At 55.6% G+C, this 57,553-nt stretch carries 51 protein-coding genes and 1 pseudogene (2 of these 52 cut by a window edge); 22 read left to right on the top strand and 30 right to left on the bottom strand.

Annotated elements, in window-relative coordinates:
- From ACQG1K_RS11485 to ACQG1K_RS11475, 3 genes are all read right to left on the bottom strand, one after another.
- Positions 1-579: the start of a nitrate reductase subunit alpha gene (locus tag ACQG1K_RS11485; protein ID WP_426720854.1), read on the bottom strand. The gene continues 3,162 nt to the left of window position 1, outside the view; 579 of the gene's 3,741 nt are visible here — the first part of the coding sequence; its start codon is at positions 577-579; its stop codon lies beyond the left edge, outside the window.
- 67 nt (positions 580-646) lie between these two features.
- Entirely contained in the window at positions 647-2,032 is a 1,386-nt protein-coding gene (locus tag ACQG1K_RS11480) for a NarK family nitrate/nitrite MFS transporter (RefSeq protein WP_367074476.1), read from the bottom strand.
- A gap of 210 nt (positions 2,033-2,242) precedes the next feature.
- Entirely contained in the window at positions 2,243-2,818 is a 576-nt protein-coding gene (locus tag ACQG1K_RS11475) for a TetR family transcriptional regulator (protein WP_323634023.1), read from the bottom strand.
- Between the two features lie 116 nt (positions 2,819-2,934).
- On the opposite strand from ACQG1K_RS11475, the gene ACQG1K_RS11470 reads away from it, so the two are divergent.
- Positions 2,935-4,425, top strand: coding sequence for an MFS transporter (locus ACQG1K_RS11470; RefSeq protein ID WP_032624205.1), 1,491 nt, complete (start codon positions 2,935-2,937; stop codon positions 4,423-4,425).
- Between the two features lie 44 nt (positions 4,426-4,469).
- On the opposite strand, the gene ompC is transcribed toward ACQG1K_RS11470, so the two are convergent.
- Together ompC and yddG are read right to left on the bottom strand one after the other, a co-directional pair.
- Entirely contained in the window at positions 4,470-5,543 is a 1,074-nt protein-coding gene (ompC, locus tag ACQG1K_RS11465; protein ID WP_022648207.1) for a porin OmpC, read from the bottom strand.
- Positions 5,544-6,167: 624 nt separating this feature from the next.
- On the bottom strand, positions 6,168-7,046 hold the full coding sequence (yddG, locus tag ACQG1K_RS11460) for an aromatic amino acid DMT transporter YddG (protein ID WP_367074480.1): 879 nt from the start codon (positions 7,044-7,046) through the stop codon (positions 6,168-6,170).
- 220 nt (positions 7,047-7,266) lie between these two features.
- Here yddG and fdnG point away from each other — a divergent pair, with 220 nt between their 5' ends.
- From fdnG to fdnI, 3 genes are read left to right on the top strand one after another with little or no spacing between them, the layout of a single operon-like run.
- Positions 7,267-10,314 carry a formate dehydrogenase-N subunit alpha gene (gene fdnG / locus ACQG1K_RS11455; protein ID WP_367074482.1) on the top strand — a complete coding sequence of 1,016 codons (3,048 nt, stop codon included), beginning with the start codon at positions 7,267-7,269 and terminating at the stop codon, positions 10,312-10,314.
- An 11-nt stretch (positions 10,315-10,325) separates the two neighbouring features.
- Complete coding sequence (gene fdxH, locus ACQG1K_RS11450) at positions 10,326-11,210, top strand: formate dehydrogenase subunit beta (protein WP_003857048.1); 885 nt, start codon at positions 10,326-10,328, stop codon at positions 11,208-11,210.
- Positions 11,203-11,859 (top strand): formate dehydrogenase-N subunit gamma, encoded by a 657-nt coding sequence (fdnI, locus tag ACQG1K_RS11445; protein WP_367074485.1) that lies wholly within the window; start codon positions 11,203-11,205, stop codon positions 11,857-11,859. The genes fdxH and fdnI overlap by 8 nt, the downstream gene beginning before the upstream one ends.
- A 59-nt stretch (positions 11,860-11,918) precedes the next feature.
- On the opposite strand, the gene ppk2 is transcribed toward fdnI, so the two are convergent.
- The gene (ppk2, locus tag ACQG1K_RS11440) at positions 11,919-12,737 is read right to left on the bottom strand and encodes a polyphosphate kinase 2 (protein ID WP_022648203.1); all 819 of its coding nucleotides are present in this window, start codon (positions 12,735-12,737) and stop codon (positions 11,919-11,921) included.
- Between the two features lie 161 nt (positions 12,738-12,898).
- Between ppk2 and araJ the strand changes: the two genes are divergently transcribed.
- A complete protein-coding gene (araJ, locus tag ACQG1K_RS11435; protein WP_426720855.1) occupies positions 12,899-14,074 on the top strand; it encodes an MFS transporter AraJ in 1,176 nt (391 codons plus the stop codon).
- Positions 14,075-14,113: 39 nt separating this feature from the next.
- Here araJ and ACQG1K_RS11430 read toward each other — a convergent pair whose 3' ends face one another.
- Entirely contained in the window at positions 14,114-15,316 is a 1,203-nt protein-coding gene (locus ACQG1K_RS11430) for an NAD(P)/FAD-dependent oxidoreductase (protein ID WP_367074489.1), read from the bottom strand.
- Positions 15,317-15,446: 130 nt separating this feature from the next.
- Here ACQG1K_RS11430 and ACQG1K_RS11425 point away from each other — a divergent pair, with 130 nt between their 5' ends.
- Positions 15,447-15,956: an RrF2 family transcriptional regulator gene (locus tag ACQG1K_RS11425; RefSeq protein WP_022648200.1), complete on the top strand. Its 510-nt coding sequence runs from the start codon at positions 15,447-15,449 to the stop codon at positions 15,954-15,956.
- 39 nt (positions 15,957-15,995) lie between these two features.
- Here ACQG1K_RS11425 and adhP read toward each other — a convergent pair whose 3' ends face one another.
- From adhP to ACQG1K_RS11380, 9 genes are all read right to left on the bottom strand, one after another.
- Positions 15,996-17,006 carry an alcohol dehydrogenase AdhP gene (gene adhP, locus ACQG1K_RS11420; protein ID WP_023306254.1) on the bottom strand — a complete coding sequence of 337 codons (1,011 nt, stop codon included), beginning with the start codon at positions 17,004-17,006 and terminating at the stop codon, positions 15,996-15,998.
- A 205-nt stretch (positions 17,007-17,211) separates the two neighbouring features.
- The gene (locus ACQG1K_RS11415; protein WP_367074492.1) at positions 17,212-18,921 is read right to left on the bottom strand and encodes an ABC-F family ATP-binding cassette domain-containing protein; all 1,710 of its coding nucleotides are present in this window, start codon (positions 18,919-18,921) and stop codon (positions 17,212-17,214) included.
- A 586-nt stretch (positions 18,922-19,507) separates the two neighbouring features.
- Positions 19,508-19,990: a DUF2778 domain-containing protein gene (locus tag ACQG1K_RS11410; protein ID WP_022648196.1), complete on the bottom strand. Its 483-nt coding sequence runs from the start codon at positions 19,988-19,990 to the stop codon at positions 19,508-19,510.
- Positions 19,987-20,472 (bottom strand): Hcp family type VI secretion system effector, encoded by a 486-nt coding sequence (locus ACQG1K_RS11405; protein WP_032624212.1) that lies wholly within the window; start codon positions 20,470-20,472, stop codon positions 19,987-19,989. Before ACQG1K_RS11405 ends, ACQG1K_RS11410 begins: the two co-directional genes overlap by 4 nt.
- Before the next feature lie 301 nt (positions 20,473-20,773).
- Complete coding sequence (locus ACQG1K_RS11400) at positions 20,774-22,471, bottom strand: NAD-dependent malic enzyme (RefSeq protein WP_022648194.1); 1,698 nt, start codon at positions 22,469-22,471, stop codon at positions 20,774-20,776.
- Between the two features lie 176 nt (positions 22,472-22,647).
- Complete coding sequence (gene sra / locus ACQG1K_RS11395; protein WP_022648193.1) at positions 22,648-22,785, bottom strand: stationary-phase-induced ribosome-associated protein; 138 nt, start codon at positions 22,783-22,785, stop codon at positions 22,648-22,650.
- 95 nt (positions 22,786-22,880) lie between these two features.
- Entirely contained in the window at positions 22,881-23,096 is a 216-nt protein-coding gene (gene bdm / locus ACQG1K_RS11390; protein ID WP_022648192.1) for a biofilm-dependent modulation protein, read from the bottom strand.
- Between the two features lie 141 nt (positions 23,097-23,237).
- The gene (locus ACQG1K_RS11385; protein ID WP_032624213.1) at positions 23,238-23,759 is read right to left on the bottom strand and encodes a VOC family protein; all 522 of its coding nucleotides are present in this window, start codon (positions 23,757-23,759) and stop codon (positions 23,238-23,240) included.
- Positions 23,760-23,810: 51 nt separating this feature from the next.
- Positions 23,811-24,662, bottom strand: coding sequence for a Vmh family MBL fold metallo-hydrolase (locus ACQG1K_RS11380; RefSeq protein WP_367074641.1), 852 nt, complete (start codon positions 24,660-24,662; stop codon positions 23,811-23,813).
- A 111-nt stretch (positions 24,663-24,773) separates the two neighbouring features.
- Between ACQG1K_RS11380 and ACQG1K_RS11375 the strand changes: the two are divergent.
- Both ACQG1K_RS11375 and ACQG1K_RS11370 read left to right on the top strand, forming a co-directional pair.
- Positions 24,774-25,661, top strand: a pseudogene (locus ACQG1K_RS11375) (LysR family transcriptional regulator).
- Positions 25,662-25,730: 69 nt separating this feature from the next.
- Positions 25,731-26,159, top strand: coding sequence for an OsmC family protein (locus tag ACQG1K_RS11370; RefSeq protein ID WP_003857069.1), 429 nt, complete (start codon positions 25,731-25,733; stop codon positions 26,157-26,159).
- A gap of 30 nt (positions 26,160-26,189) precedes the next feature.
- On the opposite strand, the gene ACQG1K_RS11365 is transcribed toward ACQG1K_RS11370, so the two are convergent.
- The 7 genes from ACQG1K_RS11365 to ACQG1K_RS11335 are packed head-to-tail and all read right to left on the bottom strand — an operon-like array spanning position 26,190 to position 33,018.
- A complete protein-coding gene (locus tag ACQG1K_RS11365) occupies positions 26,190-27,116 on the bottom strand; it encodes an oligopeptide/dipeptide ABC transporter ATP-binding protein (protein ID WP_048966623.1) in 927 nt (308 codons plus the stop codon).
- Positions 27,109-28,095: an ABC transporter ATP-binding protein gene (locus tag ACQG1K_RS11360; RefSeq protein ID WP_367074496.1), complete on the bottom strand. Its 987-nt coding sequence runs from the start codon at positions 28,093-28,095 to the stop codon at positions 27,109-27,111. The genes ACQG1K_RS11365 and ACQG1K_RS11360 overlap by 8 nt, the downstream gene beginning before the upstream one ends.
- A complete protein-coding gene (ddpC, locus tag ACQG1K_RS11355) occupies positions 28,092-28,988 on the bottom strand; it encodes a D,D-dipeptide ABC transporter permease (protein ID WP_022648185.1) in 897 nt (298 codons plus the stop codon). The genes ACQG1K_RS11360 and ddpC overlap by 4 nt, the downstream gene beginning before the upstream one ends.
- On the bottom strand, positions 28,985-30,007 hold the full coding sequence (locus ACQG1K_RS11350) for an ABC transporter permease (protein WP_003857077.1): 1,023 nt from the start codon (positions 30,005-30,007) through the stop codon (positions 28,985-28,987). The genes ddpC and ACQG1K_RS11350 overlap by 4 nt, the downstream gene beginning before the upstream one ends.
- A gap of 23 nt (positions 30,008-30,030) precedes the next feature.
- The gene (locus ACQG1K_RS11345; RefSeq protein ID WP_367074499.1) at positions 30,031-31,563 is read right to left on the bottom strand and encodes an ABC transporter substrate-binding protein; all 1,533 of its coding nucleotides are present in this window, start codon (positions 31,561-31,563) and stop codon (positions 30,031-30,033) included.
- A 15-nt stretch (positions 31,564-31,578) separates the two neighbouring features.
- The gene (gene ddpX, locus ACQG1K_RS11340) at positions 31,579-32,151 is read right to left on the bottom strand and encodes a D-alanyl-D-alanine dipeptidase (protein WP_367074501.1); all 573 of its coding nucleotides are present in this window, start codon (positions 32,149-32,151) and stop codon (positions 31,579-31,581) included.
- A 12-nt stretch (positions 32,152-32,163) separates the two neighbouring features.
- Positions 32,164-33,018, bottom strand: a complete 855-nt coding sequence (locus ACQG1K_RS11335; RefSeq protein ID WP_023300159.1) for a MurR/RpiR family transcriptional regulator — start codon at positions 33,016-33,018, stop codon at positions 32,164-32,166.
- Between the two features lie 267 nt (positions 33,019-33,285).
- Here ACQG1K_RS11335 and ACQG1K_RS11330 point away from each other — a divergent pair, with 267 nt between their 5' ends.
- From ACQG1K_RS11330 to dsbG, 11 genes are all read left to right on the top strand, one after another.
- Positions 33,286-34,782 (top strand): alpha/beta hydrolase, encoded by a 1,497-nt coding sequence (locus tag ACQG1K_RS11330; protein ID WP_367074503.1) that lies wholly within the window; start codon positions 33,286-33,288, stop codon positions 34,780-34,782.
- Between the two features lie 66 nt (positions 34,783-34,848).
- Positions 34,849-36,060: a diguanylate phosphodiesterase gene (locus tag ACQG1K_RS11325; protein ID WP_367074505.1), complete on the top strand. Its 1,212-nt coding sequence runs from the start codon at positions 34,849-34,851 to the stop codon at positions 36,058-36,060.
- An 88-nt stretch (positions 36,061-36,148) separates the two neighbouring features.
- The gene (locus tag ACQG1K_RS11320) at positions 36,149-37,045 is read left to right on the top strand and encodes an aminoimidazole riboside kinase (RefSeq protein WP_367074507.1); all 897 of its coding nucleotides are present in this window, start codon (positions 36,149-36,151) and stop codon (positions 37,043-37,045) included.
- 171 nt (positions 37,046-37,216) lie between these two features.
- Positions 37,217-38,734: a carbohydrate porin gene (locus tag ACQG1K_RS11315; RefSeq protein WP_367074509.1), complete on the top strand. Its 1,518-nt coding sequence runs from the start codon at positions 37,217-37,219 to the stop codon at positions 38,732-38,734.
- A gap of 66 nt (positions 38,735-38,800) precedes the next feature.
- Positions 38,801-40,171, top strand: coding sequence for a sucrose-specific PTS transporter subunit IIBC (locus ACQG1K_RS11310; RefSeq protein WP_038416083.1), 1,371 nt, complete (start codon positions 38,801-38,803; stop codon positions 40,169-40,171).
- The gene (locus tag ACQG1K_RS11305) at positions 40,171-41,577 is read left to right on the top strand and encodes a sucrose-6-phosphate hydrolase (protein ID WP_367074511.1); all 1,407 of its coding nucleotides are present in this window, start codon (positions 40,171-40,173) and stop codon (positions 41,575-41,577) included. Before ACQG1K_RS11310 ends, ACQG1K_RS11305 begins: the two co-directional genes overlap by 1 nt.
- A gap of 28 nt (positions 41,578-41,605) precedes the next feature.
- On the top strand, positions 41,606-42,622 hold the full coding sequence (locus ACQG1K_RS11300; protein ID WP_017693400.1) for a LacI family DNA-binding transcriptional regulator: 1,017 nt from the start codon (positions 41,606-41,608) through the stop codon (positions 42,620-42,622).
- Positions 42,623-42,717: 95 nt separating this feature from the next.
- On the top strand, positions 42,718-44,268 hold the full coding sequence (locus tag ACQG1K_RS11295; protein WP_367074513.1) for a methyl-accepting chemotaxis protein: 1,551 nt from the start codon (positions 42,718-42,720) through the stop codon (positions 44,266-44,268).
- Between the two features lie 191 nt (positions 44,269-44,459).
- Complete coding sequence (locus ACQG1K_RS11290; protein ID WP_045622692.1) at positions 44,460-44,873, top strand: hypothetical protein; 414 nt, start codon at positions 44,460-44,462, stop codon at positions 44,871-44,873.
- A gap of 5 nt (positions 44,874-44,878) precedes the next feature.
- Entirely contained in the window at positions 44,879-45,436 is a 558-nt protein-coding gene (locus ACQG1K_RS11285; protein ID WP_169441116.1) for an RNA polymerase sigma factor, read from the top strand.
- A 41-nt stretch (positions 45,437-45,477) separates the two neighbouring features.
- Entirely contained in the window at positions 45,478-46,254 is a 777-nt protein-coding gene (dsbG, locus tag ACQG1K_RS11280) for a thiol:disulfide interchange protein DsbG (protein WP_045308134.1), read from the top strand.
- Positions 46,255-46,292: 38 nt separating this feature from the next.
- Here the strand turns inward: dsbG and ACQG1K_RS11275 are convergent, their stop codons facing one another.
- The 3 genes from ACQG1K_RS11275 to ACQG1K_RS11265 form a co-directional block, all read right to left on the bottom strand.
- The gene (locus tag ACQG1K_RS11275) at positions 46,293-47,582 is read right to left on the bottom strand and encodes a glycoside hydrolase family 10 protein (protein ID WP_022648168.1); all 1,290 of its coding nucleotides are present in this window, start codon (positions 47,580-47,582) and stop codon (positions 46,293-46,295) included.
- Between the two features lie 7 nt (positions 47,583-47,589).
- Entirely contained in the window at positions 47,590-47,877 is a 288-nt protein-coding gene (locus ACQG1K_RS11270) for a VF530 family protein (protein ID WP_367074516.1), read from the bottom strand.
- A gap of 129 nt (positions 47,878-48,006) precedes the next feature.
- Complete coding sequence (locus ACQG1K_RS11265) at positions 48,007-49,488, bottom strand: UbiD family decarboxylase (protein ID WP_108367576.1); 1,482 nt, start codon at positions 49,486-49,488, stop codon at positions 48,007-48,009.
- A gap of 111 nt (positions 49,489-49,599) precedes the next feature.
- Between ACQG1K_RS11265 and ACQG1K_RS11260 the strand changes: the two genes are divergently transcribed.
- Positions 49,600-50,484 (top strand): LysR substrate-binding domain-containing protein, encoded by an 885-nt coding sequence (locus ACQG1K_RS11260; protein ID WP_058677850.1) that lies wholly within the window; start codon positions 49,600-49,602, stop codon positions 50,482-50,484.
- On the opposite strand, the gene ACQG1K_RS11255 is transcribed toward ACQG1K_RS11260, so the two are convergent.
- The 4 genes from ACQG1K_RS11255 to ACQG1K_RS11240 form a co-directional block, all read right to left on the bottom strand.
- Positions 50,475-51,383, bottom strand: a complete 909-nt coding sequence (locus ACQG1K_RS11255) for a LysR family transcriptional regulator (RefSeq protein ID WP_199159507.1) — start codon at positions 51,381-51,383, stop codon at positions 50,475-50,477. The two genes, ACQG1K_RS11260 and ACQG1K_RS11255, sit on opposite strands and share 10 nt — an antisense overlap.
- 1 nt (position 51,384) lies before the next feature.
- Positions 51,385-52,362, bottom strand: a complete 978-nt coding sequence (locus ACQG1K_RS11250) for an MBL fold metallo-hydrolase (protein ID WP_046621492.1) — start codon at positions 52,360-52,362, stop codon at positions 51,385-51,387.
- Positions 52,363-52,469: 107 nt separating this feature from the next.
- On the bottom strand, positions 52,470-53,354 hold the full coding sequence (locus ACQG1K_RS11245) for an SDR family oxidoreductase (protein ID WP_022648162.1): 885 nt from the start codon (positions 53,352-53,354) through the stop codon (positions 52,470-52,472).
- Between the two features lie 111 nt (positions 53,355-53,465).
- Positions 53,466-53,993, bottom strand: coding sequence for a GNAT family N-acetyltransferase (locus ACQG1K_RS11240; protein WP_022648161.1), 528 nt, complete (start codon positions 53,991-53,993; stop codon positions 53,466-53,468).
- Between the two features lie 131 nt (positions 53,994-54,124).
- Here ACQG1K_RS11240 and treZ point away from each other — a divergent pair, with 131 nt between their 5' ends.
- Both treZ and treY read left to right on the top strand, forming a co-directional pair.
- Complete coding sequence (gene treZ / locus ACQG1K_RS11235; protein WP_367074519.1) at positions 54,125-55,912, top strand: malto-oligosyltrehalose trehalohydrolase; 1,788 nt, start codon at positions 54,125-54,127, stop codon at positions 55,910-55,912.
- A protein-coding gene (gene treY, locus ACQG1K_RS11230; protein ID WP_367074521.1) for a malto-oligosyltrehalose synthase crosses the window boundary here: on the top strand, positions 55,909-57,553 show its 5' portion. 824 nt of this gene lie beyond the right edge of the window; 1,645 of the gene's 2,469 nt are visible here — the first part of the coding sequence; its start codon is at positions 55,909-55,911; its stop codon lies beyond the right edge, outside the window. Before treZ ends, treY begins: the two co-directional genes overlap by 4 nt.

Here is a 57,553-nt window from a genome sequence, read left to right as displayed (position 1 = left end):
CGGGATGGGGGAAAAACCGGCTACCCGATCCGGGCCGTAGTTTTTGATGGTCCAGACGTTGGCGGCAGCAATCAGCTGGTTAAGCTCTTTCCAGTTTGAGCGGATAAACCCGCCTTTACCGCGCGCCTTTCTGTAGCTTTGCGCTTTCTGTGGATCGTTCTGAATGGCATCCCAGGCCAGCACCGGATCGGTATGCTGCGCCAGCGTCTCGCGCCAGAGCTCGATCAGCCTGCGGCGTACCAGCGGGTACTTGAGACGGTTGGCGCTGTAGAGATACCAGGAGTAGCTTGCGCCACGCGGGCAGCCGCGCGGTTCGTGGTTAGGCAGGTCGGGGCGGGTACGCGGGTAGTCGGTCTGCTGGGTTTCCCATGTCACCAGGCCATTTTTGACATAAATCTTCCAGCTACAGGAGCCGGTGCAGTTAACGCCGTGGGTGGATCGCACAATCTTGTCGAACTGCCAGCGCTGACGGTAGCTGTCCTCCCAGTCTCGGTTGGTGTGGTACACCTGGCCGTGCCCATCGGCGAAACTGTCGCCTTTTGTTTTGAAGTAACGGAAGCGGTCCAACAGTTTGCTCATGACATTTCTCCTGCTTCGATAACATGGCCGGAGGGTGAGGCATCACGCTCCGGCGAAGAGGTAGTTATTATTTTTGTGAGGATTTGCGGCCGTACACCAGCCAGGTGACGAGCACGCAGACGATGTAAAACACGAGGAAGACTTTCATGGCGCCCACCGGGGAACCGGTCATCGCCAGGGAGGTGCCAAAGGCTTTGGGAATAAAGAACCCGCCCACCGCACCGATGGCAGAGATAAAGCCCAGCGCCGCAGCCGTTTCGGTCACCGCTTCATGCTGTGCCTGTTCATCGCTCCCGCCCTGTTTTTTCACGCGGTCGAGGGTGATTTGGCGAAAGATAATCGCGATCATCTGGAAGGTCGAGCCGCTACCCAGGCCTGCGGTCAGAAACAGGCCCATAAAGACCAGATAGAAGGCGATAAAGCTGCCTGAACCAGACCCGGGGAGCGTCAGGAAAATCAGGGCGCTAAAGATGGCCATAAAGACGAAGTTGATCAGCGTCACCCTTACGCCGCCCAGTCTGTCCGAAATCATTCCGCCAGCCGAACGCGCCAGGGCGCCGATCAGTGGGCCAAAGAAGGCGAGGTGGAGGATATTAACGTCCGGAAACTGGGTTTTCGACAGCATGGCAAAGCCTGCCGAGAAACCGATAAACGAGCCGAAGGTTGCCAGATAAAGCAGGCTCAGCAGCCAGAGATGAAAGCGCTTAAGCACCGGAAGCTGGCTGGCAATGGACGCTTTCGAGCTGGCGATGTCGTTCATGCCAAAAAACGCCGCAATGGTGGCCAGAATCAGCAGCGGCGCCCAGATCCACGCCGCGTTCGCCAGCCACATCGTCGAGCCATCCTCCTGCGGTACGCCGTGCACGCCGAGGAAGGTAAGCATCGGCAGGAAAATCACCAGCGGCGCAACCAGCTGCATCACACTCACGCCCAGGTTACCCAGCCCGCCGTTAATGCCCAGTGCGCTACCCTGTCTGGCTTTCGGGAAGAAGAAGCTGATGTTTCCCATACTGGAAGCGAAGTTGGCACCGGCAAAACCGCAAAGCAGCGCGATGATGATGAAGATCCAATAGGGCGTGGCGGTATTCTGGATGGCGATCCCAAGCCAGACACAGGGTACGACCAGGATAACGGTGCTTAACACGGTCCAGTAACGCCCGCCAAATATCGGCACCATAAAAGAGTAGGGGACACGCAATATCGCGCCGGAGAGAGAAGGTAATGCCGTTAGCATAAAAAGCTGATCGGTGCTGAAATTAAATCCGACCTTATTAAGATTTACCGCAATAGCGCTAAACAACATCCAGACGCAAAACGCCAGAAGCAAACATGCCACGGAAATCCACAGGTTTCTTCGTGCGATATGTTTCCCTTTATTCTCCCAAAATTGCGCGTTTTCCGGTTTCCAGTTACTCAACAGATGCTGATTACTCTTCTCGCTTTGATGTGACATATCACCCTCTTGCTTACCGAAGTGGAGAAAAAAAAGAAGGAAAAACAGAAAGATACCTGTCAGTGGCGTATGAAATTTATAGGATGTTATGGGATACATCTGAAAGGATAGATAAAAAAGCGAATCCCTGAGTTTGGAATGGGAATCAGGGTTCGCTTTATGTGTTACTAATTGTAACTATTTGCGGAAATTAATACTCCGATGGGAGTATTAAAACAATTCGAGGGAGATAAGTTTATCCAGATGCTTATTAAATGCCGCGTCGTCCATTTCAGGCATATTTAAGACGTATATGCCATCCAGGCCACATACCAGACCAATTAAACGCCAGGCGATATTTTCCGGCTGATCAGCAAGCGTAAAGGCGTTGGCCTCCGCCCCGGCGCGGATAATTGCGACCGTTTCCTGGTGCCACATCTCCATGGTCAAAACGTAGGCGCCTTTGATATCGCTATCCCGGCTGGCGAGAATTTGCGCCTCCCGCCACAGTCGAATGTAGGGCTCAAACCCGCCGTCATCGCTGCCGAGCATGGCATGCAGGCGATCGCGCCAGCCTGCGTTTTCGCCAACGATTTCAGCATCCAGCAAATCGCGGATCAGCCTGACAAACGCCAGCGATTTAAGCTCGCCCGCCGACGCAAAGTGGTGATGCACCTGCCCGGTGGCGACGCCCGCTTCGGTAGCGATTCGGCGCACGGTCATCGCAGCGAATCCTTCGGTCAGCGCCACGCGCATTGCGGCCTGTAGGATCTCTTCCCGCCGCTCGTCCTTGCTCAGATAACGCATAATTTCTCACTCTCAATGGCAACGAAACGAGTGTAACAAAGAGCTGGACAAGTGTTCAACTTTACGTAGGATCGCAATCTGGACATGTGTCCAGTTTTTAACTGAAAAGGAAATTTATGTTTCGTCAGTGGTTAGCGTTAGTGATTATCGTGCTGGTGTATATCCCGGTGGCGATTGACGCGACGGTGCTGCACGTGGCGGCGCCAACATTGAGCATGACGCTGGGTGCCAGCGGCAACGAATTGTTGTGGATTATTGATATTTACTCGCTGGTGATGGCGGGGATGGTGCTGCCGATGGGCGCGCTGGGCGATCGCATAGGTTTTAAGCGCCTGCTGATGATCGGCAGCGTGCTGTTTGGCCTGTCATCGTTAGCGGCGGCTTTTGCGCCGTCCGCGGGCTGGCTGATTGCCGCCCGCGCGTCGCTGGCGATTGGCGCGGCGATGATCATTCCGGCTACGCTTGCAGGGATCCGCACGCTGTTTATTGACGTGCGGCACCGTAACATCGCCCTTGGCGTCTGGGCTGCCGTTGGGTCGGGCGGCGCGGCGTTTGGCCCGCTGATTGGCGGCATGCTGCTGGAGCACTTTTACTGGGGTTCGGTCTTCCTGATTAACGTGCCGATCGTGCTGATCGTGGTTTCGCTTGCTGCGCGCTTTGTGCCTGCTCAGCAGGGTCGGCCCGAGCAGCCGCTCAATATCAGCCATGCCATTATGCTGATTGTCGCCATTTTACTGCTGGTCTACAGCGCTAAAACCGCCCTGAAAGGGGTGCTGTCGCCGTGGATGGTGGCCTCTACGCTGCTTACCGGGGCGATGATGCTGTTTATCTTCGTCCGTATCCAGCTGCGCGCGCGCGTGCCAATGATCGACATGCGTCTGTTTTGCCATCGCATTATTTTAAGCGGCGTGGTCATGGCAATGACCGCCATGATTGCGCTGGTGGGCTTTGAACTGCTGATGGCGCAGGAGTTGCAGTTCGTGCATGGTTTTACGCCGTTTGAAGCAGGGATATTTATGCTGCCGGTGATGGTGGCGAGCGGATTTAGCGGGCCGATCGCGGGTGTGCTGGTCGGGCGTCTGGGGCTGCGCATTGTCGCGGCCGGAGGCATGGGGCTAAGCGCGATCAGTTTTATCGGCCTGTCGACGCTCGATTTCAGCACCCAACAGTGGCAGGCGTGGAGCCTGATGGTGCTGCTGGGCTTCAGTGCCGCCAGCGCACTGCTGGCATCGACGTCAGCGATCATGGCTGCCGCGCCGAAAGAGAAAGCGGCCGCCGCAGGCGCGATCGAAACCATGTCCTACGAGCTGGGCGCTGGTCTCGGGATCGCCATTTTCGGTCTGCTGTTAACCCGCAGCTTTTCGGCGTCAATTGTACTGCCGCAGGGGCTGAGCGCGTCGCTGACCGATAAAGCCTCGTCGTCCATCGGTGAAGCGATGAAGGTCGCGCAGGAGCTGACGCCGTCACTGGCCGAGCCGGTGATGACGGCGGCGAAAACCGCTTTCATCACCTCGCACAGCGTGGCCCTGGGCAGTGCGGGAGCCATGCTGATGATTCTGGCGATCGGGATCTGGTTTAGTCTGGCGAAGGTCGGAGGGCAGCAGTAAAAAAAAGGCCAGCCGCGAGGGCTGGCCTTTTCAACTAACACCTCTTAGAACTGGTAGGTCAGACCTACAGCCACGATGTTGTCGGTAGCCACTTTGGCATCTTTGGTGAACTGGCTGTCATCCACGAGGTTGATTTTGTAATCAACGTAGGTGGACATGTTTTTGTTGAAGTAGTAGCTCGCGCCAACGTCAACGTATTCAACCAGGTCCTGGTCGCCATAAGAACCGATGTCTTTACCTTTGGATTTCAGGTAAGCGATGGATGGACGCAGACCGAAGTCAAACTGGTACTGAGCCACAACTTCGAAGTTCTGTGCTTTGTTGGCAACGTGACCGCTACCGAACGCCGTCATGTTGCGGGTTTCAGAGTAGGTGGTTGCCAGGTAGATGTTGTTCGCATCGTACTTCAGGCCAGCAGCCCAGACTTCTGCGTTTTCGCCACCGGCGTTCAGGTTGCTTGCAGCACGAACCTGACGGTCAGTACGGTCAGATTTCGCGTAGGTCGCACCCACACCGAAGCCGTCGAATTCATAGGTAGAAGACAGACCCCAGCCGTCACCGTTGGATTCGGTGATCTCTGAACGGTCGTTTTTACCCTGGTACTGGGCAGCCACGTTCAGGCCGTCAACCAGACCAAAGAAGTCGGTGTTACGGTAGGTGGCAACGCCAGTGGTACGACCGGTCATGAAGCCGTCAGTCTGCGTCCAGGTATCGCCACCGAACTCTGGCAGAACGTCAGTCCATGCGCCGATGTCATAAGCAACACCGTAGTTACGACCGTAGTCGAAGGAACCGAATTCATCGAATTTCAGACCAGCGAAGGCCAGACGGGTTTTGTTGCCGTCGGAACCCTGAGCTTCAGAGCGGTTGCCCTTGAACTCATATTCCCACTGGCCGTATCCGGTCAGCTGATCGTTGATCTGAGTTTCACCTTTGAAGCCCAGACGAACGTATGTTTTGTCGCCGTCGCTACCAGCATCATCAGAAAAATAGTGCAGACCAGTAACTTTGCCGTACAGATCCAGTTTGTTACCGTCTTTGTTAAAAACTTCAGCCGCGTTAACAACGCCAGCCGCCAACATGGAAGTCACTGCCACTGCAACTAATTTAAGTTTCATCTTAACTAACCCTTATAATTTTATTCAGGTATTTCCTAAGCCACCTGAGCGATTTTTAAACGAGGCTTATCGTCAATGGCAGACTATTTTTAAAATTCCGTAGACTGCTTTCAATAATAAGTTTCAAAATATTAAAGATAATTTCAATTAGTGTGATCCTGATCCGATAAATTTCCCTTAAATCGCTCAATAAGGTTAATTTATATACATAAATTGATTATTAACCAAGCACGATAATAAGGCTGGAAATAGTTGCTATGCGTTTTTGTTTTTAGAGGGAGATAAAAGGGCTTGGCAGATAATCTCAAGGAATGGGGCGCGTTATTGACTTTTAAAACAGTGGTTTGTGGATTTGTCCGGAAGCCAGCAACTACTTTTTAAAAGAAACATCCAGAAATAAACTATTGCACTATGTGCTATATAGCGCGGGAATATTGGTGTTGAATTAATTACACGCGTTGTCAGTTTATGTCAATTTCCACAACGGATCTGACTTTCTATGAGTACTCTATACAGAAATAGAAATACATACGAATGTTATAAATAATATTCTTTACTGTGATCACATATTAAAATAATGTTAATTTTTACCGGGCGTAATTCGTGCCCGGTAAAATTAAAATGCTATTTGCGGGTGGCATACCAGCAAAGTAATGATCCGGCGCAAACCATTAATGCACCTTGCCAGAATGTGAATGAAAGCGGAGAGCTCAGCATAATAGCCGCCAGCGCGGCAGAGAGTACCGGGGTGAAGTAGGAGACGGCCGCAAGCACCGTGACGTTACCGTGGAGGATCCCAATGTTCCAGGCGGCGTAGCCAAAGCCAAGGGCAACACCACACATCAACAGTTTCACGACTACCGGCACGCTGAATACCATTTCGGGCTGATCGCTGACGGCATATTTGACCCACAGGCTCAGGGCGGTCAGCAGGACGAAAAGAGTAATGCCATTTTGCCCTCTGGCATACCTGCTGGTGACGGTGCAGTAGGCGGCCCAGATAAAGGCACCGGCAAATGCCAGCCCGTAGCTCAGCGGGCTGGAAACGATGTTTAGCATGATGTCGTGAACGTGCAGCCCGTTTTCGCCGCCTAAGACCCAGCCCACGCCCAGCAGGGAGATCGCTAAGCCGGGGATCACCCACAGGGTGGATTTTTGACCGTTGAACAAAATGGCGAACACAATCGTCAGGCTTGGCCAGAGATAATTGACCATGCCCACCTCAATTGCCTGCGAGCGCGTCGCGGCAAAGCCAAGCGACAGGGCAAGGCACATTTCATAGCTGACAAACAGGACGCTGCCCGCAATGAGATAGCCTTTCGAAAACCGTTTAATATCAGGGAAACCTACCGTCGCCAGACACAATAATCCGCTGACGGTGTAGATCATCGCTGCGCCCCCCACCGGGCCAAGTCCCTCACTGACGCTGCGGATGAGACCCACCATGGTGCTCCACAGCAGTATGGCCACCAGGCCAATCAGCGTTGCTCTTTTTCTGTCCATTACCCTGCCAGTCTGATAAAAATCAAAGGGTAAACTTATAGCATCTAACCCATTCACCAGGCGAATTTTCTGTTTCGCGGTTAACCCGAAAGGAGTAATAAATCATACCGGCGGTGACTATTAAGGGGGCGAAGTTCGGCGACCTTGATTTGACGCAAAAAAAACAGGGGCTTTGCTGTTAGTTTGCGGCGCGAAGTCTTATCAGATAACGAGGACAGCAATGGACGTCAGCCGCAGACAATTTTTTAAAATCTGCGCGGGCGGTATGGCCGGAACAACAGCCGCAATGCTGGGATTCGCTCCCAAAATGGCGCTGGCTCAGGCACGCAACTATAAACTGCTGCGCGCGAAAGAGATCCGTAACACCTGCACATACTGCTCCGTGGGTTGTGGGCTATTAATGTATAGCCTGGGTGATGGCGCGAAGAACGCCAAAGAAGCGATTTATCATATTGAAGGGGACCCGGACCATCCGGTGAGCCGCGGGGCGCTTTGCCCGAAAGGGGCGGGGCTGCTGGACTACGTCCACAGTGAAAACCGTCTGCGCTATCCGGAATATCGTGCGCCGGGCTCTGATAAATGGCAGCGCATCTCCTGGGACGAGGCCTTCTCCCGTATTGCAAAACTGATGAAAGCGGATCGCGACGCCAACTTTATTGAAAAGAACGATCAGGGCGTGACGGTAAACCGCTGGACCTCCACCGGGATGCTGTGTGCATCTGCGGCAAGTAATGAGACCGGCATGCTGACGCAAAAATTTGTGCGCTCCCTCGGCATGCTGGCGGTTGATAACCAGGCGCGCGTCTGACACGGACCAACGGTAGCAAGTCTTGCTCCAACATTTGGTCGCGGTGCGATGACCAACCACTGGGTTGATATCAAAAACGCAAACGTCGTGGTGGTGATGGGCGGTAACGCCGCTGAAGCCCATCCGGTGGGATTCCGCTGGGCGATGGAAGCGAAAAACAACAACGATGCGACGCTGATTGTCGTCGATCCACGCTTTACGCGTACGGCATCGGTGGCTGATATTTATGCGCCGATCCGCTCCGGTACGGATATTACGTTCCTTTCCGGCGTGCTGTTGTACCTGATCGAAAACAATAAGATTAACGCGGAATACGTTAAGCATTACACCAATGCCGGCCTGCTGGTGCGGGAAGATTTCGCCTTCGAAGATGGCCTGTTCAGCGGCTATGACGCAGAGAAACGTCAGTACGATAAATCGTCCTGGAACTATCAATTCGACGAAAACGGCTACGCGAAACGCGATGAGACCCTGACCGATCCGCGCTGCGTGTGGAACTTGCTGAAACAGCATGTTTCCCGTTATACGCCAGACGTGGTGGAAAACATCTGCGGTACGCCGAAAGCAGACTTCCTGAAAGTATGTGAAGTGCTGGCCTCCACCAGTGCCGCCGACAGAACAACCACCTTCCTGTACGCGCTGGGCTGGACGCAGCATACCGTGGGCGCGCAGAACATCCGTACCATGGCGATGATCCAGCTGCTGCTCGGCAACATGGGGATGGCCGGTGGTGGTGTGAACGCCCTGCGCGGACACTCCAACATTCAGGGCTTAACCGATCTCGGCCTGCTGTCGACCAGCCTGCCGGGTTACCTGACCCTGCCGTCGGAGAAGCAGACCGACTGGCAAAGCTGGCTTGACGCCAACACGCCAAAAGCGACGCGTCCGGACCAGGTGAACTACTGGAGTAACTATCCGAAGTTTGCCGTCAGTCTGATGAAATCGTTCTACGGCGATGCGGCGCAGAAAGAGAATGACTGGGGCTTTGAGTGGTTGCCGAAATGGGATCAGGCTTACGATGTCATCAAGTATTTCAACATGATGGATAAGGGCGACGTCACGGGGTATATCTGCCAGGGCTTTAACCCGGTGGCGTCATTCCCGGATAAAAACAAAGTCGTTCGCAGCCTGAGCAAGCTGAAGTACATGGTGGTTATCGATCCGCTGGTCACCGAAACGTCTACGTTCTGGCAGAACCACGGCGAGTCTAACGATGTCGATCCGGCATCCATTCAGACCGAGGTGTTCCGACTGCCATCGACCTGCTTTGCGGAAGAGGACGGTTCTATTGCCAACTCTGGCCGCTGGCTACAGTGGCACTGGAAAGGTCAGGATGCGCCGGGTGAAGCGCGTAATGACGGCGAAATTCTGGCCGGTATTTACCATCGTCTGCGCGAGATGTACCGCACCGAAGGCGGCAAAGGCGCTGAGCCGCTGCTGAAGATGAGCTGGAACTACAAGCAGCCGGATCATCCTGAGTCCGAAGAGGTGGCAAAAGAGAACAACGGCGTGGCGCTGGCCGACCTGTACGATGCCAACGGCAATCTGGTGGCGAAGAAAGGCCAGTTGCTCAATAGCTTCGCGCTGTTGCGTGACGACGGCAGCACGGCCTCGTCCTGCTGGATCTACACCGGCAGCTGGACGGAGCAGGGTAACCAGATGGCCAACCGTGATAACGCCGATCCGTCAGGCCTGGGCAACACGCTGGGCTGGGCATGGGCGTGGCCGTTGAACCGCCGCGTACTGTACAACCGTGCCTCGGCAGACGTGAACGGTAAGCCGTGGGATCCGAAACGCATGCTGATCGAGTGGAACGGCACGAAGTGGACGGGGAACGATATCCCGGACTTCAACACCGCCGCACCGGGCAGCAACACCGGGCCGTTTATCATGCAGCCGGAAGGGTTGGGACGTCTGTTTGCCATCGACAAGCTGGCGGAAGGGCCGTTCCCGGAACATTACGAGCCGATGGAAACGCCGCTCGGCACTAACCCGCTGCACCCGAACGTAGTTTCCAGCCCGGTAGTGCGTATCTATGAAGATGACGTGCTGCGTTTAGGTAAAAAGGACAAGTTCCCGTATGTCGGAACTACCTACCGCCTGACCGAGCATTTCCATACCTGGACCAAACATGCGCGGCTTAACGCCATCGCGCAGCCGGAACAGTTTGTGGAGATAAGCGAAACGCTGGCGAAGGCGAAAGGCATTGCCAATGGCGATCGCGTGACGGTGAGCAGCAAGCGCGGCTTTATTCGCGCGGTAGCGGTGGTCACCCGTCGTCTGCAAACGCTGAACGTGCACGGCCAGCAGGTGGAAACCGTCGGCATACCGCTGCACTGGGGCTTTGAAGGGGTGGCGCAGAAAGGCTACATCGCCAATACCCTGACGCCAAACGTCGGCGATTCCAACTCGCAAACGCCGGAGTATAAAGCGTTTCTGGTCAACATCGAGAAAGCGTAAGGAGCGATTAAATGGCGATGGAAACACAAGACATTATTAAACGCTCCGCGACCAACCCGATAACGCCCGCGCCTCGTGCGCGGGACTACAAGGCAGAAGTCGCCAAGCTGATCGATGTCTCCTCCTGCGTGGGCTGTAAGGCCTGCCAGGTGGCCTGCTCGGAGTGGAACGATATCCGCGACGAGGTGGGGCACTGCGTTGGCGTTTACGATAACCCGGCTGATCTGAGCGCCAAGTCCTGGACGGTGATGCGCTTTAGCGAAACCGACCAGAACGGCAAGCTGGAGTGGCTAATCCGTAAAGACGGCTGTATGCACTGTGAAGATCCGGGCTGCCTGAAGGCATGCCCGTCTGCGGGTGCAATTATTCAGTACGCCAACGGGATCGTCGACTTCCAGCAGGATAACTGTATCGGCTGCGGCTACTGCATCGCAGGCTGTCCGTTTAATATCCCGCGCCTCAATAAAGAAGATAACCGGGTCTATAAATGCACGCTGTGTGTCGATCGCGTCAGCGTCGGACAGGAGCCTGCCTGCGTGAAGACCTGTCCTACCGGGGCTATCCACTTCGGCACCAAAAAAGAGATGCTGGAAGTGGCGCAGCAGCGGGTGGATAAGCTCAAAGCGCGCGGCTATGACAAGGCCGGGATTTATAACCCGCAGGGCGTGGGCGGTACGCACGTCATGTATGTTCTGCACCACAATGACCAGCCGGAGCTGTATCACAATCTGCCGAAAGATCCGGCGATCGATACCTCAATCAACCTCTGGAAAGGGGCGCTTAAGCCGCTCTCAGCGGCGGGCTTTATCGCCACCTTTGCCGGGCTGATTTATCACTACATCGGTATCGGGCCGAATAAAGAGGTGGATGACGACGAGGAGGAGCATCATGAGTAAGTCGAAAATGATAGTGCGCACAAAATTTGTCGATCGCGCCTGTCACTGGACGGTGGTCATCTGCTTCTTCCTGGTGGCGGTATCCGGCATTTCGTTCTTCTTCCCGACGCTACAGTGGCTAACGGAAACCTTCGGGACACCGCAGATGGGGCGCATTCTGCATCCGTTCTTCGGCGTACTGATTTTCGTGGTGCTTATGTTTATGTTTGTGCGTTTCGTTCATCACAACATCCCTGACAAGCAGGATATTCCGTGGCTAAAAGGGATTGTTGAGGTTCTGAAAGGCAACGAGCATAAAGTCGCGAAGGTGGGCAAATATAACGCCGGGCAGAAGATGATGTTCTGGACCATCATGAGCATGATTTTTGTGCTGCTGGTGACCGGGGTGATCATCTGGCGTCCGTATTTTGCGCACTATTTCCCGATTCAGGTAGTGCGTTATGCGCTGCTGATCCACGCGACCTCGGCCATTATTCTGATCCACGCCATTCTGATCCATATGTATATGGCATTCTGGGTGAAAGGATCGATTAAAGGCATGATTGAAGGGAAGGTGAGCCGCCGCTGGTCGCAGAAGCACCATCCGCGCTGGTACCGCGACATTGAGCGTCTTGAAGCGCAAAAAGAGAGTTCGGAAGGGTTGAAGTAAACCTCGCGCCGTCGGCATTGTCCGGCGGCGCTGCGCTTGTGCTGGCCTGCTTCCCCGTATCAAAACCGCTCTGCAATATACCGGAAGGGATATTTTGTTGGCTTCACTTTGCCGATCTTGCGTTTCGGTAAATCCACCTTGTCAACGTGAATTTCTTTATAGGGGATCTGTGAAAGCAGATGCGAAATAATATTCAACCGAACCCGTTTTTTATCTTCTGAGCGCGCCACAAACCACGGCGCCCAGGCGGTGTCGGTCGCTTTAAACATCGCATCACGGGCGAGGGTATATTCATCCCACAGATTGAAAGATTTTATGTCCATTGGAGACAGCTTCCAGATCTTGCGACCATCATTAATGCGATCGCGCAGGCGGCGTTCCTGCTCTTTTGGCGTTACTTCAAGCCAGTATTTCAACAATATGATACCGGCATCGACCATCGCTTTTTCCATCACCGGCGTTCCATCAAGAAATTTGTCGGCCTGCTCTTCGGTACAGAAACCCATTACTCTTTCCACGCCTGCGCGGTTGTACCAGCTCCGGTCAAAAATGACGATTTCACCGGCAGAGGGCAGATGGGGAACGTAACGCTGAAAATAGAGCTGACTTTTCTCTTTATCGGTGGGGGCCGGTAACGCAACAACGCGAAACACCCGGGGGCTGACGCGTTCGGTGATGGCTTTGATGGCGCCGCCTTTACCCGCGCCGTCTCGCCCTTCAAAAACAATACAGACCTTTAACCCTTTGGCGACCACCCATTGCTGGAGCTTAACCAGTTCAACATGGAGGCGGCGAAGCTCTTGCTCGTACGCTTTGGTTTTGAGCGGCGCGTTTTTAACGACATCATCAACAACACGGGTTTTCTTCTTACTGACCATGGCGGGTCTCCCTATGGGTCCGGTCGCGGGATCGAGGCCGTACTAAGCGTGTAATCGGCCTGAATGAATGGATTAATGTGTCAGAAAACTGATTTGAACTGGTTCACCATACAAGTTTAATCAATAATGCACGCTGCGTATGTTTTAACAGTGGTCGCGGTATGAAAAAAACAATTTTTTCGTTAGCACTGGCTACCTTTGGCCTGGGGATGGCTGAATTTGGCATCATGGGCGTGCTGACAGAACTGGCTCATGATACGGGCATTTCGATTCCCTCCGCCGGAAATATGATTTCGTTTTACGCTTTTGGCGTAGTGATCGGCGCGCCGATTGTGGCGCTGTTCTCCAGTAAATTTTCGCTGAAAACAACGCTGCTGTTTCTGGTGACGATGTGCGTCGTCGGTAACGCGCTCTTTACCTTCTCTGACACCTACATGGGGCTGGCGGCGGGGCGCTTAATCTCTGGTTTCCCGCATGGCGCGATTTTCGGTGTGGGGGCGATAATCCTGTCAAAAATTGCGCCACCGGGTAAGGTGACGGTTGCTGTAGCAGGGATGATTGCCGGGATGACCGTTGCCAATTTGCTTGGCGTCCCGCTCGGGACCTGGCTGGGACATGAATTTAACTGGCGTTACACCTTCTTTTTGATTGCCGTCTTTGATGCGCTGGTGATCCTCTCTGTTCTGCTGTGGGTGCCAGACATTCACGACACGACAACCACCCGGCTGACAGAACAATTCCACTTCCTGAAAAAACCGGAACCGTGGCTAATTTTTGCCGCAACGATGTTTGGTAATGCCGGGGTGTTTGCCTGGTTTAGCTTCGTGAAGCCGTTTATGGTCAACGTGTCAGGCTTTTCCGAGGGCGTCATGACCGCGATCATGATGCTGATGGGGCTGGGCATGGTGCTGGGTAATGTCTTCAGCGGCAAGCTGTCGTCGCGCTTTAGCCCGCTGCGCATTGCTGCCACCACCGACATGGTGATTGTGGCTTCGCTGCTGTTACTGTTCGCGTTTGGTGAGCTTAAAACAGCTTCACTGGTAATGGGGTTCGTCTGCTGCGCCGGGCTGTTTGCACTCTCTGCGCCGCTGCAAATACTGCTGCTGCAAAATGCGAAAGGCGGCGAGATGCTGGGGGCCGCAGGCGGGCAAATGGCGTTTAACCTCGGCAGCGCAATAGGCGCGTATTTCGGTGGAATGATGATTACGCTCGGCTTTAGCTGGAGCTATGTCACGCTTCCGGCAGCGATCTTATCCTTCTCAGCAATGACCTCTCTGTTGATGTACGGTTTTTTATGTGCCAAAAAGCGTCAGACCAACGCAGGAGCGCTGGCCTGATTTCACGCTTTGCCCGCTGGTCGCGGGCACAGGAGGGGACTACACGAATTTCGCCAGCGGGTCAGCGGCGGCAAATGCGACTGCTTTGTCTGCTGCTGGCGGGTAAATCAGTTCGTTGGTGATGGCGACTTTGATCTTTTTGCCTTCCTCGCGCACGGATTTAACACGCTGTTCCCAGCCCTCGGTGTACACCGCGCCCCAGCCACCCAGATCCAGACAGGTGACGTAATTCACCTGACGGTAAGGATACGGCTCCAGATTTAACAGGCTGGCAGCTGCGTTATGTCCGGCGAATTTCCCCAGCTGGATCGCGTGCTGGCAGGTCATCAGTGCCGTGTTGCCCGCATCGTCCGTTTTGGCGTGCGCCATATCACCCGTCGCGTAAACCTCCGGATGTGCAGGGACCTGCAACGTGTCGGTGACGATAAGGCGTCCCTGAGTGTCGCGTTCCCCGTCAATTTGCAGGCTGAGGGGGTTAGCTTCTACCCCTGCCGTCCACACTACAGTCGCGCTGGCAATGCGCTCTCCGTTTTTCAGCGTCACGCCGCTGGCATCAATAGCTTCAATTTCACTGTTTAAACGCCATTCAACGTCCAGCGCGTTGCTTGCTTCTTCAATGGTGTTACGCAGCGCTTCGCTGTAACGCCCGCCAATGGTTGGACCTCTTTCAACTACGATCACTTTAGTCTTTGTATCGGTGCCGAAGCGGGTGCGAAGACGAGCAGGGAGTTCCGTTGCCAGCTCAATGCCGGTAAAACCGCCGCCACACACGACCACGGTATTGCGTTCTGGGGGGGAGGGGCGCGAAACCAGCGAATCAAGATGTTGCTCGAACAGCCTGGCGGAGTCGAGTTGGTCGATATCAAATGCGTATTCAGTCAGACCGGCAATCGGCGGACGTTTAGTCTGGCTACCGGTTGCGAGGATCAGACGTTCCCAGTTGACTTCGGCAATGGCGCCGTTTGAATCGCGATACAAAACGGTTTTAGATGAGATATCAATATGTTGTGCTTCGCCCGAAATAAAGGCAATACCCAGCTCAGCAAACAGTTCGGTCAGTGGCGCGACCATCGTCGACACGTTCTCTTCATAAAAACGTGGACGAACGCGCAGTTCCGGCACCGGGGCCAGCACGGCAATGCTGAGGCTATTATTACCTTCCAGAGCAGAAAGACGCGCGGCGCTGACCGCAGCCCACATACCGGAAAACCCACTACCCACAATTAAAATCTGCTTTTTCATACTCGATCCTTTTGTTCGTCAGGCTGTGTGTCTGACATAACTGCCACTATACTTGTCGGAGTTAGCTGCGACAACTTCTTTCTGAGTTAAAATTCGTTATAATGCAGCGAACAATGACCCGGAGTGAGCCATGGCGTTTTACAGTTCTGGTGTGGAATATGGCATTCATAGCCTGATGTGTATGGTGGATGCAAAAGGCAATGAGCGTGAGATGAGCGTCCGGGAGATGGCGGCCTTGCAGGGCGTACCGTACGACTATCTTGGGAAGATTTTCACTCGTTTGTCACGCGCGGGGCTGGTTATCAGCACCGAAGGCAAGGGGGGAGGATTCCGGCTGGCGCGTCCGGCAGAGCTGATCAGCGTGCTGGACGTGGCGCACGCCATCGACGGCGATAAGAATATGTTCGAATGTCGGGAAGTGCGTCAGCGCCTGGCGGTATTTGATGAAACGCCACCGGCCTGGGTCTGTGACGGACCGTGCGGGGTGCGATCGGTTATGGACAGCGCGCAGCAGCGGATGGAAGAGGAGTTAGGACGCCATACCATCCTGGATCTGGCGCGGAAGATGTATCGAAAAGCGCCGGACACGTTCCAGATCGAGGTTCAGGAGTGGATTTCCGATCGCCGTTCGTCTACGTGACAGGCCGGGCAGGACAAACCCGCTACCCGGCCACCGCGGTTAAGAACGTAAATCAATCACCATACGGCCACGGATCTGGCCCTGTTCCATCTCTTTAAAGATGGCGTTGATATCTTCCAGTGGGCGCATCGTGACTTTCGGAACCACCTTACCTTCAGCCGCAAACTGGAAGGCTTCGAGCAGATCCTGACGAGTACCCACCAGAGAGCCCACCACCTGAATCCCATCCAGGACCAGACGTGGAATATCCAGGCTCATCGCTTCCGGCGGCAGGCCAACAGCCACCACGCGGCCTCCGGCGCGAACCGCGTCAACGGCAGAGTTGAAGGCCGCTTTCGCTACCGCCGTCACCACTGCCGCATGTGCGCCGCCGGTTTTCTCCTGAATCACTTTTGCCGCATCTTCACTGCGGGAGTTCACGGTTAAGTCTGCGCCCATGCTGGCAGCGAGCTTCAACTGCTCGTCATTCACGTCAATGGCGATAACTTTCGCATTAAAGACATTTTTGGCGTATTGCAGTGCGAGGTTGCCCAGACCGCCAAGGCCATAGATCGCAATCCACTGGCCGGGTTTGATCTCAGAGACTTTTACCGCTTTGTAGGTGGTGACCCCAGCGCAGGTGATGCTGCTGGCCGCCGCAGAGTCCAGCCCCTCCGGGACTTTAACCGCGTAATCCGCGGTCACGATGCACTCTTCCGCCATGCCGCCGTCGACGGAGTAACCCGCGTTTTTTACGTCACGGCACAGAGTTTCGTTGCCGGTATTACAATATTCACAGTGGCCACAGCCTTCGAAGAACCACGCCACGCTTGCACGATCGCCAACTTTCAGTGACGTGACGCCCGGACCAATCTCTTTGACAATACCAATCCCTTCATGGCCGAGGATCACCCCGGTTTTGTCGCCAAAATCGCCATTCTTAACATGGAGATCGGTATGGCACACGCCACAGCACTCCATCTTCAGCAGCGCTTCACCATGTTTGAGCGCGCGTAAGGTTTTCTCTGTAACGTTAACCTGATGATCCTGAGTGACAACAGCAGCCTTCATGTGTTTCTCCTTTTACTAATGAGTATCTGCATAGCAGGTGTAATACCCATTAAGGATTAATACTTTGGCGCTGTAATGCAAGGCAACCGCAACATAATGTCATCAATTAATTCAGTTTCAGATTAAGAATACGGTGATCCTCTAATAATCAGTAGGGGAAAACGCTAACGTAAAAAACCCGGCGTAATGACCGCCGGGTACAGATTTATAGTTGGGCTTCTATCTCCTCAATCTCTCTTCGCCATTGCGCCTGCAACTGCGGTTTTTGGTGTTTTGGCTTGCGCGCCAAATCCTCTTCCAGCAGAGTTTCCAGGGCAACCAGGCGTTCGAGCAGATCGTCAGACGCTGAAGGTGGTGCCTTCGATGCAGTCTTCGACGCCTCAGGCACCACCGGACCGGTGCCCGCACGCAGGCGCTCAAACACCGCCTCCGCATCGTGCCATTCGCTAAGCCTGCCGTCCTCAATCAGCCAGTAGCGGTTACAGCTCTGGCTAATTAACTGACGATCGTGGCTCACCAGCAGCACTCCGCCTTCAAACTGTTGCAGTGTTTCCGCCAGCGCCTCTTTGCCTTCCATGTCCAGGTGGTTGGTTGGCTCATCCAGCATCAGAAGGCTATAGCGAGCAAGCGTCAGGCCGATGAACAGCAGGCGCGAACGTTCCCCACCGCTCAGCGTACTGACTTTTTGTCCGTGACGCGCCCACGGGAACCCGGCACTGATGAGGGCCATTTTACGGGTCTGCGGATCTGGCGCGAAAGGCTCCAGCGCGTCAAAGATTGTTGCCTCCTCCGAAAGCTGATTCAGCGTCTGATCGTAATAGCCTGGCGACACGCGAGGATGAAGTTTCAGGCCAGCCTCTGAAGGTTCACCTGAGAAATGCCGCCAGATAAGCTTCATCAGTGATGATTTGCCGCAGCCATTACGCCCGACGATAGCCACGCGATCGCCACTTCTAAGCCGTGCAATGTCGACGTGAAACAGCTCAGACAGGCCAGGCTCAGGCGCTACGCTTAGGTTTTCCATCTCCAGTAGCCGGTCTGCCCGCAGGGCGTCACCGCGCAGGGTTAATGTCCACGGACTGCCTGCGGTGAGCTCTGTCTGACTCTCCTTAAGCCGTTCGACCTGCTTTTCCATCTGTTTGGCTTTGCGGGCCAGATCTTCGTTATCGTAGACCTTGCCCCAGGTGGCCAGCCGTCTGGCACTGGCGGTTACGCGATCAATCTCCTTTTGCTCCGCCTTATGCCGCAGCGCATCACTTTCGTCTTTGGCTACCAGCGCCTGACGCGCGGCGGTGCAGGGAAGGGCGAAGTAGTGCAACATCTTATCGCGCAGGATCCAGCTGCCGTTGGTGACGGCATCCAATAGTTGCCTGTCGTGTGAGACCAGCACAAAGCTGCCGGACCAGTTCTGTAAAAACTGTTCCAGCCAGAGCAGGGTCGGCAAATCGAGGTGGTTACTCGGTTCGTCCAGCAGTAACAGATCTGGATCGCCGATCAGCGCCCGCGCCAGCAGGAGACGCGTGTGCTGCCCGCCGCTCAGCGTTGCCGACGTTAAGGCCATGTCCTGCGGTGTAAAGCCCATACCCGCCAGCAGCGTTTCAGCTTTCCAGTGCAGACTCTCGCGTTCAGTCGCGGGCAGTTGCGCCAGCACGGCATCCAGCATGGTCAGGGGATAAATGGCTTCTGGCAGGTGTTGCTCAACGCGCGCCATCAGACAGTATCCGGCCAATGCGACGGTTCCGGCAGCAGGGGAGTCTGTGCCGTCCAACACCTTCAGCAACGTACTTTTGCCGCAGCCGTTGTCGCCCAGCAGGCCAATACGGTCGCCTTTTTTCAGCGTAAAGGAGAGGGAGTCGAATAGCGTGCCAAACGCCGTATCAACACGTAAAGATTGTGCAGTGAGTAAAGTGCTCATTGTTGCTTACCCAAGAGTTACAGGCATGTTTATGCCTCGTCAAACATCGCTGACGATAACTCAGTAAGCCCGAGAGAAGGGATTTCAGGGGTTGGTGTCTTCGCTCAAGCGGAAGTTATCGCAGCACGATACCGATAACGCTTGAGCTGGTGCGATCACCAAATGTATGTGAAACATTGAAAATTTCACAGTACAGCATAATTGGCCTCCTTATAAGTTAAGTGATTATTAGTAACCATCACTATACAACATTTTCATAGAATGAACATACTACTGCGGCAAAAAGCGATATCTTCGGTTGCGGATACAGAACTAAGCGCGTGATGTGATAAAAGGAAGGGCAGCGTCGCTGCCCAGAATCATCTTTTTCGTATAAGCAAATACAGGGATAGCGTGATTACAGACGCAATGAATATGGCCATGCCGAAGAAAACATACAAAACAAAATCCATTATCCTTTCGTCGCCATATATTCCAAAAAGCTCCACAAAATCGTACTGCGTTTCTGGTGGAACAATCTTGTAGAGTGTGAACATTGATAGAAACACGGCTATACACCACAACAACACAAGGAATGCCGCCTTCATTAATAGACCTGCACAACGCCATGTGCAATCATGTAGTTTCCCAATTGCTGCCCTCCAGTTCGAAGTAAGGCTGATGCCAGAATCTTAAAATCGCTCTGACTATAAAGTGTAATACAACCCTTACTTATGCCAGATGGCCCGATAGGGTGTAACCGGAATTCACCTCGCCTTACGCCTTTCACAAAAGTCTCATCATTTATCAATCCGTCATCGCGATATAATGCAAACCATTCGTTCCGATTCGAACCGGTGAAAAATGCGTTAACACTATCCTTAGTTTGAGTATACCAACCCCCTAATCCACGTAAAAGTATGTAATAGCGACCAGGTGGGAGTGGGCCGATATCAGGTATATTTGCGCTTTCTGCACGGTTCGTCGCGTCACCATTCCCTGAAAATGCAGGAAAAAAGCCAACTCCGGGCACAGACAAAGTAGCGTACGTACCTCCGTTGAGGTGGAAAAAGCACTGTAGGAGATTCATGATCTGTCATTCCAGGAATCAGCAAAGATGATATTACCGTCACAGTGTCGCCATGTGATCTTCTCGTAACGGAGGGAAATATTTTCTAAATGATTATGTTTTTCCATTGCTGGATTTTTTACGTCATGCATCACCGGGCATATTGAGACCACTTTAACGTTCTCAAGGAACATGTTGAAGTATTCGACCTCTTGACCAGCATCATTGATTTTGTACCACTTAAACTCGGCACTTTTTAGCGTTTGGCCTTTTGCTACAGCCTTGTATAAGTAAGGGCTGGAACTGTCGAACTCCTTTTCAAAAACCAGAGCGCTATGCATGCGCGTACCCGTGATTTTTCCTGTCATATTATCTGTCGGTAGATGCAGTCCATGACCGAATCCTAATACTTCAATACTGCCCTCGCGATATTGCACATCAACCGCGCCTTTGATATCTGCGCCGCCGTCATCTTTCAGCCATAGATATGCTGGGATTGCCATTTCAAAACTCCTTTTTCAATAAATGAATTTAGTGATGCAAAACGTTACTAAACTCTTAAGAAAAACTATTTGTTAGGCAAGAAGTGTTATGTAAAATTTATATATTTTAAAAGGATATAGATTTTTGATTAGGTATGCATTTTTCAAATGATCGATCCTGCTGCATTTTTAAAGCCAAATTATCATGAGTGACTTTCAACAAAGCATTTATAGGCAGGATTAAGGGAATTAGAGGAAAAAGGGAGAAGGGACTTCACGTTCCCTCTCCCTTGTGAAGAGAGGGAACGTTCAAAACTCCGATTTAAATCGAAGTACGACGATAGCTACGGTATTCCGGCATCCAGAAATTATCATCAATCGCCTGCTGCAACGCATCGGCAGAGGTTTTCACCGCGACGCCTTGCTGCTGCGCCATTTTGCCAACCGCGAAGGCAATTGCGCGGGACACTTTGTGAATGTCTTTCAGCTCCGGCAGTACCAGGCCTTCACCGTTATTCACCAGCGGAGAGTGACCTGCCAGCGTTTCGCTCGCGGACATCAGCATTTCGTCGGTGATGCGGGACGCGCCGGAGGCGATAACTCCCAGACCAATACCCGGGAAGATATAGGAGTTATTGCACTGCGCGATGGGGTAGAGTTTGTCCTTCCACACCACCGGATCAAACGGACTGCCGGTTGCGACCAGTGCCTTACCTTCGGTCCATGCGATGATGTCCTGCGGCGTTGCCTCCACGCGTGAAGTCGGGTTAGACAGCGGCATCACGATAGGGCGTTCGCAGTGCTTGTGCATCTCGCGAATAATCTCTTCCGTGAAGAGGCCGGTCTGCCCGGACACGCCGATCAGAATGTCCGGCTTCACGTTGCGCACCACGTCAAGAAGCGAGAGCACTTCGTTATCCGTATCCCAGTTTTTCAGGTTTTCGCGCTTCTGCACCAGTTTGGTCTGGAACGGGAGTAAGTTTGGCATGCCGTCGGTCAGCAGGCCAAAACGGTCCACCATAAAGACGCGGGAGCGGGCCAGCTCTTCGCTTAAGCCTTCGCGCTGAGTCTGGGCAATAATTTGCTCGGCGATGCCGCAGCCCGCGGAGCCTGCACCCAGGAAGACAATTTTCTGATAGCTGAGCTGGCTGCCCGCCGCACGGCTCGCAGCAATCAGCGTACCGACGGTCACTGCCGCAGTGCCCTGAATGTCATCGTTGAACGAGCAGATCTCATCGCGGTAGCGGTTCAGCAGCGGCATGGCGTTTTTCTGTGCGAAGTCTTCGAACTGCAACAGCACGTCAGGCCAGCGGTGCTTCACGGCCTGGATGAAATCATCCACAAACTGATAGTACTCGTCGTCGGTAATGCGCGGGTGACGCCAGCCCATGTACAGCGGATCGTTCAACAGTTGCTGGTTATTGGTCCCCACGTCAAGTACCACCGGCAGGGTGTAGGCCGGGCTGATCCCGCCGCAGGCGGTATACAGCGAGAGCTTACCGATGGGGATCCCCATCCCGCCAATGCCCTGGTCACCGAGGCCCAGAATACGTTCGCCATCGGTCACCACGATCACCTTGATGTTGTGGTTAGGCACGTTTTGCAGAATGTCATCCATGTTGTGACGGTTCTGATAAGAGATGAACACACCGCGGGAACGACGGTAGATCTCTGAGAAGCGTTCACACGCCGCGCCGACGGTGGGGGTGTAAATGACGGGCATCATCTCTTCAAGATGGTTCTGCACGAGGCGGTAGAAGAGGGTTTCGTTGGTGTCCTGAATATTACGCAGGTAGATGTGTTTATCGATTTCGGTTTTAAAGCCCTGATACTGGATCCAGGCACGTTCTGCCTGTTCTTCAATGGTTTCAACCACTTCAGGCAGCAGGCCCAGCAGGTTAAAGCTGCTGCGCTCTTCCATGCTAAAGGCGCTGCCTTTGTTCAGAAGGGGGAACTCCAGTAAAACCGGACCGGCGTAAGGAATATAAAGGGAACGATGTTTTTTCAGTTTGTTGTCCATGTCACTCACTCTTTTTAAGAAGATCCGTCCCTGACACTGCTGTTTGTCATCTTTCTGGCCTGTGCTACGGGGTGCGGTCGGTTGGTATTATAAAGGAGCTGAATATTAATTACCGCAACACATAAACAAAAACACCATCGGGATTACCGATGGTGTTGTGAATATCGTGCCGGAACTTACTTGCCGGAAGGGCGTTTTCTGCCGGTAGCGTGGGTAACCTGCGTTTCGTTACCCTCCTCAATAACCACTTTACGCTGGTTAGAGAGCTTGTAGTTCAGTCCCAGTATATGGCGTGCCTGACGGTTCGATTTCATGTTAACTCCTCAATCCTGTTGATAGTTTTAAGGACAAGCTTGCTTACGCAAACGAAATGTAACCCCTTAGGTTGCAGATCCAGCTTAGCAGGTTTTTACAGAGGTGCGTTTCGCCCACTAACCACATAGTTGATGGTTTGCTGGTAGATGTCACTGAGGATGTCATTGTCAGTGGCTTCCACCCACTTGGTCAGTTCCATCAAAATGTCATCTTCAGTAACAACACCGTGCTCGGCGTGAAGACCTTGTGCGATCGCGTTAACAAGTTCCGGTTGTGCTGCTGTGGTATGTGCCGGGTAATAAGTAAACATGCTGCCTCCGTGTCGTTGTCTGTTTAATGTTACGGCGTGCAAAATCGTAATTCACATTCAGATTGGCAAATATTTTTGCCGTTGTGGTTCAGATTCGTCCTGGAATTAAAAATAACATCTCCCGTAGCACAGAAATAAAACTCAGGGTTTCCAGCGGCGTAAATTCGTGGTTTTTTCATAAGGCATGGGCGTCGGCCAGGAGATCAATTCCACAATGCTGCCCCAGGGGGTTTGACCATAGCAGAAAGCATTGCCTTCACCTTGCTCATCCGGAAAGCTAAGCGGCTTCGGCGCGGTGAACATCTCGCCGCCGGCGGCGGTGAAAGCCGCGATGGCACTATCAAAATCATCAACATAAACAGCAAAATGCTGAAGTCCAAAGTCGCTGGCGCGAGCGGGCATTCCCTGTTCAGGGCCATGCATTTCGAAAAGTTCTATGCCGGGTCCGTGCGGCATAACAAGCATGCGAATGGCATGAATTTTAGTGCCGGGAAATAATTTTAAGGTGTGTTGCTGGGCGGGCTGATCGATATTATCGGTTTCTGCATCGACAGAATGATATAAAACCTGTGCGCCGAAAGCGCGTTCAAAAAATAGGGTGGCTTTTTCAATGTCGGGCACCGTAATACCGATATGGTCAATACCCCTTACTGACGATTGCATAGTAAACTCCTGCTATAAAAAATTTAAATATAGCAGGAGATAGTCAGCTTATTACCACTTCATTTCGCCGGTATTCACTTTGGCACTCAGTTCCAGCGAACTTTCTTCCGCAAGGTTCGGCCACTGTTTTTTCATCGCGATGATGACGTCGGTAGACGCTTTATGTGTCGTGAGGGCCTGTTCAAACTGCTGTAGATAGCGACGGGTAAAGTCGATAGCGCCGGTACCCGCTGGCGGTGTCCCAAGGTAGTGGCCCGGAATAACGCGTTCGGGCTTAAGGGCAGCCATGCTATCCAGCGTCTGCTGCCACTGTTTACGGCTTTCCGGCGTTTGGGTATCCGCCGTCCAGACGTGAATGCCCCATGAGACGCCCGTGCCGCCGAGGATGGTTTTGGCGGATGGGATCCAGACGTACGCCGCATAGCTTTCAGGCTCTTCAATGCTTACTCTCTCACCGTCAATCATAAAGGTGGTTGAGGCAAGCACTTGCGGCACGTAGAGCTGCGTCGGCGCGCCATCTTTCATCTGTGGCCCCCAGAAGGCGAGCTTCGCGTCTTTTGTGGCCCTGATATGGTCCACCACCTGTTGTGTGGCGACAACTTTGGCATTAGGGAAGGCTTTCATCAGCGGTTGCAGGCCGAAATAGAAATCCGGATCGCCGGAAGTGATCACGATTTTGTTCAGCGTTTTACCGCTGTGGCGAATTTTTTCTACCAGCGCTTCGCCATCTTTCACGCTGAACTGGGCGTCAAACAGTACCGCCTCTTTCGGGCCAGATACCAGCGTGGAAGAAACGGCAAAAATGCCTTTTTCCTGCGGGTTATACGTATAAACGGTCAACGGCGCGGCAAAGACGGCCGGAGTGAAAAGGGTTGTCAGCAAAGCAAGGCGGGCGATAGTCATGGTCATGTCTCTGTTCTTCAAGAAAGACTCTATTGTACGGATCTCTTCATTTGCCAGAATTCCTGAAACAGGAGATGCTTAGTTTCGTAGATCGAGCAAATGGAGGTCAAAATGGATCGCGTTATTGCCGCCCAGGTGTACAACCGCATCTGTGAACTGGGGAGTTTAAGCGCGGCGGCGCGGGCGCTGGGGATCTCCCGTCCGATGGTGAGCCGTTATCTGGAGCAGATGGAGAAGTGGGCCGGGGCGCGGCTGGTTAACCGCTCCACCCGCAAGCTGACGCTGACGGCGGCGGGGGAGAAAGTCCTGCAAAAGACGCGCACGCTATCGCAAATTTCTCAGGAAATTGAAGATCAGTCAGTGAAGGATTAACCCTCAGGCACGCTTCGTGTCGCCTGCGCGCATTTTACCGCGATGCAGATTATCGCTCCGGTGCTGCCCGATCTGTTGCAGCGTTACCCTCAACTGCGCATTGAGCTGGATGTTAACAACCATCCGGTGAGCCTGGTGGGCGAGCGAATTGACGTGGCGATCCGCATTACCGATAACCCCGAACCGGGTATGATCGCTCGCCGGTTGGGAGAGTGTCGGTCCGTGCTTTGCGCCTCGCCGCACTACCTTGCAAGCCGGGGCGTTCCAGAGGAGCTGGAAGACTTAGCCCGGCACAACTGCCTGCATTACAGCTTTTTTGCCGGTCAGTCGTGGCGTTTTTTAACGCCGGCAGGGGAGCCGGTCACGACGGCGGTCAGCGGCAATCTCAGCGCCAGCATCTCATCTCTGCTAATGGAGGCGGCGATAAATCACTGTGGTATTGCCATGCTGCCCGAGCGCGAGGCCGACGCGGCGCTACGGCAGGGAAGCCTGGTGCCGGTGCTCAGCGCCTATACGCCAAAACCGATCGGCATTTTTGGTATTTATCAGTCGCGAGACTATCAGCCTGCGGCGCAGCGTGTGTTCCTCGACGCGCTGGCAAACCACCTTGCCACGCGATCGGACTAGTCTGTCTTCCCTGCAAAATAGATTATGCGTCCTATACTTATCCCTTTGTAAGCCAAAAGGAGAGCAAGAATGACGATTCATAAGCACGGTTCAGCACACTGGTCTGGCGACATCAAACGCGGCAAAGGGACGGTATCGACCGAAAGTGGCGTCCTTAACCAGCAACCTTACGGCTTTAACACCCGCTTCGAGGGCGAGAAAGGGACTAACCCGGAAGAGCTGATTGGCGCAGCGCACGCGGCATGTTTCTCTATGGCCCTGTCGCTAATGCTGGGCGAAGCGGGTTATACCGCCGATTCCATCGATACCACGGCGGATGTCTCGCTGGATAAAACCGACAGCGGTTTTGCCATCAGCAAAGTCGCGCTGCAAAGCAAGGTGACAGTACCGGGTATCGATCCGCAGCAGTTCGACGGCATTATCCAGAAAGCCAAGGCCGGTTGCCCGGTCTCGCAGCTGTTGAAAGCGGAAATCACGCTGGATTACAAACTGAACTGATATCGGGCCGGGCGCATGCCCGGCTCATTTTTAACGGTTACGCCAGCAGCGTACGCTTCGGCTTGCGGAAGAGGGCTGGAGCTGTTGCGGCTGTTCACATCCCTGCGTCGCCAGCGAACAGCGGTCGCGGAAATAGCACCCAACGGGCAGGTGGCGATTACCCGGAAGATCGGTTTTTCGCAACGCCAGATCCTCATCCAGCGGTTCTCCGGTCCGGGGAACGGAGTCAAGCAGCAGTTGCGTATACGGATGGCGCGGCTGACCCAGCACCTGGTCCGTCGGCCCCAGTTCCACGATTTGCCCCAGATACATTACCGCCACCCGGTCGCTCATGTGCCGGACCACCGAGACGTTGTGCGAGATCAGCACGTAGGTCAGATTTCGCTGCTGTTGCAGGGCAACCAGCAAATTGAGGATCTGTGCCTGGACGGAAATATCCAGCGCGCTGGTGGGTTCATCCAGCACGATGATGTCCGGATCCGAAGAGAGCGCCCGGGCAATAGCGATGCGCTGGCGCTGTCCGCCCGAAAACGCATGCGGCAGGCGGTCAAGATATTCCGCTCGAATCCCAACCTGCTGCGCCAGCGTTTCAGCCAACTGACGACGCTCCCGTTCGCTGCGACGTTGCTGTATCCACACCGGCTCGGTGATGGTGCGCCAGACGGGTAAACGCGGATCGAGGGACGAGAGCGGGTCCTGAAATACCATCTGCATACCACCCGCCGCATTCGCGCGCTGACAGGCACCGGTACTCGGTTTGAGCATGCCCATCAGCAGCTGCGCCAGCGTGCTCTTTCCACAGCCGGATTCCCCCACAACGCCCAGCGTTTCGCCGCGATGGATCCGGAGATCCATGCCGTTAAGGGCGTGTACCTGTTCCGTCACGCGCCCCAGCCAGTTTTTGCGCGCAGGAAAATTCACATGCACGCTATCCAGTTCCAGCAGTACCTCAGACATGGCGTCTCTCCTGTTGTGGGTACCAGCAGGCAGCCTGCTGGCCTTCTGCGCCCGTGGAAATTATGCGCGGCGTTTCGCTGCATTTCGCCCCGGCAGCAAAACAGCGTTCGCGAAAAGCACATCCGCGCGGGAGGTGGCTGAGGTTAGGTACCGTGCCGGGAATGGCCGGGAGGATCTCGCGCGGTTTACCATTTTCCGGGGCACACCGCAGCAGGCCAATCGAATAGGGGTGCACAGGATGGTGGATCAAGGTCTGCGTGCTGCCGCTTTCGATCACGCTGCCCGCGTACATAACGTACATCCGGTCACAAAGCTGCGACACCACCGCCATATCGTGACTGATAAACAGCACCGACGTTCCGCTGGCGCGCGCTTTATGTTTCAGCAGACGCAGCACCTGAAGCTGGACGGTCACATCCAGCGCGGTAGTGGGTTCATCAGCGATGATCAGCTCCGGCTCGCAGGAGAAGGCAAGGGCGATCATTACCCGCTGGCGCATACCGCCGGAAAGCTCAAACGGATAGCGATCCATTACCTGCGCCGCATCCGGGATTTGCATCTCGCCCAGCAGGGAGATCGCCTTCTGCCGCGCGTCGCGGCGGGAAAGCGACTGATGCTGGCGGATCACCTCCACCATCTGCCTGCCAATCCGGCGCGTGGGGTTAAGCGCCGTCATCGGCTCCTGAAAAATCATCGCCACCCTGGCGCCGCGCCACTGACGAAGCTGTTTTTCCGACGCGTTCAGCACATCTTCCCCGAGCAGCGTGACCCGGCCATGGTGAACATGGTAACTGCCTTCCGGCAGCAGGCGCATCGCCAGCATCGCGGTGACCGATTTTCCCGAGCCGGATTCGCCCACCACGCCGACAATTTCACCCCGGCCAATCTCCAGCGAGACGTGGTTGAGCGCGTGGACGTCACCGCGAAAAATGGGGAAGCTCAGGTGCAAATCTTCAATTGATAATACGGAATCACTCATGACTGCTTCCCTCCTGATTTGGGATCCAGCAGGTCGCGAAGACCATCGCCAAACAGATTAAAGCCAACCGCCGTGATCAGAATTGCCGCCCCCGGAAACGCGCAGTACCACCACTGGTCAAGCACGTAGTTACGCCCCACGGCCACCATTGCCCCCCATTCGGCGGTCGGCTGCTGCGCGCCTAATCCAATAAAGCCCAGCGTGGCGGCCATCAGAATGGCGCTGCCGATATCCAGCGACGCTTGTACGATCAGCGGCGGCAGGGCGTTACGCAGGATATGCCAGCTGATCAGGTGCCAGCGCGATGCGCCAAAGGTGCGGGCGGCCAGCACGTAGGTGAACTGGCGCACCACCAGCGTTTGCCCGCGTGCCAGCCGCACGTAAAACGGAATGCGTACAATCGCAATCGCCAGCATCGCGTTAAACAGGCTTGGGCCGAGCGCGGCGGCCAGGGCCATCGTCAGCACCAGCGAGGGGATGGAGAGCATAATGTCCATGATGCGCATAATGATGGCGTCGCCGCGCCCGCCAAGTACGCCGGACAAACAGCCGAGCAGCGAACCGATGCCGCCCGCAATCACCACCACCGCCAGCCCCGCTGTGATGGACTGCTGGCTGCCCACCAGCACGCGGCTGAACAGATCCCGGCCCACCTCATCGGTGCCAAACCAGTGCTGGGCTGACGGTGCCTGCAAGCGCGCGGTCAGATCCAGCGCGTTCGGATCGTGCGGGACTATCCACGGCGAGACCACCATCATCAGCAGCATCACGATCATAATCACCCCGCCGATCAGCGTGAGCGGGCTTTTGCGTAACATCCAGAACAGCTTTGCCCAGTTGATGCGCTGTTTAGCGGTGCTGACAGGGACGGGCGTTTCCTGAGTTAACATCATTCGGCACCTCCGCGCCCGATTCGCGGGTCGATCCACAGGTACAGCAGATCCACCACCAGATTAACGAAGACATACGCCAGCGATACCACGACCGCGAAGCCCATGACGGCGGGGAAGTCCAGCGCCTGAATGGAGGTCACCACCCAGGCCCCCATTCCCGGCCAGGCAAACACGGTTTCGGTAAGCACCGCCCCGTACAGCAGATCGCCCAGCGCCAGCCCGAGCACGGTAATAGAGGGGATCATGGCGTTGGGTAAGGCGTAGCGCAGGACGATGTACCAGCCCGGCAACCCGCTCGCGCGGGCGGTACGAATATAATCCTCGCTCAGTTGCTCCAGCATCGCGGAACGTACCTGACGCGCCACAATACCCAGATGCACGAAGGCCAGGGTCAGGGAGGGTAAAATCAGGTGCTGCAGGGCGTTGAAAAACACCTCGCCGTTGCCTTCCAGCAGAGCGTCCAGCAGATAAAAACCGGTAACGTGGGCGGGCGGATCGAGCCAGTCGTCTAGCCTGCCGCCGCCGGGCAGAATTTGCAGTTGACCGTAGAACAGAACGATAACTCCCAGTCCCAGCCAGAAGGCAGGCGTCGAGATGCCCGTCATCGCCATCAGTCGCACCAGGTGATCCAGCCAGCGGTTACGGTACACCGCCGATAAAATGCCCAGCGGCACGCCAATCACCAGCGCCAGCAGCAGGGAGCAAAAGGCAAGCTCCAGCGTGGCGGGGAAAAAGGCTTTCAAATCTTCCGCAACGGGGCGACCGGTGCGAATGGAGGTGCCCAGATCGCCGTGCGCCAGCGCCTCTACATAGCGGCCAAACTGAATATAGAGCGGTTGATCCAGCCCCAGCTGCTGGCGGATGCCCTGCACGATTTCATCGCTGGCGCGGTCACCGGCCAGCAGGCGGGCCGGATCGCCGGGGATCAGGTGTGAAATAATAAAAGTAATAATACAGACACCGGCCACCACCAGGATTAACCCCCAGCAGCGCTGGCGCACAATGCTCCAGAACGTCATACACTTCCCCCCGGCGTGGGCCGTTACTTACTCATGGTGGCGATGTTAAAGACCTGCTCAAGCATCGGATTAAAGGTGAAGCCTTTGACCTCTTTGTTCATCGCCAGCTGGTAGTTCTTCTGGAACAGATAAACGTAAGCCGCCTCGTCAATCACCACTTTCTGCGCCTGCTGGTAATCTTTGGTGCGTTCCGCCTGATCGGTGGTTTTCAGTGCCGCCTGCAACAGCGCATCGACCTCTTTGTTCTCATAGAATGAGCGGTTACCCGGCAGCCCTTTTTTGTCCGATTCGAACCAGTAGTTCATGAACATGTACGGGTCAGCGAAGTCCGGGCTCCAGTTACCAATCGCAATGTCATAATCACCTTTGCCGACGCGGTCGCGCATGGTGGCGTTCGCCAGTTTCTCGAGCTTGACGTTAATCCCCAGCTTGCCCAGGCTCGCCTGCGTGGAGAGGGCGATAGGCTCCCAGTTCGGGTCGTTATCGGAATAGAGGAACGTCATGCTGGCAGGTTTATCTTTGACTTTCTCCAGCGCCGCTTTGGCTTTGGCCTCGTCAAAGCTGTACTGCATGGCGTTCGCATCGAAGCCCCACATGCCCTCCGGGATCGGGCCGCGCATCTGCTTGCCGTTCCCGCTGAGAATGCCTTTCACCATCCCCTGGTAATCGGTCGCCCAGGAGACCGCGCGGCGCAAATCCACCTGATTCATCGGAGGCTTACTGTTGTTCAGATAGAGGTAGGTCACCCGCAGGGACGGGTATTCCGCCACGGCCACTTTGCCTTCCTGCTTCAGAGCAGCAAGCTGATCCACCGGCAGGGCGTCGGCGATATCCAGATCGCCACGGGAAAGTTGCAGGCGACGCGAGGCGCTTTCACCGATAATCTTCACCGAGACGCGCTTAAAGTGCGGCTTTTCACCTGGCCAGTGTGGGTTGGGCACCATCACCAGCTGTTGACCTTTCCGCCAGCTTTTCAGCATAAACGGTCCGGAACCCGCGGTGTTTTGCGCCAGGAAACCGCGTGCGTCGTCGGCGGCATTGGCCTTCAGCACCGCCGGGTTGACGATCGACGCGCCGTCATTGGCCAGCGTGTAGAGGAACGGGGCAAACGGCTGGCTGAGGGTGAATTTCACCGTATGCTCATCCACCACGTCCACTTTCAAATCTTTCGGGAACGCTTCGGAAGGTCCCTGGTTGATTTTAAGCAGACGTTCAAACGACAGCTTGACCGCTTCGGCGGTCACCGGCGTGCCGTCGGCGAATTTTGCATTATCTGCCAGGGTGAACGTCCACACTTTCTGGTCGTCTGACGCCTTCCAGCCCGTCGACAGATCGCCTTCCACCTCCGTGGTGCCAGGCTTGTATTTCACCAGACGCTGGTACGAGGGATAGGTCACCGTCCAGTCGTTGTTATCGATAGTGACCGCCGGATCCAGCGTTTGCGGATCGGCAGCTTTCCCTATCACCAGCATATCTTTTGGCACCGCCGCCAGCGCGAGAGGGGCGCTCAGGGCGAGCGTAGCGGCAATCAGGGTAGTAAGCAGCGTTGTTTTCATGGCCGGGCTCCAGAATTACAGTGAGTGTGTGATCGGATAACAGGCGAACTGGTCATCTAACAGCGGATAGCTGGCGGCGTTCGGCAGCTCGAAATGCCACCACTCGCTGCTGATGCCCACAAAACCGCCGCCGTACATAACGGCGTTCAGGAGCAGACGATTTCGCTGCGCCTCGGGCGGAACGGAAGGGTGCCAGGCATGAGAACGGTCGTGCATTTCGTCAAACCCGGCGCCCATATCCAGCACGTTGTCGTGTTCATCCATCAGCGTGACGTCAATGGCAGTGCCCCGGCTGTGGTTCGAGCCAATCGCGACATCCACCACGTATTCCGGATTGGGGCAGGCATCCCAGAGTTGCGCCTGTGCCTGCTGCGGGCGATAGGCGTCGTAGACCACCAGCTTCAGACCGGCCAGCGCGGCGATACTGATCGATTTCGCCAGCGCGGTGGCGGCATCAGTGTGCAGCAGGCACGCGGCGTGCTGATAGATCGGGCGGCCGGTAATGTTATCGGCGGTCGAGTATTTCAGATCGATATGCAGCGTAGGAAAAGTTTTCGCCACATCAATCAGTTGACTCTCTTCAGGCATAGCTCCGCTCCTTTAGCGTTCAAATTGACCAAATTCTTGTTGTAGTTGTCGGTTGATTGCCAGACGTTCCGGCAGCGCTTCCCCCAGCGCCTCCACAACGCCCGACAGCAGCAGGTTGAACAGACAGCTCACCGGCGCCAGCGAGTCCCAGAAATGGCCGGTATCGGTCTTCACCTGGAGTAAATCAATCGGGTAATCCCGCGCCCACGGGCACCAGATATCGGTGATCAGCGCCATCGCCAGTCCTTTTTCGCTCGCCACGCGGCAGTACTGGCGGGCAATGGCGGAGTAGGCGCGGGTATCGGTCAGCACGATATACGGGTTAGCAAAGCCGGAGTTAAGCGACTCCACCCAGCTACCGGAGAGCCCTTCGGAATAGCTTACCCGCGGGCGCAGATACTCCAGATGGCTGAAGAACGCATTGGCGATCCCGCGCGTGGACTGGATCCCCAGCACGAAGACGGCGTCGGCATGGGAAAGTTGCTGGACCACCTGCCTGAACGTTTCGCTTTGCGCCAGCTGGTAGACATGGGCAATGGCGTCCACCTCCAGCGACAGGGAGTGCTGAAGGCGATCCGACAGCGGCTGTTGCTGTTTCCAGGAGTCCAGCCGCTCGTTAATGCCCCAGGGCTGATGGGGATCGCGCAGGCTTTTTTTGGCGTCATCAAGGTTGCGATAGCCCAGCTTGCGCAGAAAGCGTCCGACGGTGATCCCGCTGGTGGCCGTGGCCAGCGCCACGCTCTCAGCCGTTTCAAAAGGGATCTGCCCGACGTGCGCCAGCATCCAGCTTGCCACCCGCTTTTCGCTCGGGGTGAGCTGGCTAAAGGTCGCTTCGATACGGCTCAACACCTCAGGTTTGGTCGTCATACCGCCTCGCTGTTAACTGGCTGTCAAAGGCCGGGTTTCTGTTATCAGATTAACAATGCAGGACGCGTGCCATGTTCACATTGCGGCGAAAACGCGCTGTGCAGCAAAGTTAATGCAATATTTGTTTAACAGATGCTCAACATTTGTGCAGCGTAGTTCACTTTTGGTGCAGTGTCCGGCCTGAGCGGTATCTATTTGGTGAATACGACAGCCTCTTCACATTTTTTGGTAAGATGAAAGATCTGTGGATAAGAGAGGGAGCCTTACATGGCGAATTTGCCCTGGCGGGTCAGCGTGCGCCTGATGGCTCTCGCAAAAAAAATAGCGATGGTTATCGGGATCATTGTGCTCGTTCTGCTGGCGGTGCGGGTTTATCTTTCGCAGCAGGGGCCGTCCCTGCATCACTGGCATACCTGGCGGGCTGACGAAATGTCCGTGCAGGAGATGGATAACGCGACCTTCGCAGCCTATGTCGCGCGGGAAAACGCCATCTTCACCGCTCTTGATGCTGAGGTGACGGCGAAAGTCACCCCCGCAGAGCGCACGCCGCTGAACCGCTATTACCGTCAGAGCCTGGTGTGGCCAGGACACTTTACTCCGGATGCAAACCGGTCGTTTGTGCTGATGCCTGCCGGAAAGCCGCGCGGGGCGGTAGTGTTGTTGCACGGTCTGACGGATTCGCCCTACAGCGTCAGGCGTCTGGCTGTGAATTATCAAAAGCACGGCTTTGTGGCCGTAGTACCTCGTTTGCCCGGACACGGCACGGCGCCGGGCGCGTTGACAGACGTTGACTGGGAGGCGTGGCTGGCAGCTACGCGCCTTGCGGTTCGTGAAGCAACACGCCTGACGGGGAACGATCTCCCCCTGCACCTGGTGGGCTATTCCAACGGCGGGGCGCTGGCGATGAAATACGCCCTCGACGCCCTTGATGCGCCTGAACTGCGTAAACCTCAGCAGATCGTTTTGCTCTCACCGATGATTGGCGTCACGGCGTTTGCGCGCTTTGCCGGATTCGCCGGGCTACCGGCTATGTTACCGGCGTTTGCCAAAGCCGCGTGGCTCAACATTTCGCCGGAATATAATCCTTATAAATACAATTCGTTCCCGGTGAATGCGGCACGTCAATCCTGGCTGCTTACCCGGGCGCTGCATGAGCAGATAAACTGCGATGTTCATGATCACAAACTAACGCAGCTCCCGCCGGTACTGGCGTTTCAGTCGGTCATGGATTCAACGGTCAGTACCCGCGCCGTAGTCAGCGGGCTGTTTGACCAGCTTCCGGCAAATGGCAGCGAACTGGTGGTATTTGACATCAATCAGGCCGGGAGTTTCCGTCCACTGTTCAGGCCATCATCCTGGACGGCGGTGGCTGACCTGCTTCCCGAGGCGAAAAGGCGTTACAGTGTCACAATCGTGACCAATGCCAGCCCTGACAGGTTTGATATGGTGGCAAAGACAACGCCTGCGGGCAGCACCCGGGAAACGGTGACGCCGCTGTCGGTCTCGTATCCGCAGGAGGTTTATTCCCTGTCGCATATTGCCATTCCGTTCCCGCCTGAAGACGATCTGTATGGCCGCCATCCTGAGGTGAAAAACCGCTATGGAATCAGTCTCGGGACGATAGCCCTGTGGGGAGAAACCTCAGTTCTGAGCGTCGGTAAAGATGCGTTAATGCGCGTAACGTCGAATCCTTTCTACGACTATATGCAGACGCGGATCGACAGCCGTCTCGGTGAGAATCAACCCCGAAGTGGAATAGACTAGGCCACCCCAGGGAACTATGTTAAACAGTACCGTTCAGGCGTATACCCCATACCGGACCCCGTTTCTGTGCTGACAACTCTCATTTATCGAAGCCAGCTGAGCTTAACCTGCACCTCCGCAGCGTTAAGCGCGCTGGTTGAAAAGGCCAGGATCCGTAATACGGAGCAGGGCATCTCAGGCATTCTTCTCTCCCGTGGACGTGACGTTCTGCAAATTCTCGAAGGCACGGAACAGAACGTCGTCGCGCTTTTTAACACCATCCGTGCGGACAACCGGCATACCGGCGTGGTGGAGCTGATGCGCGATTACGGTCCGCGCCGACGTTTCGAAGACGTGGGAATGCTGCTGTTTAACCTGGACGTTCAGACCCCGAAAGCGGTTCTGGCATCGGTTCTGCATTACAGCAAGCTGGAAAGCTACCTGACTTCTGAGGATCGGGTCTTCAAATTTATTCAGACCTTTATCGCCGGCAAAACCGCTATCCCACCCGCTTCGGACTATGAGCCTGATAAATGGACGCTTTCGCGAGAGCGCGCGCCGTTTGGTAAAGGGTTAGGTCTGCTGGCGGGACAGCCCTGCCAGTTTGCGCTGCAACCCATTGTCGAGCCGTCCGAAGGCAAAATCAGTTCTCTCGAAGCGCTTATACGCGGAAACGACGGCGGCAGCCCGGAGCATTTTTTCCGTAGTCTCGATCGTGAAAAGATATACGAAGTCGATCTGCATACCAAAGCCTGGACCTTTGCGCTGGCGCAAAAGCTGGGCATCGGCAGCCACAAACTGGCGGTGAACCTGCTGCCAATGTCGCTGGTTAACGTGCCGGGTGCGGTAGAGTTCCTGGTAACGCAGATCAAAAAGCACGGTCTACAGCCAGAGCAGGTGGTCATTGAAGTCACTGAGAACGAGATGATATCCGGCTTTAACCAGTTTAACAGCGCCATTAAACAGCTGCGAGCGGAAGGGGTTGGGCTGGCAATAGATGATTTTGGTTCCGGCTATGCCGGTCTGTCGCTGCTCACCCGGTTCCAGCCGGATAAGCTCAAAATCGACAGGGAGATCGTCAGCGATATTCACCAGAGCGGACCCAAGCAGGCGATTGTGAAGTCGATAATCAGCTGCTGCACCGATCTGGAGATTACGCTGGTCGCAGAAGGCATTGAGAAGGTAGAAGAGTGGTGCTGGCTTGAATCCGCCGGTATTCGCCGCTTCCAGGGCTTTTTGTTCGCCCGCCCGCAGCTCAATGGCGTGGGTGATATCCACTGGCCCCAACGGGTAGGTTAAGCAAATTTTCCCTCGCCATATTTCCCCGACACCCTGCCTGTGCTTAAATAGCTAAACCGGTTTAACATTATTTAGCTAAGAAGGTTATATGGAGACGATCTGGGTACTTGGCGATGCAGTGGTGGATCTGTTGCCCGACGGAGAGGGCAAACTGCTGCAATGTCCGGGCGGCGCACCGGCCAACGTCGCGGTTGGGATTGCGCGTCTGGGCGGCAGAAGCGCCTTTATAGGCCGGGTGGGCGACGACCCCTTCGGGCGCTTTATGCAAAAAACGCTTGCGGATGAGCAGGTTAATACAGAATGGCTGCGCCTGGACCCGCAGCATCGCACCTCCACGGTGGTGGTGGATCTCGATGACGACGGGGAACGTTCCTTTACCTTTATGGTTCGCCCGAGCGCTGATTTATTCCTCGACTCTGCCGATCTCCCGCCATTCCGCGCCGGGGAGTGGCTGCACGTCTGCTCTATCGCGCTCAGCGCCGAACCCAGCCGTTCCGCGACGTTTCAGGCGATGGCCGCTATCAGACAGGCGGGCGGTTTCGTCAGCTTTGACCCCAATATCCGCGCCGATCTCTGGCACGATGAAGTCGAGCTGCGCCAGTGTCTTGAGCGGGCATCAGCCTGTGCAGATGTGGTGAAAATCTCGGTGGAAGAGCTGGCGTTCTTGACCGGAAATGCGCAGGTCCATGAGGGGCTGGCGGAGCTAATGCGCACCTGTCCGGCCAGGCTGGTGCTGGTGACGCAGGGAAAAGAGGGCGTCACCGCCTGGCAGGGAGGCGCGTTGACGCACTATCCTGCATCACCCGTGGAATGCATTGATACCACCGGTGCGGGGGATGCTTTCGTCGCCGGGCTGCTGTTCGGTCTGGCACGTCATGGCCAGGCCCGTCTCTCAGAGGTCATCACGTTAGCGCAGCGCTGCGGAGCGCTGGCGACAACCGCAAAAGGGGCAATGACCGCGCTGCCTTATCATCACGAACTGTAATTCACCTCTCCAGGCCTCCGGTCGGCGGCCTGAATTGTCGCCTCGATCACACTTACTAAAACGGTTTAGCAAAAAACGTTGCCGATTCAAAATTCAACGGTTTAGTATCATCAGCCTAAACCGGTTTAGCAATTTAGCATTTTCACCGATAGTTATTAGGGATGCGACAAAATGTATAAAAAACGCAGACTTGCCGTGATGATAGGCATGCTGGCCGGGAGTACCTCTGTTTTTGCCCAGACGGATATGACACGTATCGAAGCGCGCCTGGCGGCGCTGGAGCAGCGTTTGCAGGAGGCGGAAACCCGCGCGCAGGTTGCTGAAAAGCGCGCCACGGCAGCGGAACAGAAAACACAGCAGCTGGTGGCTGCGCAGCAGGAAGCGCAGACCTCCACACAGGCGGTGGCGCAACGTACTACGGTGCTGGAAGAGAAAGCCGATCGGACAGGCGGTTTTGAATTTCACGGTTACGCCCGTTCCGGCCTGCTGATGAACGACGCGGCCTCCAGCAGCAAAAGCGGCCCTTATCTGACGCCCGCCGGGGAAACGGGCGGGGCCATTGGGCGTCTGGGGAACGAAGCGGATACCTACGTTGAGCTGAATGTTGAGCACAAACAGACGCTGGAGAATGGTGCGACGACGCGCTTTAAGGCGATGCTGGCCGACGGTCAGAAAACCTATAACGACTGGTCGGCAGACAGCAGCGACCTGAACATTCGTCAGGCCTTTGCCGAGCTGGGCAATTTGCCGGACGTTACCGGTGCGCTGAAAGGCAGCACCTTCTGGGCGGGTAAGCGTTTTGACCGCGACAACTTCGACATTCACTGGCTGGATTCCGACGTGGTATTTCTCGCCGGGACCGGCGGCGGCGTCTACGACGTGAAGTGGAACGATACGCTGCGCAGTAACTTCTCCCTTTATGGCCGTAATTTCGGCAGTGAAGAGGAGATCGACAACAACGTCCAGAACTACATCTTAAGCATGAACCACTTCGCCGGGCCGGTGCAGTTGATGTTCAGCGGCTTACGGGCAAAAGATAATGACGACCGTAAGGACAGCAACGGCGATGCGATTAAAACCGATGCGGCGAATAACGGGGTGCATGCGTTGGTGGGTCTGCATAACGAGAGCTTCTACGGCCTGCGGGAAGGTTCCGCCAAAACGGCGCTGCTTTACGGCCACGGTCTGGGGGCCGAGGTGAAAAGCATTGGTGCAGACGGCGCATTGCTGTCAGAAGCCGATACCTGGCGTTTTGCAAGTTACGGTGTCACGCCGCTGGGCGGTGGCTGGCACATTGCGCCCGCCGTACTCGCGCAAAGCAGTAAGGACCGCTACGTGAAGGGCGACAGCTATGAGTGGGTCACGCTCAATACGCGTCTGATCAAAGAGGTGACCCAGAATTTCGCCCTCGCGTTCGAGGGCAGCTATCAGTACATGGATTTAAACCCGGAAGGCTACAAGGATCGCAATGCGGTTAACGGTAGCTTCTACAAGCTGACCTTTGCCCCGACGTTAAAGGCGGGCAAGATTGGCGATTTCTTCAGCCGTCCGGAGCTGCGCCTGTTCGCCACCTGGATGGACTGGAGCAGCAAGCTGGATAACTACGCCAGCGATGACGCCTTTGGCAGTAGCGGCTTCAACGCGGGCGGGGAATGGAACTTTGGGGTGCAGATGGAAACCTGGTTTTAACCCTTCACGCTCCCGCATCGCGGGGGCGTTTCAAACATCATAAAAATAGGTCAGGAAGAGGTATCTATGGATTTTAATCATATTGCGCGCGAGCTGATTCCGCTGCTCGGTGGCAAAGAGAACATTGCCAGCGCGGCACATTGCGCCACGCGCCTTCGTCTGGTGCTGGTCGATGATGCGCTTGCCGACCAGCAGGCTATCGGCAAGGTTGAAGGCGTGAAAGGCTGTTTTCGAAATGCCGGGCAGATGCAGGTGATCTTCGGCACAGGGGTGGTGAATAAGGTTTACACCGCGTTTATTCAGGCGGCAGGGATAAGCGAGTCCAGTAAATCGGAAGCGGCGGATATTGCAGCCCGCAAGCTGAACCCGTTTCAGCGCATCGCGCGTCTGCTCTCCAACATCTTCGTGCCGATTATTCCGGCGATCGTGGCCTCGGGTCTGCTGATGGGCCTGCTCGGGATGGTTAAAACCTACGGCTGGGTTAATCCGGATAACGCGCTCTATATCATGCTGGATATGTGCAGCTCGGCGGCGTTTATTATTCTGCCGATCCTGATTGGCTTCACCGCCGCGCGGGAGTTTGGCGGCAACCCGTATCTGGGCGCAACGCTCGGCGGCATCCTGACTCATCCGGCGCTGACCAACGCCTGGGGCGTAGCGTCCGGCTTCCACACCATGAACTTCTTCGGTCTTGAAATCGCCATGATTGGCTATCAGGGAACCGTCTTCCCGGTACTGCTGGCGGTGTGGTTTATGAGCATTGTGGAAAAACAGCTTCGCCGGGCGATCCCGGATGCGTTAGATCTGATCCTGACGCCGTTCCTGACCGTCATTATCTCCGGCTTTATCGCGCTGTTGATTATTGGCCCGGCGGGACGCGCGCTGGGCGACGGGATCTCCTTTATTCTTAGCACCCTGATTGCCCACGCGGGCTGGCTGGCCGGGCTGTTGTTTGGTGGGCTCTATTCGGTGATTGTCATTACCGGCATTCACCACAGCTTCCACGCTATTGAGGCCGGACTGCTGGGTAACCCGTCGATTGGCGTGAACTTCCTGCTGCCGATCTGGGCGATGGCGAACGTGGCGCAGGGCGGGGCGTGTCTGGCGGTGTGGTTCAAAACCCGCGATGCCAAAATCAAAGCCATTACCTTACCGTCGGCGTTTTCCGCGATGCTGGGCATCACCGAAGCGGCAATTTTTGGCATCAACCTGCGTTTCGTGAAGCCGTTTATCGCGGCGCTGATCGGTGGTGCGGCGGGCGGTGCCTGGGTGGTGTCGGTGCATGTCTACATGACCGCCGTTGGCCTGACGGCGCTTCCCGGTATGGCGATCGTTCAGGCAAGCTCGCTGCTCAACTATATTATCGGCATGGTGATTGCCTTTGGCGTGGCGTTCACCGTCTCTCTGCTGCTGAAATATAAAACGGACTCTGAATAATGACCTTACCTTCCCGCTGGCCTGCCGTGTTGCAGGCCGTGATGCAAGGCCAGCCGCGTGCGCTGGCGGACAGCCACTATCCGCAGTGGCATCCCGCACCGGTGACAGGGCTGATGAACGATCCGAACGGCTTTATCTGGTTTGCCGGACGTTACCATCTGTTTTATCAGTGGAACCCGCTGGGCTGTGAACATCGCTACAAGTGCTGGGGGCACTGGAGCTCAGCAGATCTGGTGCACTGGCAGCACGAGCCAATGGCGCTGATGCCTGACGAAGAGTATGACCGCAATGGCTGTTACTCCGGCAGCGCCGTGGATAACAACGGCGTGCTGACCCTGTGCTATACCGGCAACGTTAAGTTTGACGATGGCGGCCGCACCGCCTGGCAGTGTCTGGCGGTGCAAAATGACGACGGCACGTTTGCCAAACTGGGACCGGTGTTGCCCCTGCCGGACGGGTATACCGGGCACGTCCGCGACCCGAAAGTGTGGCGCCATGACGGGCAGTGGTACATGGTGCTCGGGGCGCAGGATCAGCATAAGCGCGGCAAGGTGCTGCTGTTTACGTCAGCCGATTTGCACACCTGGGCGTCCTGCGGCGAAATCGCCGGTCACGGCGTCAATGGACTCACGGACGCGGGCTATATGTGGGAGTGCCCGGATCTGTTTGCGCTTGATGGCACACACGTCTTGATCTGCTGCCCACAGGGGCTGGCGCGTGAACCGCATCGCTATCTCAACACCTATCCGGCCGTCTGGATGAGTGGGGCATTTGATTATCAAACGCCTGCATTTGCGCACGACGAATTGCATGAGCTTGATGCCGGTTTCGAATTTTACGCGCCGCAAACCACGGTGGCAGAAGACGGCCGCCGCATCCTCATCGGCTGGATGGGCGTGCCGGACGGCGAAGAGATGCTCCAGCCTACACGGGTGCACGGCTGGATCCACCAGATGACCTGTCCGCGCGAGCTGCGCTACCGCGACGGTAAGCTCTGGCAAACGCCGGTCCGTGAGCTGGAAACGCTGCGCGAGGATGAACATCACTGGCAGGGACGCGCCAGCGATGCCCCGGTGCTGGAGGGAACCCGTCTTGAGTTCGAACTGAGCGCATCGTGCGTAAACGTGGATTTTGCCGGCGCGTTGCGGCTGATTATGGATGATGCGGGGATCCATCTGGAACGCGCCAGCCTGGAAACCGGAGAGACGTTGACCCGCTACTGGCAGGGCACTGTTCATCATTTACGCGTGCTGTGTGACCGTTCCAGCGTCGAAATTTTCATCAATCACGGTGAAGGCGTCATGAGCAGCCGCTATTTTCCTGACCATCCGGCCCAGGTTCGCTTCGAAGGTGCGTCCGACATCACATTACGCTACTGGTCGCTGCGCAGCTGCATGATAGAATAGGGGTTTTGGCAGCCGGATCTAAGTCGTTGTGAGAAAAACAAAACGCGTCACCATTAAAGATATCGCGGAGCTGGCGGGGGTATCAAAAGCCACCGCCAGTCTGGTTCTGAACGGCCGCAGCAAAGAGCTTCGGGTGGCGGAGGAGACACGCGAGCGTGTGCTGGCGATTGCCAAAGAACATCATTATCAGCCCAGTATTCACGCCCGTTCGCTGCGGGACAACCGCAGCCACACCATTGGTCTGGTGGTGCCGGAAATCACCAACTACGGGTTTGCCGTTTTTTCTCATGAGCTGGAGACCCTCTGCCGCGAGGCGGGTGTTCAGCTGCTGATCTCCTGTAGCGATGAAAATCCGGGCCAGGAGACGGTGGTGGTCAATAACATGGTGGCCCGCCAGGTGGACGGGCTGATTGTCGCCTCCAGCATGCTCAACGACGCGGATTATCAAAAGCTGAGCGAGCAGTTGCCCGTTGTGCTCTTTGACCGTCATATGAACGACAGTTCTCTGCCGCTGGTCCTCACCGATTCAATTACCCCGACCGCCACGCTGGTGGCCGACATTGCGCGCCAGCATCCGGATGAGTTCTACTTCCTCGGCGGCCAGCCGCGGCTTTCCCCGACGCGTGACCGTCTGGAAGGGTTTAAGCAGGGGCTGCGTGACGCTGGCGTCGAGCTACGTCCGGAGTGGATTATTCATGGTAATTACCATCCGAGCTCCGGCTACGAAATGTTTGCCGAACTTTGCGCGCGCCTGGGCCGCCCGCCAAAAGCCCTTTTTACCGCCGCCTGCGGTCTGCTGGAAGGGGTGTTGCGCTATATGGGGCAACATAATCTGCTGCAAAGCGATATGCGTCTGGCCAGCTTTGACGATCACTATCTCTATGATTCTCTGACCATTCCTGTCGATACCGTTCGACAGGATAACCGTCAGCTCGCCTGGCACTGCTTTGATCTGATTGGCAAACTGATTGAAGGGGAAACGCCGGAGCCGATCCAGCGTAAACTGGATGCCACACTGCAACGGCGGTACAAGGCCGTGGAGTGACAGGGTAAAGTCTGACGGATATATCAATAACTTTAATTAATTAAAAATCGTATTCAGCCGATAACCAAAGGGAAATTAAATCCCTGAGGTGTGTTATGTCGTTGAAAAAATCATCCCTGATTATCCTGTTTTCTCTGCTTTTCTTCTTTGTGGCCAGCACCATCACCAGCGTTGGGCTCATCATTAAAAGTAATACTTCGCTGGATAATGTGAACAAAGAAATTCAGGTGGTCCTGTCCATTATTGATCCCATTAACCATAGCCGAACCCTGCGCGTCAGGGTTATGGAGTATGTAAAAATGTTGGAAGCGGGGGACGCCACCGACTCGTCTGCGAAACTGGCCTCGGTTAAAGAGGCGCTGACCAAAGCCGATAGTGCATTTTCGGCGTTTATGGCCTCGCCGCGTTTGCAGGACGAAGCCCCGCTGGTCACTGCCTACCAGGAGGCGTGGCAAAACTACCGTAACCAGGGACTGGCACCACTGATTGCCGCTGCCGCCGCTCACGATGTGTCGCGGTTCAACGCTCTTATTCCCGTGGTGTCTCAACTCGATCGCCAATATGAAATTGTGCTCGATCAGGTTCTCTCCGTTCACCAGAAGTACGCCAAAACGCTGAACGAGGATGCGAGCCATAATTTTGTGTCGGGTCTGATTATTATCGCCTGCATTGCGGTGCTGTTCGTGGTGGTGATCTTCGTCGTCAGCCTGCTGATGAAACGCGTGGTCTTTGCGCCAGTGAACCTGGCGCGCGAGCACTGTCGACAGATTGCGGCCGGGAAGCTGGACGTACCGGTACCGATCAAGCGTGATTCCGGGAATGAAATCGATCACCTGATGTCCTCGATGGAGCAGATGCGCCAGGCGCTGCTCTCCACCATTTCTCAGGTGCGCGATGCCAGCCACACCGTAACGCATGCGGCGCAGGAAATTGCCTCCGGCAATATCGACCTGGCCTCCCGTACCGAGCAACAGGCTTCTGCCCTGACCCAGACGGCCGCCAGCATGGAAGAGCTGAGTGCGACGGTGGCGAATAATACCGATAACGTTTTCCAGGCCGGTAAGCTGGTGCAGGATGCCGTGAAAAATGCCCATACCGGTGAAGCGGTAACCCGTGAAGTCATCGAAACGATGAATACTATCGCGTCCAATTCGAAGCGTATTGAGGACATCACCAGCGTCATCAACAGTATTGCTTTCCAGACTAATATTCTGGCGCTGAACGCGGCCGTTGAAGCGGCGCGTGCCGGTACGCAGGGGCGAGGATTTGCCGTGGTGGCAAGTGAAGTGCGCACCCTGGCCCAGAAAAGCGCGGTGGCGGCGAAGGATATCGAAAGCCTTATCGCCCAGTCTGTTTCCAGCGTTAAAAACGGTGCGGAACTGGTGAATCGTTCGGGAGAGGTGATTGATTCTATTATCAGCTCTGTGAATAAAGTGCATACGCTGATGGAACAGATTTCGGTTGCCTCAGAAGAGCAGAGCCGTGGAATTGGTCAGGTTGGGCAGGCCGTAACGGAGATGGACGGTGTGACCCAGCAGAACGCGGCGCTGGTGCAGCAATCCGCCGCAGCCGCGGCCTCGCTGGAGGAGCAGGCGCAGCAGCTGTCGCAGAGTATTTCGAGTTTTCGTCTGCCGGCAATTGCGTGATTAAATGAGGAAGGCTCCTGTTGGAGCCTTTTTAATGTCTGCATTCAGCCGCTGCACAATCTCCTTCAGCCATTACTGTTATCCGTACAAAGCCGCTATCACATAAATTTTATCTTTCCCCGGCAATATTTCTGTTCCTCATCCGTCTACCTCATCAGAGACCATAATCATTCAACATAAACGAGGTACACATGAGAAATTTTGATATGCACGGAAAAGGTCACGGGCGTGGTTTGGGCCGCCATCGTATGTACAAGGGCATCGTGATAGGCGCAGTCCTGTTCGTGGTGCTTGGCCTGCTGGTCATGTCCCTGTGGAACGCGTTGCTCCCGGCCATCCTGGGGGTTAAAGCCATTGGCTTCTGGCAGGCGCTGGGGATCCTGCTGCTGAGCCGCATTCTTTTCGGTGGGCTGGGTTTTCGTCCAGGTATGTTCGGTGCACACCGTCGTATGCACGCACAATGGATGAATATGACCCCCGAACAACGTGAAGCCTTCATTCAGCAGCGTCGGGCGGGATTTGGGCGTCATGGTCATTGCCGGTGGCACGATGACCGGGATGAGAAGCGAGATGATAACGCTGCGAAAGCGCCGGAAGCCGAGTGAGCGATATGAAAGCCGGTGAGGCGGGGGAATCATTACTGATCTCGGCACTCAATGCCTGCCGCGCACGGCTAAAAGCCTTCATTCGCGGACGGACTGCGGTTCGTGATGATGTCGATGATATTCTTCAGGAAGTGACCTGGCAGTTGATGAAAGTGGAACAACCGGTGGAGAACGTCGCCGCCTGGCTGTTTCGCGCCGCGCGGAATGAGATGATCGACCGGGCGCGAAAAAAGCATGAGGTTTCACTGCCGGGGTACCTGACGGCAGATGACGAGGACTTTCCGGAGCAGGAGATTGCAGAAACGTTATTCGGCGTACCGCAAACCCCGGAGGAGGAGTATCTCAACATCCTGCTGTGGGAAGAGTTGGGGCAAGCCCTGTCGGAACTGCCGCCACCACAGCGCGAGGTGTTTGAAAAAACGGAATTTGAAGGATACACCATGAAGGCGCTGGCGGAGGAAACGGGCGACAGCGTGCAGGCGTTATTATCCCGCAAACACAAAGCTGTGCGATTTTTGCGTAGTCGCCTCAAGGATATTTATGAAGCGTTGACAGGGCAATAAAGTTCGACCACTCTGAAAAACAATATCTTAGAGGGGTCGTTATGCTTCAACTGTTAGCAAAGAAAAAGATGCTGTTACTCTCTGCTCTGCTGTTTTCAGGGCTGGTCAGGGCAGAGGAGTCGCTTCCGGATGTGGTAAAGCACTTCAGTGAGCAGCAGGATATCAAAATCATTAAGAAAATTGATGCCCCCGGCGGCGCGCCAGCGTGGCTGGGGCAGTATCAGGACATGGGCGTGACGCTCTTTCTGACCCCTGACGGAAAGCACGTGGTGTCTGGCTATCTGTATGATGAGAAGGGAACCAACCTCAGCGAGGCCTTTTTCCAGAAAGAGATCTACGCCCCGATGGGCCGCGAGATGTGGAAAAAGCTCAATGCGGCGCATCCGCTGAAAGAGGGCGCGGAGAGCGCCCCGCGCAAAGTCTTTGTTTTTGCCGACCCGTTCTGCCCGTACTGCAAGCAGTTCTGGGCTGAAGCGCAGCCGTGGGTGAAGGCCGGCAAGGTCCAGCTCAACACGCTGCTGGTTGCGTTTCTTAACCCGAACAGCGGGCGTAACGCCTCCGCGATCCTGAATGCCAAAGATCCGGTGTCGGCCTGGAAAGAGTACGAGCTGTCCGGCGGTAAAAAGCTGCCTAAACCTGAAGGGGTGGCTTCACGGGAAACCGTTGAGATCCTGCAAAATCACCAGACGCTTATGGACAGTCTCGGCGCGAATGCCACACCGGCTATTTATTACCTGAATGAGCAAAACGAACTGCAGCAGGTCGTGGGAATGCCAGACGCAAAACAGCTTGAGGCGATGTTCGGGCCGAAGCCGTAAAAAAAAGGCAGAAACAGGACGTTTCTGCCTTTTGTCAGTCAACTACCCCAGCGCCCCCGGAGGTAATTTACGGCCTCCTGCGTCTGCGGCTGGTTAAGATAGTCTTCACGGAACAGGATGGTGCCTTTTACGTCTGGCAGTGAATCGTTGAGGTCGAGCTGTTTTTTCAGCTCCGGTACGCCTCCGTTCACCGTCCAGTCCGGTTCGTTTCTGGAAGGCGCGCCCACTTTGTAGAACGCGATCCCGATATACAGGCGGGTATGGGTCGGTTTCACCACGTCAGCCCACCATTTTGTCAGCACATCGTATCGTGCCGCGTCGCGGGCGAAGGGCCAGTAGATCTGCGGCGCAATGTAATCCAGTAAACCCTGCTGTACCCATTTTCGCGTATCGGCGTAGGATTCATCGTAGGCTGCGGCACCGCGCGTGTCCGATCCTGCCGGGTCGAAGGAGCGGTTGCGCCAGACTCCCGCCGGGCTGACGCCAAATTCAACCTCAGGCTTTGCCTGCTTGATCGCCCTTGATACCTGCACAATCAGCTGCTGCGTATTGTGCCGACGCCAGTCAGCTTTCGACGCAAATCCCTCGCCGTAGCGCCTGAAGGTCCAGGCATCGTTCAGGGTTGAGCCCGGCGTCTCGGTGTAAAAATAGTCATCGAACTGAACGCCGTCGACAGGGTAGCGATTCACCACTTCCATCACCACCTGGGTTATCCAGTCCCGCACCTCGGGAATGCCCGGGTCGAGAACAAAACGATCCCCCGAGGTGCGGATCCACTCCGGATGCTGGACGTAGACGCTGGAGGGATGAAGCGACGAGGTACGGTTAAGCGCCGCGATGGTCGACGGCTTCGTGTTGGTGGAGACGCGGTAAGGGTTAAACCAGGCGTGAACCTTCATCCCGCGCTTGTGCGCTTCATCCAGCATAAACTGGAGCGGATCGTAACCAGGGTCTTCCCCGATAGTCCCCGTCAGGGTATCTGACCACGGCAGTATTTCAGAGGCCCACAGCGCCGTACTGTCCGGTTTTACCTGAAAGAAGACGGTGTTGATCCCAAGCTTTTTCAGCTTATCGAGCTTGTCCGTCAGCGCCTTCTGTTGCTGGGCGATACGCTGGTCCGCGCTGCGGCCATTCACCGATGACACGGGGGGCCAGTCGAGACGGGAGACGGTCGCCAGCCAGATCCCGCGCATGGGTTCGTTAGTCTGCTGTACAGGTTTCGCCTGCGGCAGCGGGGTAACGAGTGATTTGGGTGGTTTGGAAGTGCAACTTACCAGTAAAAGCGCGCAGCCAAGCAGCGCGCCAGTCCGTTTTACGTGTCGCATCATTTGCGTGTTAGCTCCTGGGTGTCCGGCCATCCGTCCAGGGATTAAACGCCGGTTCGTCCTGTTCCTCGGTACCGTCATCGTGAAGGGAGTCGAGGTAGAGGGCTTCAACTTCCGCCCGCGCCCATGGGGTCCGGCGCAGGAACTTCAGACTCGATTTAACACTCGGGTCCTTGCGAAAACAGTTGATTTTGATTCGGTTGCCCAGTTCATTCCAGCCATATCGCGCAACCAGCGCGTTAACCTGCATTTCAAGCGTTACGCCATGCAAAGGATCGTTGGAAATATGTGCTGTCATAGGCGTCCGGTAGTCTCATTTTTTATGGGGATGTGATAAACGCTCAAAGGTTACAAGAAAGCAGGGGACGCGGCAATTTCAGCGTGAGGTTCTTCACCCGTAAAGGGTGAAGAGGATTGCCGGTTAATACTATTTTTTAAACAATTCAGGTGCCCACGGCGTCGGGTCTACCTCCATAAAGGGTGCACGCTCAAAGCGGGACTTCAGCGCCCAGGGCACCGTACAGTCGAAAATCGTTTTGCAGGTGATCCCGTTGCCACGAATTGAGGGACTGTAGTCCGGCGCCTGAGACGGATCGAGCTGGTGACCGCGGATCCCCGGCAGATGGGTGATACTGACATCGCCCTGCATACGGGTCGTCATCGCCCACAAAATGTCGTCGCTGTCGAAAATATCCACGTCTTCGTCGACGAGAATAATATTTTTAAGCTCGGAATAGGTGGCTAACGCGATGAGGGCCGCCTGACCCTGACGCCCTTCGTCAGAAGGCTGGCGTTTTTTAACCTGCAATACCCCAAGGAATTTGCCCCCGCCAGCGGTATGCGCATAGACGTTTTGCAGGAAACCGGGGATGGCTTCTTCCACCGCATTCCGGATGCTGGCCTCCGTTGGCAAACCGGCCAGCGTGGTGTGCTCTTCGCCCGGTCCTACCAGGGTTTGCAGGATCGCCTGATGACGCATCGTGACGGCCTTCACTTTAATTACCGGCAAGGAGGGGTTAGCCTCCCCGCAGTAGCCGGGAAATTCCGGCATCGCGTGCCCGGTGTGGGTATGCTGATCTTCTTCTACGCGCACGCCCGGCAGCAGTTCGCCTTCGATAATAATTTCCGCACGCGCAATCGCTTTTTCATTTACGGCCACACCCTGCACCAGCTCGACGGGAGCCTGACGTAACGCACCGGCGACACCCAGCTCGTTGTAGCCGAAGGGCGTGGTAGGGGCTTCGAAACAGGCGCCAATATAGATAGCGGGATCGAGACCCATATTGATCGTGACCGGCAAGGGTTTGCCCGCCTCTTCGGCTTTCTTACGGAACACTTCAATATGGCGGCCCGCGGCAAGGAACATGGAAAGCTCATCGCGCTCCTGAACGCAAAGACGGTGAATAGTGACATCGGTCAGCGAGGCGTCTTCCGGATCGCTTGCCAGCACCAGCCCCAGACAGAAGAACGGACCGGCATCTATCGGCGTGTTGGTCGGTGCCGGAAGCAATTTACGCAGATCGAAGTCCGGATCGTCGGCATAAAACACCTGCTCCTGACACGGCGCCTGGGCCGCCGGGACGACAACGGGAGCAATCGGGTTTTTCACCGCCTGGCCGACATGTTTTGCCAGTTCAGAGGGCTCGCAGCCCAACAGGAGCGCCGCCCGCTCGCGGCTGGCGTGCATACCGACCAGAATACGGGAGTCGGGATAACCCTTAATAGCGTTAAACATCATGGCCGGGCCGATGCGCGTCGGACGTTTTACCGTGCCGCCAGCACCAATATGCCGGTACACACCCGCCAGCTCCGCGTCAGGATCGACCGGATGGTTGGTTTCAAGGTATTGACCTTCATGGCGTTTGAGCAGTTCGATAGCACTTCTGAGATCGTTGATGTGGTTTTCCATATTTTCCCCCTCGGATGATTGCATCCATTCTTAACCGGACGAAGAAGGCTATCAATTGCATCATTCATGCTATTTTAATATGAATTTTATTATCAATAATGAAGGCACAGTATGCAGTTTCGACTGATGCGCAATTTTATCGTGGTGGCGGAAGAGCTTCACATGCATCGTGCGGCGGAGCGCCTTAACATGGCGCAACCGGCACTAAGCCAGCAAATCAAAACGCTTGAAGATCGTCTGGGGGTAGTGCTCTTTAGCCGGGCGAATCGTCGCCTGACGCTGACGCCAGCCGGTGAGGCGTTTCTCAGTAAAGCCAGAGTGGCGATTTTTATGACCGATCAGGCCATTCTGGATGCCAGACAGACGGCCAGAGGGGAACAGGGCGTGCTGAATCTCGGATGCGTTTCAAGCGCGATATTCGACAGTAAGCTGCCCGACGCGCTGCGGCTTTTACATGAGAAATGGCCAGCCATCAGCCTTTCCATGATGACGGGAAACGTGCAAACCCTTTATACCGGCGTGCAAAGCAACCAGCTCGATGTGGCCATTATTCGTGCCCCGTTACCGCTGCTGCCTGACGATCTTCAAAGCCGTCCTTTCACAACGGAAAAAGCCGTGCTGGCCTTACCTCGTCAACACAGTCTGGCGGGCTCCGCCGCGCTGACGCTTGCGTCGGTGAAAGAGGAGAAGTGGATCGCCCTGCGCGACCCGGAGGGGATGGGGCTGGAGCAATATTTCTATGATGCCTGCCACAGCGCGGGCGTACAGCCTGACGTTGTGCAAAATGCCACCGATGTCCCCACGGTGATAAGCCTCGTCTCGGCAGGGTTTGGTATCGCCATGCTGCCAGCTTCAGCGAAGGCGATATGCGTACAAAACGTCGTCTTTGTGGATATTCTTGACCGACTCCGGGAGAGCGAGCTGACGCTGGTTTGCCACCGGATTATTCGCTCTGAGGTCCTGAAAAAATTGATGAGTATCCTCGATCATACCTGACGTCCGGCGGCCTGAAGAAGCTGTTCACGTAGCCAGCGGTTAGCCGGATCCTGACTGTTTTTCGGATGCCAGTACATACCAATGACGATCGGCGGGAGATCCAGCGGCGGCGGAAAAATATCAAGCGTTTGCGTAAAGCGTAGCAACATGCGCCTGGGTAGGGTGCAGAGTAAATCGGTACCGGCAACAATCGCAGGCGCCATCGCATAGCTTTGCGTCGACATCACCACGTTACGCTGGTGGCCAAGCCCCGCCAGATGCTGATCGACAAAGCCCGCGAACGGGTCGCCCTCGGATGAAACCACCAGGTGTGAAAGACTACAATAGCTTTCCAGATCCACCGGCCCCGTACCGCGCGGATGGCCTTTCCGCTGGGCTGTGGCATATTCATCGTCAAACAGTTTGCGTCTGACCCATGCATCGTGCGCCCCCGCGTTAACGCCGATATAAATATCCACATCGCCATTTTCCATCTGCGCTGACAGCAGCTGGGTTTCCGGGAGCGCAAAACGCAGGCGGATACCTGGTGCCGCACTGCTAATCTGATTCTGCAACTCAGCCCCCAGCATTAGCGCCGGGTTTTCGTGCAGGGCAATAACAAAAGTGCGGTTGCTGTTCTGCGCGTTGAACGTGGTGGGTTCAAGCATCGCCGATATACCCTGCAAAACCGTCGCGACCTGCGGCCTTAACGCTTCGGCGCGCGGCGTCGGTAACACCCCACGTCCATGTGGGGAAGGGACAAACAGCGGCTCACCAAACAACACGCGCAGGCGTGCCAGGCGGGCAGACATTGCTGGCTGGCTGATGCCCAGCCGCGCGGCCGCATGGGTGATATTCTGGTCCCTGAGTAACGCATCCAGCGTCAGGATCAGGTCCATATCCATATCGGAGGGGGACATCTTATTTTGCGTCACGGTTGGTATAGGTCACCGGGACCCACGCGTAGCCTTCCCGCTCACCTTTCGTCACATAGCCGATCCCGGGGAAAGGCAGATGCGGAGCCGCAATCAGATCTTTGTTTTTCACAAACTCAGCGAAAGCTGCGTTGCGCACCCGGGCGGCGCCGTCCTGATCCTCATCGTAAGCAATCGTCACGTTGGGCTGCGGGAACTGAACTGCGGCGACGTGGATGATGTCGCCGACAAAGGTAATTTTTTCACCTTTGCTCTCCAGCGTGTAAAACGCGGAACCTGGGGTGTGGCCCGGGTGAACCGTACCGCTGATGCCCGGCAGAAGCTGTTCGGTGCCTGAGAAAGTCTTCACTTTTCCGGCATCCAGATAAGGCTTTAATGTCTTGTGCGCGACATCGAAGTAGTTCTGGTCATAGCCAGACTTCTTCTGGTTCTCGTCGTTAAAGAAGAAATCGATATCCGGTTTGCCGACATAGACCTGCGCGTGGGTAAACACGCGCTGACCGTCTTTGACCAGACCACCGGCGTGATCGGAGTGCGCATGGGTGATTAGAACATCGGTAATATCTTCGGGTTTGATGCCCTGGGTCGCCAGGCTTTCAATCAGCCGCCCGCCTTTGCCGGGGCCAAAGAGCTGACCGGAACCGGTATCCACCAGGATTTTGTGACCGGGCAAGGCGATATAAAACGCGTTAATCGATGCTTCCACCGGATTGGCCTGGAAGTTTTTGGCCAGTAACGCATCGGTATTTTCCGCCGTCGTCCGGCGCAGTAAGGCGTGCAGATCCTGCGGCACGCTGCCGTCCGTAAAGGCGGTGATAATCGTGTCGCCAACCTGAACGCTGTAGCCGCCAGCCTGCTGTTTCACCACATGCTGCGGAACGCTGGCCACCGCGTGGATCGCTGGAAAGAATAAAACTGAACCGGTCAACAGGGTTGATATCGCAAGTTTTTTCACAGTAAACATGATGGGCTCCTTAATAGTAAGTTCATCATAGTTCAACTGCGATTTTTGAGAACAGCAGGGGAGTGAATGTGACCTATCCATGAAATGGATAGGTCTGAGAGGATGCTTTACAGCACGCCGGTACCGCCGTCAGAGCACCACACTTGCCCGGAAGCGTATGAGCAGGAATCGGAGGCAAACAGCACATACAGCGGTGCGATTTCAACCGGCTGACCCGGTCTCCCCAGGGGCGTATCTTCCCCGAACTTCTGAACTTTAGACTGAGGCTGACCGCCGCTGGACTGAAGAGGCGTCCAGTATGGACCTGGCGCGACGGCATTCACCCGAATGCCACGCGGCCCAAGCTGCTGGGCCAGAGACTTGGTAAAGGCCACGTTACAGGCTTTGGTCTGCGCATAGTCCACCAGGATCGCGCTCGGTTTAAACGCCTGAACGGAAGTGGTGTTGATGATCACGGCACCTTCCTGCAAATGGCGCAGCGCAGCTTTGGTGATCCAGAAGGGGGCATAGACGTTGGTTTTAAACGTCGCGTCAAAATCTGCCGTGGTGAGATCGTCGATAGATTCACAGTACTGCTGGCGTCCGGCGTTATTCACCAGAATATCCAGGCCGCCCAGTTCGGCAACGGCTTTTTCCACCAGCGTGTCGCAGAAGGACTCCACGCGAATGTCGCCGGGAATGGCGACCGCTTTACGGCCTTCGGCCTGAATCAGCGCAATGACCGATGCCGCATCGGACTCCTCTTCCGGCAGATAGCCAATAGCGACATCTGCACCTTCACGGGCATAGGCGATGGCTACCGCGCGACCTATGCCGGAATCACCGCCGGTAATCAGCGCTTTTTTTCCTGCCAGTTTTCCTGACCCGATATAACTTGTTTCACCATGATCCGGTATTGGCTTCATTTCCGATGCCAGCCCGGGAGCCCTTTGCGGTTGTTCTGCAAACGGTGGACGAGGGTAATGCAGCGTGTGATTATTTCCTGTAGACATACCGGCCTCCTTAATAGTGAATTCCAAGATTAGTCGTTAATTAAACGTAAGCGGGCAAAATTGACAAATTCAGACAAATCTATATTCCAGTGGCGGATATAAAATATTTTCTCAAGCCAGCATGTAATACCAGAAAAGGGCGACCTCATCTTTTTCCGGCAGGGCGTTGTAAAGGTAACGATCGTAACCGCCCAGAATAAACCCATAGTGACGATAGAAAAGGCAGGCAGAAACATTAACGTTCTGCGTCTCCAGCCGTAAACCGGGCGCGTTGAGGCTTCGCGCCCAGACGTGGGTGGCAGACATCAGCTTGTGCGCCGCGCCCGTTCGGCGTTTCGAACGCTCCACGGCAATGTAATCCACCGAAATAAATTTATTCCAGTTGCAGGACGCGGTTATAAAACCGGCGATTTCACCGTCATCCGTTTCGGCGATAAGAAATATTGAATCGGGATTAACGCAATGATTTTCCAGCGTCTGGAGATCCAGTTCATAGGTTTTATGATAAGGATCGGTTAGCGCCTCGATATGCAAATCACCATTGAGAAAAGGCTCTCTGGCAATCTCATCGACCGTAAAAGAAAAATCACAACATTCAAGACGGGCGAGGTCGGTGCTTAATCCTTTTCGAATATGCATAGTATTCCTTAAGTGGGAGTTATAAATAGATAATAGACGAAGCGGCATACCCTGCTGGCATAACACTCTGTTCATCCTGGTCTAAGCTTGTATTTCGTTCCGCGTAAAATGTGGTCATTCGAGGACAATGAATGGAATTCAGAACATGTCGCAGGCACTGGGGTGCTGAGTTTATTTCCGATGACGTTGTACGTTTTCGCGTCTGGGCAGAAGGGCAGAAAGATCTCACGTTGCGTTTAACCGACACCGACATTCCGATGGCGGCGGTGGGCGACGGCTGGTTTCAGGTTGACGTGCCCGGCGTCAGACACGGTACGCCGTATCAGTTTGTTTTACAGGATGGAATGGCGGTGCCGGATCCGGCCTCGCGCGCGCAACAGGCTGACGTCAACGGCCCGTCGGTGGTAATCGACCCGCGTCACAACCTGCCCGCACAGCGGGAATGGCAAGGGCGGCCATGGGAAGAGACGGTGATCTACGAGATGCATATCGGCACCTTCACCGGGGAAGGAACCTTCAGGGCGGCCATCGATAAATTGCCTTATCTGGCCGAACTGGGTATTACACAACTGGAAGTGATGCCCGTGTCCCAGTTCGGGGGCGCGCGCGGATGGGGGTATGATGGCGTACTGCTGTATGCCCCGCACTCAGCTTATGGCACACCGGATGATTTTCATGCCTTCATCGATGCTGCCCACGCGCTCGGGCTTTCCGTGGTGCTGGATATTGTACTCAACCACTTTGGCCCGGAAGGGAACTACCTGCCGTTGCTCTCACCGGCGTTTTTCCATCAGGATCGTATGACCCCGTGGGGCAACGGTATAGCCTATGAGGTTGAAGCCGTCCGGCAATACATCGCTGAGGCGCCGTTATTCTGGCTCTCGGAGTATCATCTTGACGGTCTGCGCTTCGACGCCATCGACCAGATCCATGACAACGCTGAGACCCATATTCTTCCCGAGATAGCGCAACGGATCCGCGACGCCTTTCCGGATCGGCATATCCATCTGACAACCGAAGACAGTCGCAACGTGATTTTCCTGCATCCGCGCGATGAGCATGGTCAGACGCCGCTTTTCACCGCCGAATGGAATGATGATTTTCACAACGCCGCGCATGTCTTCGCGACCGGGGAATCACACGCCTATTATCAGGATTTTGCCTTTGAGCCGGAGAAAAAGCTGGCGCGGGCGCTGGCAGAGGGCTTTGTCTACCAGGGGGAAATCTCGCTTCAGACCGAGAAATCGCGCGGGGTAGAGTGTCGCGAGCAACCACCGCAGTTTTTTGTCGATTTTATTCAGAATCACGACCAGGTCGGCAACCGTGCCCAGGGGGAGAGGCTTATCTCTCTGGCTGGGGCGGAGAAAACGCGCGTGCTATTCGTGGCGCTGCTCCTGTCGCCACATATCCCGCTGCTGTTTATGGGTGAGGAGTATGGCGAAACGCATCCGTTCCTCTTTTTCACCGACTTCCACGGCGACCTGGCGAAAGCCGTGCGGGAGGGGCGCGCGAAAGAGTTTACCGGCCATGCCGGGCACGATGAAACCGTACCGGATCCCAATGACGTAAATACCTTTATGCGGTCGAAACTTGACTGGAACAAGGCAGACACGGAGGAAGGCAGGGCGTGGCTGCACGTTACGCGCGAACTGATTGCGCTGCGTCAACGCTTTATCGTCCCGTTACTGAAACAGCGGGGCGCCGTGGAGGGTAACGTCCTGCAAACGGCGCTCGGCATGGTTGCCGTGAGCTGGCGTTTTCCGTCCGGTACGCTGTCGCTGGCGCTGAATATCGGCAAAAAGCCCCTCGCCTTAGCGGACCTGCCCGGAAAAACGATCTTTAGCTGGCCGGAGGCAGTCGAAAACCTGCCGCCGAACAGCATTGTTGTTCGCTTTGCTGATGGAGAAGCAGCGCTATGATCCCTTCCTCTACTTACCGAATTCAGTTTCGCAACGGCATGACCTTCGATCGCGTGGTGGACCTGATTCCGTATATGAAAGACCTCGGAATTAGCCATCTTTACGCGTCGCCTGTTTTCACCGCAACCACGGATTCCACCCACGGCTATGACGTGACCGACCCCAACGAAATCGACCCGGCGATTGGCGGGCGGGAAGGGTTTGACCGCATGGCGGCAGCGCTGAAACAGGCGGGGATGGGGCTGATTCTGGATATCGTTCCTAACCATATGTCGACCTCGCTGGAAAACCGCTGGTGGCGCGATGTTATCGAGCACGGTCGGCAGAGCCGCTATGCGGCATATTTTGATATCGACTGGTCCCGACCCCTGACGTTGCCGTTTCTTGGCGACACCTTTGAAGCCGAGCTGGAGCGGGGGGCTATCACCCTAAAACGTGACAGTGTCACCGACAACGCGGCGTTGGTTTACTATGATACCGCCTATCCGCTTAATCCCGGCACGTATGCCGAAGGCAAGAGCATCGCTGAGATCCACGAGGCGCAAAGCTGGCGGCTGATGTCCTGGCGGGAAGCGCCGAAACAGCTTTCATGGCGGCGCTTTTTTGAAATCACCGGGTTGGTCGGCGTGCGGGTAGAGGATGATGCGGTATTCGCAGACACGCACCGCCTGATCCTTGAGCTTGTCCACGCCGGGGTTGTCGACGGCCTGCGCATTGACCATGTGGACGGGCTTGCCGATCCGCTGGGCTATTTGCAGCGACTGCGTGCGGCGACCGGACCGGATTGCTACATCACGGTGGAAAAAATCCTCGCCAAAGGGGAACAGCTTCCTCCGGAGTGGCCCATCTCAGGTACTACGGGCTATGAGTTTATCGCCTCCCTGGCGGAAGTGCTGGTGGATGATACCAACCTCTCGCGGCTGGAGACGCTCTACGACGAGACGCTGGGTACGACCGTTGACAGGCAGGCGGAACTTCGCAACGCCAAAGGGCTGATGACCGATCGTAATTTTGAAGGTGAATTTACCACGCTGCTCAAAATAGCCAGCGAGCTGGCCGGGCATAACGGTGCCGAAGTGGAGCATGAGGATATCCGCCATGCCCTGCGCGAGCTGCTTATCGCGTTTCCGGTGTATCGCACCTACGGCACCGCTGAGGGGCTGACGTCACCGGATGTGGCGCTGCTCAGCCGCGTGGTCGCCAGCGTCAACACCTCTGAACCCGCTCTGAGTCTGATTGTGCGTATTCTTACCGGCGATCTGCCGGCGCATGACCACGCACTGGCCTCGCTTTTCCGCACCCGTTTTCAGCAGCTGACCGGGCCGCTGATGGCGAAATCGGTAGAGGATACGCTGTTCTTCCGCCATAACCTGGAGCTGGCCCTGAACGAAGTCGGCGCCGACCCGACGCCGCGCGCGTTTTCACTTTCCCGTTTTCATCAGGAGATGCGCATTCGACTTGCCCGCCAGCCCGATGCGCTGCTGGGAACCTCCACCCACGACACCAAACGCGGCGAGGATGCACGAGCTCGTCTGTATACGCTGACGGAAGCGCCAGATCTGTGGGGAGAAAATCTGGCGCGCTGGCGGCAGATGAACCAGACACAAGTCCGATTCCTCAACGATGGCACCGCGCCGAACG

The organism is Enterobacter cloacae complex sp. 402C9 (assembly GCF_050030745.1).
Classification (GTDB): Bacteria; Pseudomonadota; Gammaproteobacteria; order Enterobacterales; family Enterobacteriaceae; genus Enterobacter; species Enterobacter intestinihominis.
Note: the sequence above shows the minus strand (reverse complement) of the source record. Positions and strands in the feature narration are given on the sequence as shown.

What these genes read in the sequence shown, in the direction of transcription:
- ACQG1K_RS11480 (WP_367074476.1), bottom strand. Translation starts at nt 2,032, where the DNA reads ATGTCACATCAAAGCGAGAAGAGTAATCAGCATCTGTTGAGTAACTGG.
- ACQG1K_RS11475 (WP_323634023.1), bottom strand. Translation starts at nt 2,818, where the DNA reads ATGCGTTATCTGAGCAAGGACGAGCGGCGGGAAGAGATCCTACAGGCC.
- ACQG1K_RS11470 (WP_032624205.1), top strand. Translation starts at nt 2,935, where the DNA reads ATGTTTCGTCAGTGGTTAGCGTTAGTGATTATCGTGCTGGTGTATATC.
- ompC (WP_022648207.1), bottom strand. Translation starts at nt 5,543, where the DNA reads ATGAAACTTAAATTAGTTGCAGTGGCAGTGACTTCCATGTTGGCGGCT.
- yddG (WP_367074480.1), bottom strand. Translation starts at nt 7,046, where the DNA reads ATGGACAGAAAAAGAGCAACGCTGATTGGCCTGGTGGCCATACTGCTG.
- fdxH (WP_003857048.1), top strand. Translation starts at nt 10,326, where the DNA reads ATGGCGATGGAAACACAAGACATTATTAAACGCTCCGCGACCAACCCG.
- fdnI (WP_367074485.1), top strand. Translation starts at nt 11,203, where the DNA reads ATGAGTAAGTCGAAAATGATAGTGCGCACAAAATTTGTCGATCGCGCC.
- ppk2 (WP_022648203.1), bottom strand. Translation starts at nt 12,737, where the DNA reads ATGGTCAGTAAGAAGAAAACCCGTGTTGTTGATGATGTCGTTAAAAAC.
- araJ (WP_426720855.1), top strand. Translation starts at nt 12,899, where the DNA reads ATGAAAAAAACAATTTTTTCGTTAGCACTGGCTACCTTTGGCCTGGGG.
- ACQG1K_RS11430 (WP_367074489.1), bottom strand. Translation starts at nt 15,316, where the DNA reads ATGAAAAAGCAGATTTTAATTGTGGGTAGTGGGTTTTCCGGTATGTGG.
- ACQG1K_RS11425 (WP_022648200.1), top strand. Translation starts at nt 15,447, where the DNA reads ATGGCGTTTTACAGTTCTGGTGTGGAATATGGCATTCATAGCCTGATG.
- adhP (WP_023306254.1), bottom strand. Translation starts at nt 17,006, where the DNA reads ATGAAGGCTGCTGTTGTCACTCAGGATCATCAGGTTAACGTTACAGAG.
- ACQG1K_RS11415 (WP_367074492.1), bottom strand. Translation starts at nt 18,921, where the DNA reads ATGAGCACTTTACTCACTGCACAATCTTTACGTGTTGATACGGCGTTT.
- ACQG1K_RS11410 (WP_022648196.1), bottom strand. Translation starts at nt 19,990, where the DNA reads ATGAATCTCCTACAGTGCTTTTTCCACCTCAACGGAGGTACGTACGCT.
- ACQG1K_RS11405 (WP_032624212.1), bottom strand. Translation starts at nt 20,472, where the DNA reads ATGGCAATCCCAGCATATCTATGGCTGAAAGATGACGGCGGCGCAGAT.
- ACQG1K_RS11400 (WP_022648194.1), bottom strand. Translation starts at nt 22,471, where the DNA reads ATGGACAACAAACTGAAAAAACATCGTTCCCTTTATATTCCTTACGCC.
- sra (WP_022648193.1), bottom strand. Translation starts at nt 22,785, where the DNA reads ATGAAATCGAACCGTCAGGCACGCCATATACTGGGACTGAACTACAAG.
- bdm (WP_022648192.1), bottom strand. Translation starts at nt 23,096, where the DNA reads ATGTTTACTTATTACCCGGCACATACCACAGCAGCACAACCGGAACTT.
- ACQG1K_RS11385 (WP_032624213.1), bottom strand. Translation starts at nt 23,759, where the DNA reads ATGCAATCGTCAGTAAGGGGTATTGACCATATCGGTATTACGGTGCCC.
- ACQG1K_RS11380 (WP_367074641.1), bottom strand. Translation starts at nt 24,662, where the DNA reads ATGACTATCGCCCGCCTTGCTTTGCTGACAACCCTTTTCACTCCGGCC.
- ACQG1K_RS11370 (WP_003857069.1), top strand. Translation starts at nt 25,731, where the DNA reads ATGACGATTCATAAGCACGGTTCAGCACACTGGTCTGGCGACATCAAA.
- ACQG1K_RS11365 (WP_048966623.1), bottom strand. Translation starts at nt 27,116, where the DNA reads ATGTCTGAGGTACTGCTGGAACTGGATAGCGTGCATGTGAATTTTCCT.
- ACQG1K_RS11360 (WP_367074496.1), bottom strand. Translation starts at nt 28,095, where the DNA reads ATGAGTGATTCCGTATTATCAATTGAAGATTTGCACCTGAGCTTCCCC.
- ddpC (WP_022648185.1), bottom strand. Translation starts at nt 28,988, where the DNA reads ATGATGTTAACTCAGGAAACGCCCGTCCCTGTCAGCACCGCTAAACAG.
- ACQG1K_RS11350 (WP_003857077.1), bottom strand. Translation starts at nt 30,007, where the DNA reads ATGACGTTCTGGAGCATTGTGCGCCAGCGCTGCTGGGGGTTAATCCTG.
- ACQG1K_RS11345 (WP_367074499.1), bottom strand. Translation starts at nt 31,563, where the DNA reads ATGAAAACAACGCTGCTTACTACCCTGATTGCCGCTACGCTCGCCCTG.
- ddpX (WP_367074501.1), bottom strand. Translation starts at nt 32,151, where the DNA reads ATGCCTGAAGAGAGTCAACTGATTGATGTGGCGAAAACTTTTCCTACG.
- ACQG1K_RS11335 (WP_023300159.1), bottom strand. Translation starts at nt 33,018, where the DNA reads ATGACGACCAAACCTGAGGTGTTGAGCCGTATCGAAGCGACCTTTAGC.
- ACQG1K_RS11330 (WP_367074503.1), top strand. Translation starts at nt 33,286, where the DNA reads ATGGCGAATTTGCCCTGGCGGGTCAGCGTGCGCCTGATGGCTCTCGCA.
- ACQG1K_RS11320 (WP_367074507.1), top strand. Translation starts at nt 36,149, where the DNA reads ATGGAGACGATCTGGGTACTTGGCGATGCAGTGGTGGATCTGTTGCCC.
- ACQG1K_RS11315 (WP_367074509.1), top strand. Translation starts at nt 37,217, where the DNA reads ATGTATAAAAAACGCAGACTTGCCGTGATGATAGGCATGCTGGCCGGG.
- ACQG1K_RS11310 (WP_038416083.1), top strand. Translation starts at nt 38,801, where the DNA reads ATGGATTTTAATCATATTGCGCGCGAGCTGATTCCGCTGCTCGGTGGC.
- ACQG1K_RS11305 (WP_367074511.1), top strand. Translation starts at nt 40,171, where the DNA reads ATGACCTTACCTTCCCGCTGGCCTGCCGTGTTGCAGGCCGTGATGCAA.
- ACQG1K_RS11295 (WP_367074513.1), top strand. Translation starts at nt 42,718, where the DNA reads ATGTCGTTGAAAAAATCATCCCTGATTATCCTGTTTTCTCTGCTTTTC.
- ACQG1K_RS11290 (WP_045622692.1), top strand. Translation starts at nt 44,460, where the DNA reads ATGAGAAATTTTGATATGCACGGAAAAGGTCACGGGCGTGGTTTGGGC.
- ACQG1K_RS11285 (WP_169441116.1), top strand. Translation starts at nt 44,879, where the DNA reads ATGAAAGCCGGTGAGGCGGGGGAATCATTACTGATCTCGGCACTCAAT.
- dsbG (WP_045308134.1), top strand. Translation starts at nt 45,478, where the DNA reads ATGCTTCAACTGTTAGCAAAGAAAAAGATGCTGTTACTCTCTGCTCTG.
- ACQG1K_RS11275 (WP_022648168.1), bottom strand. Translation starts at nt 47,582, where the DNA reads ATGATGCGACACGTAAAACGGACTGGCGCGCTGCTTGGCTGCGCGCTT.
- ACQG1K_RS11270 (WP_367074516.1), bottom strand. Translation starts at nt 47,877, where the DNA reads ATGACAGCACATATTTCCAACGATCCTTTGCATGGCGTAACGCTTGAA.
- ACQG1K_RS11265 (WP_108367576.1), bottom strand. Translation starts at nt 49,488, where the DNA reads ATGGAAAACCACATCAACGATCTCAGAAGTGCTATCGAACTGCTCAAA.
- ACQG1K_RS11260 (WP_058677850.1), top strand. Translation starts at nt 49,600, where the DNA reads ATGCAGTTTCGACTGATGCGCAATTTTATCGTGGTGGCGGAAGAGCTT.
- ACQG1K_RS11255 (WP_199159507.1), bottom strand. Translation starts at nt 51,383, where the DNA reads ATGTCCCCCTCCGATATGGATATGGACCTGATCCTGACGCTGGATGCG.
- ACQG1K_RS11250 (WP_046621492.1), bottom strand. Translation starts at nt 52,362, where the DNA reads ATGTTTACTGTGAAAAAACTTGCGATATCAACCCTGTTGACCGGTTCA.
- ACQG1K_RS11245 (WP_022648162.1), bottom strand. Translation starts at nt 53,354, where the DNA reads ATGTCTACAGGAAATAATCACACGCTGCATTACCCTCGTCCACCGTTT.
- ACQG1K_RS11240 (WP_022648161.1), bottom strand. Translation starts at nt 53,993, where the DNA reads ATGCATATTCGAAAAGGATTAAGCACCGACCTCGCCCGTCTTGAATGT.
- treZ (WP_367074519.1), top strand. Translation starts at nt 54,125, where the DNA reads ATGGAATTCAGAACATGTCGCAGGCACTGGGGTGCTGAGTTTATTTCC.